The following is a 44,050-nucleotide window of genomic DNA, read 5'->3' as shown; positions in this document are numbered from 1 at the left end:
ACCATCTCTTCGTTGAAGTCGTTGCGGCAGTGCGTGCTGTTCCAGTTGTTGAAGCCCATCGGCGGGGTCAGGGCCAGTTCGGGCTTCTCGGCTGCCTGGGCTTGGGGTGCGATGAGGATGCCGGCGGCTGTGAGAGCGGCCAGCGCGGCTGTGCGCCATCTGCGGTGATCCACGTGCACGCGCTCCTTGAGGCTCGGGAGGGCGGCGGCGTGCTCATGAAAACGTTTGTGTAACCGATACGTCAAGGGGGCGAAACCTGTCGGCTTCGCCCCCTCGTGTCCCGATTGGGTTCTTACGGACGCATCTCGTACTGGCCGGAGAGCTGTGCGACCTGCTGCCAGACGGTGTCGAAGCGCTGCTGGTCGACGTGCGGCTTGCGGATCTGTGCGAGCGCCCACTGCTGCTGGGCCTCGGTGCTGCTCGGCTTGCCGTGCAGGGCGGTCGCGTAGCCGGCGAAGTCGCGGACCAGGACGTCGAAGATCTGGTCGAGCACTGCTGCGTCGGTGCCGGTGATCTTGGCCTGCTCCAGGACCAGCTGGCCGTAGACGACCAGGGTGAAGAGGTGGCCGAGGTTCAGCAGGAAGTCGAGGTCCTTCTGCTGGTCCGCGTCGGGCGCCGCCGTGGTGAGCAAGGTCTTGATGGCCTTGGCCTGCTCGTGGAACAGCGCCACGTTCGGCAGGTGGGCGTGCTCGGCGTAGATCGGTTCCCAGTCGTGGAACTGGATCTTGCCGAGGCCACGCGCGGGGCCCTGGTGCCAGAAGAAGTCGTCGTCCTTGGGCTCGTGGACGCTTCCGACCTCGTCGTACTGCTTGGGGTTGAAGAGGTAGTTCGGCATGAACTTCAGCACCAGGGCCAGGTTGACGTGCACGGTGCCCTCGAGCTTGGGCAGCGCGCGGATGTCGGCGGTGGCGCGGGTGAAGTAGGTGTCCTTCTCGAAGCCCTTGGCCGCGATGACGTCCCAGAGCAGGTCGATGACGTTCTCGCCCTCGCTCGTGACCTTCATCTTGGTGATGGGGTTGAAGAGGAGGTAGCGGCGGTCGTCGTCGTTCGCGGTGCGGAAGTAGTCGACTGACCTGTCCGCGAAGAGCTTCATCGCGGTGAGGCGCGCGTAGGCGTCGACGAAGTTCTGGCGGACGTGCGGGAAGTCCGTGACCGGGTTGCCGTAGAGGATCCGGTTGTGGGCGTGGGTGATCGCCTCGTAGAAGGAGTGCTCGCAGATGCCGATGCTGGCCGTGCAGAGGTTGAACTTGCCGACGTTGACGGTGTTCAGCGCGGCGGAGAAGGCGTCCTGGCCGCGGTGGAGGATGTCTTTTTCGGTCAGCGGGTAGTCGTCCAGGCGGAACTCGCTGACGAACATCTGGCTGTCGACGACGTTCTTGACCAGCTTGAAGTTCTCGTGCTGGCTGTCGACGGCGAAGAAGACGTAGTCGTCGCCTTCCTTGCCGAACACGCTGACCATGCCGGCCACGTTGCCGTTGCCGATGTAGTACTTGCTGCCGTTGGCCCGGTAGCCGTCCGCGGTCCTCGTGACGATCATGTCGGTGCTGTAGACGTCGGCGCCGTGTTCCTTCTCCGACAGGCCGAACGCGAAGACCGCGCCGCTGTCGAGGAGGGCTGCCGCCTTCTGCTTGGCTTCCTCGTTGGCACTCATCCAGATGGGGCCGAGGCCGAGCACCGTTACCTGCCAGGCGTACCAGTACTGCAGGCCGTAGAAGCCGAGGACCTCGCTGAACGCGGCGTTGCGGGCGGCGTCCCAGCGCTTGGTGCCGTCGACGCTCGCCGGCGTGCAGAAGGTGGCGAAGAGCTTCTGCTGCTTCACGAAGTCCAGGAACTCGGCGTACCAGACCTTGTCCTGCGCGTCGGCGATCAGCTGCCGCTTGCCGCGGGCCTCGAACCAGTCGACCGTGGCCCTGAGCAGGCGGCGGGTCTCGTCGTCGAGGTGGGCGGGGTCGTAGTGGTTCGGGTCGAGCAGCACGTGGCGCCTCCTTGTCGGTCGTTTCGGACGCTACCAGTGAGTAACTTGTGGGTCTACGTGGGGTTTCTCCTCTGCTCAGAAATTGTCAGACCCCAGGCGTAGCGTGCTCTGCATCACATTCTCTGGTGGGAGGCTGCGTTGCGATGACGGTGGTAGTGGCGATCGGTACGCGCAAGGGGCTGTGGCTCGCCCGCAGCGAGGATCGGATCACGTGGCAGGTCGACGGCCCGCACCACGCGATGCAGGAGGTGTACGCGGTCGCGTTCGACATCCGCTCCGGCGTGCGTCTGCTGGCCGGTGTCGCCTCACCGCACTTCGGCCCCGGTGTGTCCATTTCGGACGATCTCGGTGTGTCGTGGGAGGAGTCGTCCTCGCCACCGATCTCGTTCCCGGTGGAGGACGCCGCTCTGGAACGCGTGTGGCAGCTCCAACCGGCGCCGGCCTCGCAGCCGGGCGTGGTGTGGGCGGGCACCCAGCCCTCCGCCTTGTTCAAGTCTTCTGACGGCGGCCGCTCGTTCGAGTTCGTCGAGGGCCTCTGGAACCACCCGCACCGTCCGGAGTGGTCCGCGGGCTTCGGCGGCCAGGCGGTGCACACGATCGTGCCCGACCCGGTCGACCCCGATCGTGTGCTGGTCGCGATGTCGACAGGCGGCGTCTACCGCACGGCCGACGGCGGCAAGTCCTGGGAGGCCCGCAACAAGGGCATCAAGGCCTACTTCTTCCCGGACCCGTGGCCGGAGTTCGGCCAGTGCGTGCACAAGGTCGCGCAGCATCCTTCGGCGCCTTCGCGCTTCTACGCCCAGAACCACCACGGCGTGTACCGCAGCGACGACGGCGGCGACACCTGGCAGTCGATCGCCGACGGCCTCCCCACCGACTTCGGCTTCGCGATGGTCGTCCACCCGCACGACCCGGACACGATCTTCACGTTCCCGATCGAGGCGGACGGCCGCCGCTTCCCGCCAGAGGGCAAGTGCCGCGTCTACCGCTCGCGCGACGCCGGCTCGTCCTGGGAGGCCCTCGGCGCGGGCCTGCCGGACAACTTCTGGACCGCCGTGATGCGCGACGCCATGTGCACCGACACCGCTTCCGTGCCCGGCGTCTACTTCGGCTCGCGGTCCGGTGAGGTCTACGCGAGCCCGGACGAGGGCGAGACGTGGCACCAGGTGGCGGCCCACCTGCCGGACGTGATGTCGGTGCGGGCAGCGGTGATCCCGACGTGACCCGCCTCGCCCCGGCAGGTCAAGGCGCCGTTGGGTCCGCTGCCGCCGTGTTCGCCGGTTCGGCCACCGTGCGGCCGGCCACCGCCGTGCTCGCTGGTCCGGCCGCCGCGCGTCCGGCCACCGCCGGCCTCACGCCGCTGCTCGTTGCCGTGCACTCCGAGGCGGTGATCCCGAAGTGAAGGTGACGGTCCTGATCCCAGGCGTCCTGCGCGCCGCCACCGACGGCGCTTCCCACCTGGACGTCGATGTCCCCGAGCCCGCCACCCTCGGCGCGGCGCTGGACGTGCTCGCCGACGCCTATCCCGGCCTCGACCGGCGGCTGCGCGACGAACGCGCCTCCTTGCGGCGCTACGTGAACTTCTACGTCAACGGTGAGGAGTGCCGCCGCCTCTCCGGACCCGCCACGCCACTACCGGCGGGCGCGGAGATCCAGATCCTGCCGTCGGTGGCGGGCGGCTAGTGGATCGAGCCGGGTTGCGCCGTACCGGGGATGGCGGCGCAGCCCGGCCTCGTTCCGGGTGTTCAGATCAGCAGCAGCGACTTGCCGAGGGTGGTGCGTTGTTCGAGCGACCGGTGGGCTTTGTCGGCCTGCGCCAACGGGTACGTCGCGCTGATCACCGGGCGGATCCGGCTCTGCGCGGTGAGGTCGAGTGCCTCGGTGAGGTGTTCGCGCACGGTCGCCGGATCTGGCGCTGCGGCGAGCACGTTGTCGACGTGCACCTGCCGTGCGTTCGCCAGCTCCGGATCGATGTCGGCGAACCCGTCCGAGCTGCCGTAGGTCACGAAGCTGCCGCCGGTGGCCACCGTCTCGAACGCCGCCTTGCCGAGCGCTCCTCCCACGCCGTCGAACGCCACGCCGACCGCGGGGACCTGGTGCTGCCACCCGTCGAGCGAGTAGTCGACGGTCACCTCCGCACCCAGTTCGCGGGCCAGGGCGAGCTTGGTCTCGCCGCGAGCCGCGGCGATGACCCGCGCGCCGGCGTCGCGCATGAGCTGCACCAGCAGCGAACCCGCTCCTCCCGCAGCCGCCGTCACCAGCACCCAGTCGCCCTGCTCGACCTTCACCCGGCGGGAGAGGTTCACCGCCGTGGCCCCGTCGTGGAGCACCGCCGCGGCCTCAGCCGAGCCCAGGTCTTCCGGGACCGCGACGATCTCCTCTGCGCTGAAGACGACCTGTTCCGCGTAACCCTCCGGTCCGCGGCCGACGACGTGACGGCCGAGCCAGGCCGGGTCCACGCCCTCGCCGACCGCCAGCACGTGTCCCGCGCCGCCTCCGCCCGGCACGTAGGGAGGGTGCCGCGGGAAGAACTCGCCGCCCCAGCCGCCGCGCAACAGCGTGTCGAGGAAGATCACGTCGGCGACGGCCAGACCGACCACCACCTGTCCCGGACCTGCTACCGGCGCCGGAATCTCGTCAGTGCGGAGCACCTCGGGCCCACCGAACTCGTGCACGCGGACAGCCCTCATCACAACCACATCCCCCGTCTCGATCACCTTGGTCGCATCGACCGTAAGAGCTCGAGTTATGTGGAGATCAAGGCCGGGATTCGGTCAGCAGGAGGCGAAGTCGTCCAGCAACCCGGAAGCGACCTCGACATCCGGGCTGAGCTGCCGATCCGACATGTCCGGGTTGAGCTTCGACTCCGCCATCTCGAATGCGGCCAGCAGAGCGGGCGTCTCCGGGCGGACACCGCGCAGCCGCAACGCCCGCACCGCCGCCACGATCTCGCAGGCCAGCACCAGCCGGAAAGCGCTCATCGACCGCAACGCCTGCGAAGCGGACTGGAAGGCGAAGCTCGAGTTCTCCTCCTGGCCGCGCGACACCACGGCGTTGCCGATGCTCGCGGGTTCGGCGAGGGTGCGGACCTCGGCCAGCGCGGAGTTGGCGCTGTACTCCAGGATCATCACGCCCGAGCTGCCGCGCACGCCCTCGGCGAGGAACGGGCGCAGGCCGGTGAAGTTCGGCTCCACCAGGGTGGCGAGGCGGGCGGTCGACAGGTGGCCGGTGTGCAGCATCGACAGCCGCAACCGGTCGAGAGCCTGGCCGAGGTACGCGCTGTGGAAGGCGCCGTGGTGGTACGCGGCGTCGTCCTCTGGGCCGAAGGAGTCGGCGACGATCAGCGGGTTCTCGGCGGCGGCGTTGAACTCGACGTCCAGCACGCGGCCGAGGTCGGTGGCGGCGTCGACGGCCGGGCCGTGGATCTGCGGGAAGCAGCGGTAGCCGAACGGGTCCTGGATGCGGGCAGGCGGGCGGGAGGGCTCGGCCAGCAGGCGGCGCATCTCGGCGGCCACCGCGACCTGGCCGGGGTGCGGGCGGCCGAGGTGGACGCGTTCGTCGTAGGCCTCGACGGCTCCGTCCACGGCCAGAAAAGACAGCGCGGCCACGACGTGGGTGGCCTTCAGCAGCTGGTGGGCGTCCTGCCAGGCGAGACCCGCCATGCCGATGGTCAGGGCGTTGCTGCTGATCAACGCCAGCGCGTCGCCCGAGTCGAGTTCGATCGGGTCCGGGGTCTGCGTGGAGCCGAGCCAGTAGCGCTCGCCGAGCAGCGTCAAGCCGGTCTCGGCCAGCGCGGTGAGGTCGCCGGTGCCAATGGCGCCGTACTCGTGCACGCCGGGGTAGCAGCTGCCGTTCAACGCCGCCAGCAGCGCGTCGGCCACGGATCTGCGCACGCCCGCGCCCCCTGCCAGCAGCTGGTTGAGGCGCACGACCATCATGGCGCGCACCTGTTCCTCGGGGAGCATGCCGCCGAGACCACCCGCGTGGCTGCGCAGCAGGCGCAGGCCGTGCTCCGCCCAGCCCTCGTGGCTGACGAGCTGGTCGCGGTTCGCGCCGACGCCGGTCGTGCGGCCGTAGACCTGTCGCCGCACCACGAGGCGCTGGCTCGCGCGCCACGACGCCTCGAGACGTTCGAGGCCATCGGCGTGCAGGGCGACCGGCGAGTGGTACCTCGCGACGCGCACCACGTCGTCGGCGCCGAGGGACTGACCGTCCAGCACGACAGGGGAGTCTTCGACCATGGCGCCAATGTGAACACATAGGGTTGAAAGGTGCTCGTACTGCATGGCCTGTGCACGACCGACGGTGTTCTCGCGCTGTGGGCCGAGGATTCCGGGCTGCCCGCACGCAGCGAGAGCACGCGCCGGGACGCGCCGCACCCGTTCGCGGCGCAGGCCGAGGAGTTGTCCGCCGCGCTCGGGCTCGAAGACGTCAAGACGATCATGCGAGATTTGCTGCTGCCGTCGTTCTCATCTGGGCCGATGGCGTCGCCGGAGCTGGTGCGCGACCCGTTGGCGGCAGGACGGGCGCAGCGCGGCAAGGTGCAGCTGCGGCAGTGGGCCGTGCCCACGATCGGTCTCTCCGGGACCAGGCCGGAGCTCGGTGCGGAGGTGCGGCTGAGCGACTCCGCGCGGTTCGTGTTCGACGTCGCCGGGTTCGCCGTCGATCTCGTCGACCGCGGGCGCGTGCTGCCGTCGGTCGCGCCGGACCAGGCGGTGGCGCGGTGGGTGCCGGTGTTGTCGGGCACGGACTCGGCCCGGTTCGCGGCACTGCAGGCAGCGATGCCGCCCGCGTGCCGGTGCGAGGAGATCGTCAGCGACCCGGCCGAACTGGTCCGCGCGGCGCTCACGACCGCGGTGGACGAGCAGGTCAGAAGCCGGTTGAACGGTGTGGCGCTGGCCCAGAAGCACCGCGGCCGCGTCACCACCGCCGAGGCCTGGCTCGCCGCACTCACCGGGGAGCCGGCATTCGAGGCGGACCCCGTCGAGCTGTACGAACTGCGCGAGCAGCTCGACCGGTGGCGGGACAGCGCGGGCACCGAGAGCCCGGTGCGCACGTGCTTCCGGCTGCGCTCGCCCGAGCAGCGCGACGAGGACGAGTGGGCGATCGAGTTCCTGCTGCAGGCCGTCGACGAGCCGAGCGTGCTGGTGCCCGCGGCTCAGGTGTGGTTCGCGGACGACGGCGTGCTGCGGCGCTGGATCCCGGCACCGCAGGAGCACCTGCTGGCCGACCTCGGGCGCGCGAGCAGGCTGCACCCCGACCTGGACGAGGCGTTGCGCGGGTCGCACCCGGCCGAGATGGAGGTCGGCGCGGAGGGTGCGTACCGGTTCCTGACCGCGGCTCCGGTGCTGGCGCAGGCCGGGTTCGGCGTGCTGCTGCCGTCGTGGTGGCAGCAGACGACGAGGCTGGGCCTGAAGCTCACCACGCGCAGCCGGGGCACGGCCGGAACCGTCGCCAAGGAGAGCGAGATCGGTCTGAAGTCCATTGTGGACTACAAGTGGGAGCTCGCTCTCGGCGAGGACACGCTGACCGACGCCGAACTCGCTGAGCTGGCCAGGGCCAAGGTGCCGCTGGTGAAGGTGCGCGGCCAGTGGGTGCAGGTCGACCAGAAACGGCTCGCCGCGGGGCTCGCGTTCCTCAAGCGCGGTGGCGGCCAGATGACCGCGGCCGAAGTGATGCTCCACAGTGGACTGACCGAGGCGGACGAGAGCCTGCCGCTGCCGTTGATGTCCGTCGAGGCGGACGGCTGGCTGGGCGATCTGTTGTCCGGCAAGGCGGACGAGCAGCTCGAACCGGTCGAGCCGCCGCCGGGTTTCGGTGCACAGTTGCGGCCGTACCAGCAGCGCGGCCTCGCGTGGCTGGCGTTCCTCGACAAGGTCGGCCTGGGCGCCTGCCTCGCGGACGACATGGGGCTCGGCAAGACCGTGCAGCTGCTGGCTCTCGAGGCGTTGAACCGCGCTGGTGGCAAGCGGCCACCGACGTTGCTGGTCTGCCCGATGTCGGTGGTGGGCAACTGGCAGCGCGAAGCCGCCCGGTTCACCCCGGAGCTGTCGGTGCACGTGCACCACGGCGCGGACCGGCTGGACGGCGACGCGTTGCGCGAGGCCGTCGAGAGCCACGACCTGGTGCTCACCACGTACGCGCTGGCCGCTCGCGATGCCGACGCTTTGAACGACCTGACCTGGGACCGCGTGGTGCTCGACGAGGCGCAGAACATCAAGAACAGCGCCACCCGGCAGTCGCAGGCCGTGCGGCAGCTCAAGGCACGCCACCGGGTCGCGCTGACCGGCACGCCCGTCGAGAACCGGCTGGCCGAGCTGTGGTCGATCATGGACTTCGCGAACCCCGGCGTGCTCGGCACGATCAACACGTTCCGCGCCCGCTTCGCCGTCCCGGTGGAGCGGCACAACGACCAGGACGCCGCCGCCCGGCTGCGCAAGATCACGAACCCGTTCGTGCTGCGCCGCGTGAAGACCGACCCGCGCATCATCAGCGACCTGCCGGACAAGGTCGAGATGCGCCAGCTGTGCAACCTCACGACCGAGCAGGCGTCGCTCTACCAGGCCGTCGTCAACGACATGCTGGAGAAGATCGAGGAGTCGGAAGGCATCGAGCGCAAGGGTTTGGTGCTCGCGACGATGTCCAAGCTCAAGCAGGTCTGCAACCACCCCGCGCACTTCCTCAGCGACGGTTCGCGCGTGGCCGGCCGTTCCGGCAAGCTCGCGCGGCTCGAAGAGGTTCTGGAGGAAGTGCTCGCCGAGGGCGACAAGGCGTTGTGCTTCACGCAGTTCACCGAGTTCGGCAGCATGCTCGTGCCGTACCTGGCCGCGCGCTTCGACACCGAGGTGATGTTCCTGCACGGCGGCACGACCAAGGCGTCCCGTGACCGCATGGTCGAGCGCTTCCAGGACTCGCGTGGCCCGTCGCTGTTCCTGTTGTCCTTGAAGGCAGGCGGTACCGGCCTCAACCTCACCGCCGCCAACCACGTGATCCACCTGGACCGCTGGTGGAACCCGGCGGTCGAAGATCAGGCGACCGACCGCGCGTTCCGCATCGGGCAGCGCCGCAACGTGCAGGTGCGCAAGTTCGTCTGCATCGGCACTTTGGAAGAACGCATCGACGCGATGATCGAGGAGAAGCGCGCGTTGGCGCAGCTGGTGGTGGGGGCCGGCGAGAACTGGCTCACCGAGCTGTCGACCTCGCAGCTGCGCGACCTGCTGACGTTGTCGGGGGAGGCCATCGGTGAGTGAGCACTGGTCAGGACCTCGCTACGGCAAGACCATCAAGGTCGAGAACGGTCTGAAGGCGCGCAGCAAACGCGGTGACATCGGCGCCACCTGGTGGTCGCGCCGGTTCATCGAGGTGCTGGAGTCGTTCGGCATGGGCGGCCGGCTGACCCGGGGACGCAACTACGCGCGCCAGGGGCAGGTGCTGTCGCTTTCCTTGTCCACCAGCATGGTCATCGCGCTGGTGCAGGGCTCGCGGCCGACGCCGTACAAGGCGCGGATCGCGATCAAGTCGTTCACCAACCCGGAGTGGCAGCGGATCGAGCACGCGCTGGCCGGGAAAGCCTTGTACGCGGCCAAGTTGCTGGCCGGGGAGATGCCGGCCGACATCGAGACGCTGTTCGCTTCCCTTGGGCTGCAACTGTTCCCGGCGTCGTCGCGTGAGATGACGATGGACTGCAGCTGCCCGGACTGGGAGGTGCCGTGCAAGCACCTCGCCGCCACCTGCTACCTGCTCGCCGAGTCGTTCGACAACGACCCGTTCGAGATCCTCGCCTGGCGCGGTCGGGGCCGTGAGGACCTGCTGGAACGCCTCCGCACGTTGCGCGGCACCGCTCGCGCGGTGGCCGCGCGCGAGGAGGCACCGCCGCTGACTCGGTGCCTGGACACCTTCTGGCAGCGGCAAACCGCTTCCTCGTTGAACCTCGGCGATCCCACGGCGGTGGTGCGGGTGGACGCGGTGCTGGACCAGCTCAACGCGGTGCCGATCACGGTGCGCCGCTCGAACGTGGTGGACCTGCTGCGCCCGGCCTATCTCGCGTTGAGGCCGGGCGAGCAGGGTTGATCAGCTCCAGCCGAGGCGCGGGAAGACCGACTCGCCGGAGCGTCGTTGTTCACGACGCCGACCAGCGGGCGTGATGCCGCCGACGCGGTAGACCTGCTTGGTCGTGGCCGAGTTACCGCGCTGGCTGTCGCGTTCGAGGATCCAGCAGGGGTGTGGTCGTCCGACGCGGTGAGCTCGGGCAAGCCGATTCACGCACCGGCCTGCGGGCGTTGAGGATCTTCCTGGGGGCCCACCGCCTGTGAGCCGGCCGCTGTGCTCTGCGACCATCGACGCCATGGCCGTCCCGGACACCCACCTGCGTCAGATCGCCCGCTGGTGCGAACAGCGCATCCCCGAGCACGTTCGCCACCAGGTCCGCGTCGAGTACACGGTGCGGGGATCGAACGTGACCATCGTGGAACTTCGCGCGCCATGGCGTGAAGACCTCGGGCCCGAGTGGACCCGGCTGTCGGTGGCACAACTGCGCCACGACGGCACCCAATGGCGGCTGTACTGGCCCGACCGCAACACTCGCTGGCACCTGCTGCCGGACGTGCCCGCGCAGACCTCGCCTGGCGCGCTGCTGGACGTGATCGACGAGCCTGGCCGCGCGTTCTGGTGACCAGCCTGGTGACCTCGGCGGGCTCCCGGCTGTCGGGTAGGCCGGACGACCTTGGGGCCGGGTCAGGCGTGCCTCCGGTGGCAGGTTGATCGGCAACCCCTGCAGCCTCGTAGGGCGTGGACTCCGTGGGGCGCGGACCCAGGGAGGCGCTGGACCCGTGGGGCGCGGACCCGGTTGGGGTGCGGGCCCGGTTGGGGTGCGGCGCGATTCGCTGGATCGTTGACCCTTTAGGCGCGGTGCCGCCGTGATGGCTGCCTGAAGATCTGTTGGGCTGCGGTGCAGCAGCGACGGCTGGGTGCGGACCCGTTGGGCGCGGTGCGGTCCGCGCGCGTGGAGCGGCGGCGGGCAGGGCGGCTCGGGTCCGTGCCGGGTGGATGTGGGTGTGGGTGGGAGGGCGGCTTGGGGCCGCCCGGTGCCCGGTGGGTGGCTAGTGGGGGAGTTTCGGCTTGGAGCGGTTGGCCAGGATGGTCACGCCCGCGCCTGCCAGGCCTACCTGGAGGGCCAGTTCGATCCAGTCGATGCCCGGCGTGTCGGCCACGCCGAGGACTGTGGCCGCCGCGGTGCCCAGGAGGGCCGCGACGATGCCTACCAGGATGGTGGCCAGGAGTGAGACGTGCTGCCTGCCCGGGACCACCAGGCGGCCCAGACCGCCGATGATCGCCCCGAAGAGCAGCGCGGTGAACAAGCCGCCGATTTCCACTGTGTACCCCCTGAGACGCTGGTGCTTACTGCTTCAGCGTGCGCCGGGCGGGCGGAAAGCGAATCAGGTCTTTCCCTGAGTGGTCCCTGACATCGCCCCTAGCAGGGTGGCGGCGGCCGGGGAGAGTTCGCGGCCGGGAATGTCCGGATCGCAGCCCACTCGGGGCAGGCGGGCTCGGATCGCGGTGGGGGAGCGGTGCATGTCGTCGGCGATGGACCTGATCAGCGTCGAGGCGGGGGTGCCGGTCGGGGTGAGCCAGGTGGTGCGCAGAGCGGTGTCCAGGGCTTCGGTCCAGGGTTGGTTGGCGTTGGTGTAGCGGGACGGGCGGCCGCGCAGGCGCGTGTGGGCGCTGAGGACGCGGGACAGCAGCTTGCCGACCGTGGCGCCGCCTTCGACCGGCAGTCGAAGGCGGCCGTCCGCGATCACCTCGCCCGAGTCGTGCGATCCCAGCAGGTCCAGCACCAGGGACTCCGCGGAGTCCGTCGACACGCTCAGCCGGTAGTTGACCTCGCCGAGCTTGATCTCGTTCTGGAAGGTGGATGTCATGGGGTCGACGTTAGGGAGGGGGTCTGACGGTTTTTCGCCGGTGGGTCCTCTCAGATGCGGTTGTGAAGGAGGAGTTCACTCGAAGGGGTGGGGGTCAGGTTCGTGGCCTTCGACGAGAACACCACGGAGCGGCCGTCGGCGCTGATGGACGGCGCCAGCGAGAAGTCGTTGCCCTGCCTGCCGAATCGCTCGCTCAACCGAACCACCGAGCCGGAGCGCATGTCCTTCAGGAACACGTCGTCCACGTTGTTGGTGTCGCGGCGCACCAGGTTCGACGCCAGCGACGAGAAGACGACGTAGCGGCCGTCCGCGCTCACCGACGGCTGGTACGGCTGCGCGTCCGACACGACCCCGTCAGCGCGGGTGTTCACGCGTGTGATCGCACCGGAACGCCTGTCCTTCATGAAGATGTCCGGCGTGTCCTCGGTGTCGCCGGGCACGAGAGTGTCGCCCCACGCCACGAACAACACGCGCGAACCATCAGGCGTGATAGCCGGCATCAGCGTGTAGGAGGACGTCTGCTCACCTGACGAAGACACGTTGACCCGTTCCACCGCACCGGAAACGACATCCTTCACGAACATGTCCACGCTGCCGTTCGTATCGCCCGGCACAAGATTCGTTGCCGCAGAAGGAAAAACGACGAACCGGCCGTCCGCGCTCATCGCGAGCCCGTGGTGCACCAGCTTGTCGCCCTGCACACCGTCGGAAGAAGTGCTGATCCGCCGGACCGAACCAGAGACCCGATCAGCGAGAAACACGTCCGCCACGCCGTTGGTGTCCCCCTCCGCCAACGTCGACGCCTCCAACCGGAACGCCACATAACGTCCGTCAGCACTGATGGCCGGGCTGCCGAACGCCGGACCGTTGCCGCCGCTCACGCGCGACACGCGGCCACTCAGCATGTCCGTGACGAACACGTCGTCCACGCCGTTGGTGTCGCCAGTGACCAAATTCGCGGCTGACGACACGAACGCGACGAACCGCCCGTCAGCGCTCAACGCCGGCGGATCGAACGACGGCCCGTCACCACCACGCGACGCCGACCGCACCAACCCCGTGCGCAGATCCTTCACGAACACGTCGGAGACGCCGTTGCGGTCGCCGAAAACCAGGTTCGACGCGAGCGAGGGGAACGCGACATGGCGCCCATCAGCGCTGATGACCGGCGTCGTGGAGTCGCCGTTGCCGCGCGTCAGCGGTCTGAACAGCGAGAACGATGCGGAAGCAGAGGAGGAGAAGGCCACCGCGAGCACCGCGGCAACAGCAAGGGACTTCCCGAACAAGGACGTGCACCACCCTAGGTCGCGGGGCGGCGCGGTCAGCTTAGCCCGAAGTCACGGTCTTTCGACCGGGACCGATGTCGGCGACGTCCGCCGCCGCACGCCCAGCACCCCACCCCGCGGCCGACCTCACCGTCACGCGCGTGGTGCGAGTCCGGCTGAACATCTCGTCGAACAGCGTGTCCACGGCCTGCTTCCGATCGGCCAGCACCGGCAGCAACCGCTCGTCGACGACGTCAGCGGGCTCGGGCACAGCAGTCAGCCGCTCGCCGATCCGGGACGCGAACGCCACCAGGAACGACTTCCGGAACGGCCGCGACCGCGCCTCGCTGCCCTTCGACGCCTTCCCGCCGACCGCCACCATCGCCCGCGTCGCCTGCACCAGCAGCGACGTCGACAGCAGCTCCACGCTCTCCAGGTCCACCTCGTCGCCGACCAGCGCCACGAACCCGAAGCCGTCGTAGGCCACCGCACGCGACCGGAAAGCCTGCGACACCACGTGCACGAGCTGTGACTTCTCCTTGAAGTAGCTCTTGTCCAGCCACATCCGCCGCGACGTCGCGAGCGCCGGCAGGTCCGCGTCGAGCATCGCCCGCTCCAGCGCGTGCCGGTTCATCAGCTCCTGCGCCTTGCCCGACAACGCCTCGGCTTCCTCGGGGAACGACGTCGACTCGGCTTTGGCGAGCAGGGCGCGCACCCGGTTGAGCACCTTCGGGTCCAGACCCGCGCGCACGGCCGACATCAACGCGTCACCCGGCAACGGCAGGATGCGCGGCAACGTTGGCAACCGCCGGAGGAAGTCCAACAGCCGTGCAGCCGTACGAGACGTGTAGGACGCCGTCTCGATGTGACGTGAGGCCCACGCCTCCAACAACGGGCCTTCCCACCACACAGAGGCGCCGATCTCGTCGAGCTGCTGTTGCCATCGGGGGTGCACGGTCGACGAGACATGCGGCGAACAGGACAAAGCGATCACGTCCACCACGAGCGAGGCAGCGGACTCGTCGAGCGAACGCGACACCATCTCGCGAACGTCGTAGGGCAGCCAGCCCCGCTCCCACGCCGTGTCGACGGCCTGAACCAGTTCCACGCATCGCAGTATGAGACGTCCGCCATGTGCACGAGTCGGGGACCACCTGGTAGACACGGGATGTGATCGAGCTCCAGTTCCGCGGCCGGACCGTCGTCCGCGACCACGCGCTGGTGATGGCGATCATCAACCGCACCCCGGACTCGTTCTACGACAAGGGCGCCACCTACGCCGAGGACGTCGCGATGGAGGCCGTGCACCGCGTCGTCGACGAGGGCGCGGACATCGTCGACATCGGTGGTGTGAAGGCCGGCCCCGGTGACCTCGTCGACCCCGAAGAAGAAGTCCGCCGCGTAGTGCCGTTCATCGCCCGCGTGCGCGAGGCCTACCCCGATCTGATCATCAGCAGCGACACCTGGCGCGCGGACGTCGGCAGGCTCGCCTGCGAGGCCGGCGCGGACCTGCTCAACGACACGTGGGCGGGCGCGGATCCCCAACTGGCCGAGGTCGCCGCGGAGTACGGCGCCGGCTACGTCTGTTCGCACACGGGCGGTGTGAAGCCCCGTACGCGTCCGCATAGGGTTACTTATCCAGATCTGGTCGCGGACGTCATCGCGGAGACGACCGCACATGCGGAGAAGGTCGTCGCGCTCGGTGTTCCGCGCAAGAGCGTGCTGATCGACCCCACACACGACTTCGGCAAGAACACATGGCACAGCCTGGCGCTGGTGCGGCACACGGACGAGCTGGTGGCGACCGGGTGGCCGGTGCTGATGGCTCTGTCCAACAAGGACTTCGTCGGGGAGACCCTCGGCGTAGAACTGCACGAGCGCGTCGAGGGCACCCTCGTCGCGACTGCGATCGCGGCGGTGGCGGGCGCCGCGGTCTTCCGCGCGCACGAAGTGGCGCGCACCAGACGAGTACTCGAGTCCGTCGCTCGACTGTGAGCTGGAGGTATCAGGTGGACGACGTCTTCGCCCGGTTTTCGGAGGGCCGGTGGGACGACTTCCTCGACGAACTCGACAAGATCCGCGTGAGCGTGGCGGATCCCGCGGAACGGCAACAGCTGAAGGCGACCGCACGGCGTGACGCGCGTGAGGCAGGCTCTCAGCCGTTGCTCGTGCGGATGGCCATCGCGGACCACTACCTCAACCTGCTCGCCATCGGCGTGTGGGCGGGCGACGAGAGCTGGCGCGCGGATCTGCGCGACCTGGTGATCTCTCTCGTGCCCGGAGACGACGAGTCACACGACGACGCCCTGGTGAGCTCTGTGATCGCCGTGGTCCTCGCACAACTGCTGCAGGACGCACGGCTGCGTGGCGGTTCCGAGGCCGACGTCATGGCACGGTCGGCGTGGGAGAAGGCGCAGGAGTGGGCGGCCTACGCGGAGGACCGTTACGTGGAACGCCTCCTGCACGCCTCCACGGAGGCAGGTGCGCGCGTCGTGACGGAGACCGAGGTCCAGGAGGTCGTCGAGCTCGCCACGGCCGCGGCGGACGACCAGCACGCCGAGACGATCGCCGCACTGGAGACCGAGGGCTTCACCGCGGAGATCATGAACGGCGTCTGGGTGGTGGAAGGGGACTTCCGGAACGCGGTCCGGGCGGCTGCGCGCGCGATCACGCTCACGGGCTACGGGTGCGTCCTCGCGCGCAACATCCGCCAATCCGCGGTGATGTTGTGGCACGAGAACACGCTCGCGATGGCGGACTCGAAGGTGCCGCGCTGGCGCGTCTACCCGATCCTCGCGCCCGTTACCCCGCAATCCAAGTTTTCCGGTGGGGAAGGCCTGCCGTTCACCCGCGACACCCACCCGCTGGCACCCGCTCCAGAAGTCGTGCGCCGGTTGGCCGACGCCGTTGGTGTCAACCTGTCTCATCTGCTGGCTGCATTGCGGTGAAAGGGTGATCTTTGACTTTCCGCAACCTTCACTCGTTATCTTGGTGGCATGCCCAGATTTGCCGAGTTCGATGTGGAAGGCCTGCGGAAATCCAGCGCCGTCGCGGACTTTCCCTGGTCAGAGACGTGGGTCACGTTGATCCGCGTCGATGCCAAGGGAGTTGTCCGGCAAGCCAAGTCGTTGACTGAGAAAGCTTCTTTGCTGACTGTCGCGTCAGACAAGGACCTCGTCATCGCCTCCTGCCCGGAGATTTACGCGGTCGACGACCTGTCGGCGGCCAGAGCGGCCGTCAGGGCTTCGGTCGCACGCGAAATGACGCCAAGCCTCGGATGAATGACTCCCGCCACTCGGGCTCAGCGGCGAGCACGAGTTCCGGGAAACGCCGCAGAAGCGTTCCGAACGCGATCTCGGCCTCGATGCGAGCCAGCCGCGCCCCGACGCAGTAGTGGATGCCGTGTCCGAACGCGACGTGTGGGTCTCGGCCCAGCTGCAACACGTCCGGATCGGAATACCGGGACGGATCCCGGTTCGCTGCCCCAAGTGAGACGGTGACCTGCGAAGACCGTGGAATCTCCACCCCTCCGATGATCACGTCGGTCGTGGCCACGCGGATGAGCCCCGTGGCGAGCGGCCCGTCGAGGCGCAGGAGCTCGTCGACGGCGTCCGGGATCAGGAGCGGGTCCTCGATCAACCTCTGCTTCATGACTGGGTCGCGCAGCAGCGCGAGCAGTCCGTTGCCGATGAGGTGCACGGTCGTCTCGTGCCCGGCTGTGATGAGCAACACGAGGTTCTGCACGAGGTTCGGTTCGTCGCGGAGCTCGGTGATGACGTCGTCACCGGGCTCCTTGGTCTCCAGGAGCCGCTGCACGTAGACCACGAACCGGCCGAAGGCCTCGGTCGCGGTCTCCAGGGTGAGGAGGTCGCGAGCGAGCGCACGGACCTCGTTCCTGTCACTTTCGGGCACACCCAGCAGTTCACAGATGACCGTGATCGGCAGCGGATAGGCGAACGTGTCGATCACGTCCACCTCCTCCTCGGTGTCCCACGCGTCCAACAGTTCGTTGGTGATCTGTTGGATCCGCGGCCGCAGCGCTTCCATACGTCGTGTGGAGAACGCGCGCGCGACGGGCTTGCGCAGCTGCGTGTGTTCCGGCGGATCGGTGTGGTTCAGCATGCCGCCGGGGATGAACGCACTGCTCAGTCCTGGGTGGTTGAGCGCCTGCACCACGTCGTCGTAGCGGGCGATCATCCACGTCTCCTGGCCGTCCGGGCCCTCGATCAGTGCCGGTCCCCGCTCGCGCCAGTTGTCGAAGTACGGGGCCGGGTCTGCGAAGAAGCTCATGACGTCAGCGTGGCGTTTGCGCTGTTCGGGGGCCTGAGTAGGCGATCACCCATCTTCCGCCCGCCGATCACCTAGCCTGGCTGGATGGGGTGGCCGTTCGTGGGGAGGAACGCCGAGCTCGCCGCGGTCCGGCGGGCGTTGCGCGGCGCCGGGCTGATCGTGGCCGGGCCGGCCGGTGTGGGCAAGACGCGGCTGTTGGACGAGGTGGCGTGTGATCTTCGGCTGCGTGCGACGTCCGCGATGTCGGGCATTCCCCTTGGCGTGATGGCGCCCTTCCTGCCGTCGGTGGAGCCCTCGCCGTTGGCCATGTTGCACGTCGCACGGACCGCGCTCATTGGTCGCGTCGTTGTGGTCGACGACGTGCATCTGCTCGATGACGCGTCCGCGGGTCTGTTGCACATGCTCGTGCAGCATCGCGAGGCGGTGGTGGTGGCGACCCTGCGTTCGGGTGAGCGCGCGCCGGATCCGGTGGTGGCGCTCTGGAAGGACGAACTGCTGCCGCGCATCGAGCTCGAACCGCTCGGCTCCGCTGAGGTGACCGAGGTGCTGGAGACGGTGCTGGGCGGTCTGGTGGACAGGAGTTCCGCCGGTCGGTTGTCGACGGCATCGGCCGGAAACATGTTGCTGCTGCGGGAGATGCACCTCGCCGCTCGGTGGGTGTCGCACGACGGCGTCTGGTCGTTGGACGGCCCGGTGCCGTTGTCGCCGCGGTTGATCGAGCTGATCGAGGCGCATCTCGCGGTCGTGCCGGACGAGGAACGGCGGGTGCTGGAGCTGCTCGCGTTCGGCGAGCCGCTCGACCTGGCGGCGTCCGAGGCGTTGGACGGGCTCGTCACGGTTTCGGACGACGGGTTGAGGCTCGCGCATCCGTTGTACGGCGAGGTGTTGCGCGCGCAGTGCCCACCTCTGCGCAAACGCAACCATCAGCGCCATCTGGCTTCCGTGCTGGACGACCCGTTGCGTGTTGCCGTGCTGCGTCTCGAGAGTGGGTCCGCCGATGACCCGGAGCTGCTGCTGAAAGCCGCACGTCTGGCCACTGCGACAGGTGCAGTTGCTCTGGCAGAACGACTTGCGCGCGCTGCGTGGTCGGTTGGTGGTGGTATTGAGGCAGGCCAGCTGCTGGGACAGGTGCTGGTGTTCAGCGATCGGCCGGCGGAGGCCGAGGAGATCATGGCGCTGGTCGCCACCGAGGACGATTCACCGGTGACGCGTGCCATTCGCGCCATGAACCTGGCCTGGGGTCTCGGACGCGTCGACGAGGCGGCGGACCTGCTCGACATGAACGCGGCCAGGGTGAACCTGCTGTTCGACGCGGGGAAGTACGCCGAGGCGCGCGCGGAGCTCACCTACGAGGCGCCGGAAGAGGCCGCCATCCTCGCGATGATCGACGTGGTGGAGGGCCGGTACATCGGCCCCTTTCCCGAGGTGCCGATGCGAGAGGACTTCTCGTTGGCCTGGGAGAGCACGAAGTTCGCCGAGGTGTTCGTCCGCTCGCTGCACGGTGACCTGGCTGGTGCGGAACGCATTGCCGTGCAGGCACATGGGGAGAAGTCCGAGTGGGATTCCATGCGGTCGACCTGGGCGGCATCACTGGCCGGGCTGGCAAGGGCGCGCGGCCGCCTGGAGGACGCGCGCAGGTGGCTGCGAGAGGCACGCTCCATCAAGCCGTTCGCGCAGCTCTGCGAATCCACGCTGGTGGAGGCGATGCTCGGCAACGACGCCCGCGACCTGCTCGCCGCCGCCGAAGCGCAGGCGCCGCAAGGGATGCGGCCGTACCGCTACGGGTTGTGGCTCGCCCGGATCTGGGCGGGTGGAGTGTCGCCGTTCGATGCGATCGCGGACGTGCGCGCACACGGCGAGTTCGCCGCCGAGGCCTTGTTGCTGCACGAGGCGGTGCGACTCGGGTTTGCCGACCGCGCTGCTGAACGGCTGCGCGAACTGGCCTCGACCACCACGGGGCTCTTGGTGCCGGTGTTCGCGGCGCATGCGGAGGCGTTGGTGAACAAGGATTCCGATGCTCTGATCGAGGTCGCCACCAGGTTCGAGAAGGCGGGGTTCGTGCTGCTGGCAGCGGAAGCTGCCGCCGAATCCGGTAATCGGGCGTTGTTCGGTCGTCTGGTCGGCATGTGCCAGGGCGCGCGCACTCCGGCGTTGGCTTTGATCACGACGACGCAGCTCACCCGTCGCGAACGGGAGATCGCCGTGCTGGCCTCCCGCGGGCTGACGAACAAGGAGATCGCAGCGTCGTTGGTGATCTCCGTGCGCACCGTCGACAACCACCTGTCCAACGCTTACGCGAAGCTCGGCATCGCCACCCGCGGCGAGCTCGCGTTAGCCCTATCGGATGACAACGGTTAACAGAAGGCACGGGTCCGAACGACACCCCCGGCATGAGCAACGGCTACGCGGTCGTCGACGTCGAAACCACTGGGCTCGGTGATCATCACCGGGTCGTCGAGGTCGCGGTCGTCCACGTCGACCCGTCCGGGCGCCGGACCGACGAGTGGTGCTCGCTGGTCAACCCGCGTCGCGACCTCGGTGCCCGCCACGGCATCACCGCGGCGGACATCCAGCGGGCGCCTGACTTCGCCGGTGTCGCCGGCGAGCTCGCCGCCCGGCTGTCCGGCCGGGTGCTGGTCGCGCACAACCTGCCGTTCCACCTGGTCTTCCTGCGCGCCGAGTTCGCCCGGCTGGGACACGAGCTCCCGGCTTCGGGGGTGTGCACGATGGAACTCGGCGGCGGCGTCACGCGCGCGTACTCCGCGTTGCGCAACGCGCGGGCGTCCGCGGGCCTGTTGGTGTCGTGCCTGGACCGGGTCGGTGACGTTTCGCCAGTGCGGCTCGAAGTACCACGTCTGTTGCGCACCTACGCAGTGCAACGCAGTTCCACGGGAGGACGGGCGTGAACAACGTGCAGCGGGTGGCCGGGTTGATCCAGGAACGCAACCGCATCGACGCCGCGTTGTCGTCGTGCATCCGGCGCCCCGCGCTGCCGGGGCACCTCGGTGACTGGATCGCGGCGCAGGTCTTCGGGATCGAACTGGAGCAGCACGCGGCGAAGGGGGTCGACGGGCGGTTCGCGGACGGGCGGACCGTCAACATCCGGTGGTACCTGAAGCGCGACAACCTGCTCGACCTGCGGGAGGACGGGCCGGACCGCTACCTCGTGCTGACCGGGCCGAAGGTGGCCGCGGACGTGCGGCCGATGGTCGTGGACGCCGTGTACCTGTTCGATGCCGCGAGTGTGGTGGCTGAGCTACGGGCGCGTGGGCTGAAGATCGGTGTGGCGTCGAGTGTGCGCGCACATCTGTGGGAGGCCGCGGAGATCTATCCGCGGCACAACCCGGCGTTTCCTCTCGACGACGAGCAGCGGGAACTGCTGGCGTTGTTCAGTCATCGGCCTTGAGGCTGTGGCCGTCCCAGGTGAAGCGAACGGTCGTCACGGCGTCGTCGCCGTCGGTTCCGGTGGTGAGCTGGTGGATGGCGATGCCGGTCAGCTCGCGGTAGTCGCACCACTCGTGGTCCGAGGTGAGCACGAGGTCCAGGTCGAACGCGACGAGCAGTTCCAGGAGCTGGCCGCGGTTGGTCGCGTCGACGCCCACGAACACCTCGTCCAGCAGGATCAGCCGAGGTGAGTGCGGCGTGGCGTGGTAGTGCGCTGCTGCTGCGGCGAACAACGGCAGGTGCAGCACGATGGCCTTCTCACCGCCGGACAACGCGCCGTGCACGCGTTTGGTGACGGGGACCCAGCCGTCGCCGCGGTCCACCTTCACGACGAACTGGTGCCACGTCGTGTAGTCGAGCACCTGGGCGAGTTGTTGTTCCCAGCCCGTTGCCGTGTCGTGTGCGCGTGCTTCCTCTACGCGCTCGCGGAAGAACTGGTGCAGCACAGTGCGTTCCGCGTCGTCCAGGTCGGAGCGCAGCAGTAGGTCGCGGGCCTCGCGGGTGCCTGGCGGGAGTTGGGGATCGACCTGCCAGTCGAGTTGCACGCGGATGTTGGACGCGGTTTGGACGCGCTCCAAGCGTTGGTTCATCGTGTCGACGAGCTCGGAGGCGCCCTGGATGCGCTGGGCGATGTGCCTTCGGGTGTCGCCGGTGAGGGTCTGGTCGAAGAGGTCGCGCTCGGCGTCGGTGATGTGTGTGCGCATGCGGTCGCGTTCGGCCTGCAGCGCTTCCAACAGCGCGTGGGCGCCCATGCGCGCGCCGTCCAGCGTTGCGCTGAGGAGGGTGACGTTGTCGTCGGGGTCGAGTGACAGGTCGATGCGGCCCGCGAGTTTTTGCTGGGCCTCGTGCACGGCCAGACCGAGGCGGGACTCGGCGTCCCGGATCAGCCTGGTGTCGACCGGACCGTCGGGCAGGTCGCCTGCGTCGGCGGGCAGGTGGCTGTTGCTCAGGTGGCGGTGGCGTTCTTCCGCTGTTTCCCTGACCGCTGCGGCCTCGGCGGCACGTGCGGTGTCGACCTTGCGCTTCTCTTCCAACGTACCGAGGGTGCGCGCCAGCGAGGTTTGCTTGTCCTGCAACGTCTCGCGCTGCTCGGCCAGTTCGAGTGCCTTGGTGCGCAACGAGATGAGCTGCTGGTCGAGGGCGTGGAACTCGGAACCGGCGGAACGTTCGACGGTTTCCAGGGTGATGGCGACGTCGGCCGCCTCCTGCTGACGGGCGGAGGCGGCTTCCTCGGCTTCGTCCGCCAGCGCACTGCTCACCGAGGAGCGGTTCATCGCTTCGACGGCGAGCGCTTCGGCCGCTTGAGCGTCGTGGCGGTCGTCCAGCCAGCGGTGGCCCGCGGTGCTGAACGCGGCGACGGCGTCCAGGTTCACCGGGACGTCGCTGCCTGCCATGCGGAGCGTCTCGGCTACCAGTGCGTCCACTTCGGACACTCGGCGGGCTGCGGCGGCGACGGCGTCTTTTCGCGCCGCACAACGCAACTGCGCCTTGGTGCGCTGTTCCTCGGCGATCTCCAGCGGGTCGGTCGATGGCTGCCTGGCCAGCTCACCGGCGAGGGTCGCACGGCGGACGGCGATCTGCGACAGCGCGGCGTCCACTCCGGAGAGATCGGTGGCGAGCTGCTCGATCAGGCCGGTGAGCTCGGCGATTCGGCCTGCCCGCGCGCGTTTGCGTGAGTCGGCGCCGATGTAGGTGGGGGAGGGCTTGGTCCACCGGCCGTGCGCGTTCGCGAGGCGCCACGTGCCGTCGGCGCCGATCGCTGCCGTGTGGCCCGTGGCGGTCTCACCGAACGCGATGCCTTCCAAGAACCGGTAGGCGCGGTCGTCGTCCGTGATGAGCACTTCGAGCAACGTGCGGCCGGGTGCGGGGCCGGCGAGCAGTGGTTCGGCGAAGCGGTCCTGGTCGGAGAGGCCGAACGAGTTGCCCGGTGTGAGCCACGCGTCGAGCAGTCCTGACGCTTCGAGGGCGGCTTCGACGGCGGTGCACACGTCGGGTGGTGTTCCGGGGCGGAAGTTCACCAGGCGCCACAAAGGAGCGCCCACGGCCGATGAGCGGTAGTTGGCGTCACGGGTGTACGGCGCCGGTGGTGGGACATCGACCTGGTTGGCGAGCTTCTCGCGGATGGAGTTGTACTGCGAGAGTTGGCCGTTGAGCGCGGTGCGCGTCTCGTGGAGCCTTGCCTCGATCGCCGCGAACTCCTCGCGGGCGAGAGCTGCGGCTTCGACGACCTCACCGTGTTCGGAAACGTGCAGCTCAGCACAGCCGTGCGCCCACGTCTCGAAGTCGGCACCGAACTTCGCAAACGCTTGCTCGAACGCTTGCTGCGCGGCCGTTTCCGCGTCCGTGGCGAGGTCGAGTTCCTCACGGGTCTCGTCGAGCCGTAGGCGTGCCGCGTCTCGTGCGTCGACTGCCCTCTCGTGGAGTGCCACGGCTCGCAGGACAGCGTTGATCTCGGCCGTGCGCGAGTCCACGGCGGCGCTGAGCAGCTGACGGCCTGTTCGCGCGTCTGTTCCTTCTTCGATCTCCTCGAACACCGACGGCATGCCTGCCCGTTCGGCGGCCTCGCGGGCTTCGTGCGTCGAGTGCCGCACCTCATCAGCGCGTGCGGCGGCGTCGGCCTTGGTCTGCGCGGCTTGTTCTTCGTCCGCAACGGCGCGCGCACGCAGTTTCGCGGCGTGCGCGGCGGCTTCCGCGGCCCGGTGAACAGCAGCGGAATGCTGCTGCCGCAACAGGTCGAGCTGCTTGCCTTCCTGGTAGGCGGGCAGGTCGGAGATCCCGGCGATCTCGGCGTCGACCGCGCTCGCCTCTCGTCCCAGCGCCGCGAGCTGCTCGAAAGCCTCGTCGGTCAGCGTGACCTGGCGCTGGTATCGCCGTTCGCTCATGCGGGCGGCGCGCGTGAGGTCTTCCAGTTGCTCGGTCGACGACGACAACGCCCATGCCGATGCACCGAGCACACGTTGCGCATAGGTGCGTTGGACGTCCGCGAGCCGTTCGGCGGTGGCGATCTCCTCGTCGAGCCGGTGCAGCTCCTCGCGTTGCCGGTCGAGCCGTTCGAAACCCTCGGCGATCTCGGTGAGGTCCGACTGGTCCAGCGGCGGAAGTGCCTTGGAAAGCAACGACGACAGCACGCTCGGGTCGAGCCGTTCGGACAGCTTCGGCGTGCGCAGCTGCAACAGTGCGGTGATCAGGGAGTCGTACCGTTGTTCGCTCACGCCGGGGAACAACGTCGTCCGCACCGTGTGGCGGTAGTCGGCCGGTGAGGCGTGCACAACGCCGTGCTCACCGATCGCCGCAGTGAGGTCGGTCTTGGTCAACGGGCGACCGGCCTCGTTGACGAGCTGCAGATCCCCGATGCGTTGCGTGGTGGTGAAGTACGTGGCCGTGACGTTGGACGTGTTCGTGGTGGCCTGAAGCCTTGCGCCACAGGTGAACCACTCGTCGTCGTGCTCGAACTCCAGCCACACGTAGCCGACGCGGGTGCTGCCCTGGTTGCCCTCGCCCATGAGGTTCCAGTGCATGGTGCGGTCCGCGCTGCCGAACGTCGACAGGCGGTGCGGGCGCAGGTTCGCGTCGAAGAGGTACGGCAGCAGCAGCTCGAGGGCCTTCGACTTGCCGGTGCCGTTCGGGCCTCTGAGCAGCAGTCTTCCCTGGTGGAACGTGAAGATCTCGTCGTAGTAGCGCCAGACGTTGATGATCCCGGCGCGGCTGGGTTGCCACCGGTCAGTCATGCAGCTCCTCGTACCTGGCCGCGGCGGGCAGCCTGCGAACGGTGCCGTTCTCCGTGCGCGCGAGCCCGAACGCCTCGAGCAGCGCGAGCCCGTCGTTTGCAAGCCTGCTCGCGCCGCCGTCCGACTGGTAGGCCTTGGCCCAGTTGCGGAACCTGGTGAGCAGTTCGCGTGCTTCTTCGACCAGGTCCTCTGTTCGTGTGGGACCTTGTGCCAACCGGTCGAGCAACAACAATGCGGCGACCTTCGCGTGGCTGTCGTCGTCCGGGAACCTGGTGTCCGTGGCGATCGCGTCGGCGTCGACCACGAGATAGCCCTCGGCGCGCTCCTCCAGCGTGCAGCCGGCCAGTCCGACGCCGGTCTGGACGATCTTGCGTCCGGTGGGGCTCGTCAGGAACGCTCGCTGACTCTCGGTCAGATCTTCCTTGTACACCACGGGATCGTCGATGAGCCTGCGCATGGTGGAGTGCCGTTGGTGGAGGCTGCGGTGCGCTTGGTCGTACCGTGACTCTTTGGTGAGATCCTCGATCGTGTCCACTGTGGAGGGTGGATTCGGCGCCGCCAGCAGGCGGGTGATCACGACCGGGTCGCTGCGGAGCTCGGTCTCGTCGCTCTCGAGCGCGCCCTGCTGTTGCAGGTAGTTCAGCACGTCGGCGAACGCGGAGCGGTCCGAGCGCTTTGCGGGGTCGAACGGCGGGAGGTTTTCCAGCGTGGCCGCTTGTTGAACGCTCTTGGCCAATGCGTCGATGGTTGTTGTTGCGGCGGTGAGCAACTCCGCGCACGTGAGGCACAGCAGGATGTAGCGCCGGCGGTCGAAGTCCGGTGCGGGCCTGGTGCGATCGGGGTTCTGCGTCGTCTTGAACAGGCGCGCGTACCCGGCGCGCGGTTCGACCGTGACGCGCCAGCCGCAGTAGTAGTCGAACCACTTCACGATCGGTTCGCGCCTTCTGCGGATGAGGTCGAACCCGTCGGGATCGTTCGCGGCCGACAGCAGAGGACGGGCGAGCAGCAGCCGGATGCCACGCGCCACCTCCTCGCTCTCCAGCCGGGCGAGCTGGTTCCCCGTCCTGCTCATCGGCTCTGTACGTCGATCACGTAGTCGGGTCCGCTCAGCGTGCCCTTCTGGGTGGTGATCGTGGCCCAGCCGCGGGCGTTGCGCAGGTTGATCTGCATCCGCCCGTCGGTCGTGCCGGCCACGCGCGTGCCCGTGCTGTCCGGATCGCTGCCGAGCGCCCGCCCGACCAGGTCGATCAGCCGGTGGAAGGTGTCGTGGTCGAGGCTGGTCAGTGTGGAGATCCGGACCGGGCCGTCGGTCTGGATCTGCCGCCACGCGTGCTCGAGCTCGGCGCGTTCCTTCTCGGCCTGCTCGCGGCGGTTGCGGCGGATGTGTTCGACGTCGCGGATCTTGCCCGTGCTCCCGATGTGCTCCTGCTTGCCCGTCGTCCGGAGCTGCGGCGAGACCTCGACCGGCGGTGTGTTGGCCCACGGCTCACCGCTCGGGATCAGCTCCCCGTCGGCGTGCGCGAGGTGGGCGTGCCTTGCGGGCCACAGCCCGAAGGCCGCGTTGAACAGCTCGTGCGCCTCGTCCTCGGTGCTCTTGGCGAACCAGTGCGCCAACGCCTTGAAGTCGGCCGCGGTGTTCGTCGGTCGCTTTTTCTGTTCACTGATCCGGTCGAGGACTCGGAGGAGCTGGACTATCGCCTTGCGCGCCACGTCCTGCAGCTCGTCGGCCTTGGACGGCGTGTCGTGGAACCAGGCCTTGAGGTTGAGCCACCGCTCGGTTCGCTGCCGCAGCCAGTCTTCGTCCTGGAAGAGGCCCGCGCCTTCTTTCGCCTGCTCGTGGACGTTCGTGGGGATCTTGCCGATGGCGTCGCGGATCCGGTGCTTGCGCGCGTCCAGGCCCGCGATGAAGTCCTTGAGATACGTGATCGTGGTGCGCTTGACGTCCTGGAACGTGGCGAGGTCGTGCTCCTCCTTGAGCAGCCGCTGCAGGTCCGCGTTGAACCGCGCGGTGTTGGTCTGCAGCGTTTCGACGTGGCCTTCGAGCTCCATCAACGCCGCGAACGCCCTTTTTGTTGGCGTTTGGAGCTCGGTGAGGCGGTCCGCGATGGCGTCGAGTACTGCCGTTTGCAACGCCCCGCTGCTGGTCAGGGTTTGTATCGCGTGCTGAACGCCTGCGTATGCCGCCTCACCGTGCTTGGTGAGTCCGTACCGGTGCTGAGTGCTCTCGACCAGGCCCCACTGCCGTAGCGCACTGAGAGATTTCGTCAGCTCCTCGTCCGTCACCTGCTCGGCCCAGCCGACGTCTTTCAGTCGTAGCTGCACGTCGTCGAGGGCCAGCGACGTCTCCAGGCGCTCGTTCGCCAGGCCGAAAGCGCGCAAAACCGCAGTGTGCAGCTCCGCGCCCTCGGCCGTGGTGAAGCGGAACAGGTCCGCCGGCACCCTGTGAGACTTCGTCACGTGGCCCACCGTAGCTGGTCGCTGTAGCTCGTTCGGGTGACACGGCGAGCGGCCGATCTTCGTAACGAGTTCCGGTACGGATCAACCGGACATCGCGCGCAGGTGCTCCTGGGTCTCGGGGTCTTCGGAGAAGACGCAGACCCCGCGCATGCCTCGCGTCAGCAGAACTTTGTACGTGTTGCGGACCAGTCGGGCGAAGTGGAGGTCGTCGGCCTTCTTCACAGCGGGGTCGTGCGAGTGCTGCCGCTGCGGTTCCCAGTGGTCGTCGCGCCAGACGAAGTCGTTCCCGAAGATCACACCGGCCCAGTCGTACTCGAACCCCTGGGCCGTGTAGATGCAGCCGACCTGGCCGAAGCCGCGCTCGTCGCTCGCCCAGAAATGCGAGGCGGGCACGTCGGGGACCCGCTGCTCCGGCTTCGCGTTCCACGGCCGGTGCCAGTCGCCGATCCGCACGTCCGGCACCAGCACCTTCACGCCGTCCTCGGTGACCGGATCGCTCCACCGCCAGCAGTACCCTGCCGCGACGCGCGCGGTGCCGCCGTCCCTGGCCTGCCGGTCGAGCAGCCACGACTCCATCTCACGCGGCGACTCCGCACTGCGCACCACGAACTCGTCGTCAGTGCCCGCCACCAGCGTCGACCAGCGGGTAGGTGCTCCCTTGACCCCCAGCAACCTGGCGACCCACGCGTCGAAGAGCTCCGACCCGCCGCACCGGAACTGGCCGTCGAGCTTCACCACCTCGACCTCGCAGCCCGCTGACGTCGCCGCCGCCTCGATCTCCAGCAGCGAGCCCATCTCGCCGGGGCGCACCGTCTGGTTCTCGTCGAGCAGGAACACCGGCACCCTGGCCGCGTCGATCAGCTCCTCGATCTGCCTGCGGGCCTTGTCCCTGACCTCCCGCTTCGTGTAGCGGTTGAGGCTGGTCTCCCGGACGCGGTGGGCCTCGTCGCAGATCAGCACGTCGAGGTCGAGCGGTTCCACGTCGATGAAGTTGTTGAAGTACTTGAACATCGTCTGCACCCGCCGGTTGCGGCTGCCGGCGTGCTTGCGCATGGTGCTGGTGAACGACGACGAGCCGGTCGCGTGCAGCACCTCCCTGCCCTGCCGCGCGAGCTCGCCGAGGAGGCTCAGCGCGATCACGCTCTTGCCGGATCCAGGGCCGCCCAGCACGATCACCACGGTCTGCTTGCGCGACGAGCGCGCCTTCTCCACCGCTCTGCGAACCAGGCTGTACGCCACCTGCTGCTCGTCCAGGAGCACGAACTGTTCGCGTTCCTGGATCTCCTTGGCCGCCACGGTGAGCAGCGGTTTGGACGGCGCGTGACGCATGCCGAGGAACTCGTCGGCGGCGTCGCGGGCACCGTCACGCGTCCCTGCGTCGGTGTCGAGCAACGCGCGCAGGCGGTTGATCAGCTCACCCTTGTTGTCCAGCGTGTAGAGCTCACCGAACTCGTCGACGCCGTAGCGCGTGATGTTCCAGGGTCCGACCTTCCTGGCGTTGTGCAGATAAGCCACTCCGTGCACCGAATCCGGCTGGGCGGCGAGGGCGGGTGTCGAGTCCACGAGGTACTCGCAGTACCGCCGGACCTGTTCGAGCGGATGCAGCACGGGCTGGGAATAGAACTCGACCTTGACCAGGTCGTCGCCGTACGGCTCGGCCTTCGACCACTGCTTCAGCTCGACGACCACGTAGGACGGCCGTCCGTGCCGGGGGTTCCGCCCGCAGAGCACCACGTCGAGGCGTTTCGGACTGTGCGGCAACTTGTGCTCCAGCAGCACTTCGACGTGGCCGAGACCGGCGTCGACGAGATCGCCGAGGAACACCGGCAGGCTGTTCTGCCAGGACCGCACCTCGCCGTCGCTCACCCCCGACTCGAACTGGAACCGGGCCTTCTCCTCGAGGGTTTTGTGCAGCCGATTGGCCAAGGCCTCGGCCAGCAACGACTCGGCGCTCTGACGGACGAGAGCCACAGATTGTTCCCCCACCTAGGCATGCTTGATCCACATGCGGGTGGGGGCAGCGACGAGGTGCGGTGCACGCTCGGTGCCCGTCGGGCCGCGAACTCCGAGGTTAGCTGATCTCCAGGCCGCTCAGCCGACCATCACCCGCAGGTGTTCCTGCGTCTTCTCGTCCACCGAGAACATCGTCACTCCGCGCATGCCTCGGGTCAGCAGCACTCGATAGGCATTGCGCACGAGCGGGTGGAACTGGCTTCCGGCATCCCTGACACCCGGATCGAAGGAGTGCTCCGGCTGGGCGACCCACCTGTCGTCGCGCCACACCAGATCCGGGCCGAAGATCACTCCCGCCCAGTCGTACTCGAAGCCCTGCGCCGTGTAGATGCAGCCGATCTGGGAGACGCCTCTGGGATCGGTGGCCCAGTAGTCGTGGTGCGGGCCGTGTTTGCTGGCTTCCTGGTAGTTCCAGTACCTGCCCCACCCGCCGATTCTGATGTCCTCGTATCTGGCACGTCGGCCTTTCGGCCAGGGCCAGCAGAAGCCGGCGGTCAACCGTCCCGTGTCATCAGGACGTTTGCGTGCCTTGATCCAGTTCTGCATCTCGAACGGGTCGTTGGCCACGTGCACCTGGAACTGGTCGGCCGAGGCCAGGCTGGACCACTTCACGGGCGGCTCGTCCGCGATCCCGAGCAGGCAGTCGACCCATCGGTCGTAGGCGTCGGAACCACCGCACCGGAACTGCCCGCGCAGATGGATCACTTCTGGCTGGCAGTCGAGCCGGCGGGCGATCCTGCTGATCTCCTCGACGGAACCGACCTCGAACTTCCTGACTCGTTGGTTCTCGTCGAGGAGGAACACCGGCACACGCGCCGCGGAGATCAGCTCTTTGATCTGCGACTCACCGGCTTGCCGTGCCTGCGGATACGAGCCGGATGGTGTGCTCGCTTCTCTCAGCCGCTGGGCCTCGTCGCTGATGACGAGATCCAGTCCGTGCAGGCGATCGGACCCGAAGTCGTTGTTGTACTTGAACATTTCCCCGACACGTTCGTCGTCCGGATCCACGTACCGCCGCATTGTCTTGGTGAACGACTTGGAACCGGTCGAGTGGTAGCCGTCCATGCCGAGCGCGTCGAGACGGCCGAGCAGCGACAGCGCGATGGCGCTCTTGCCAGAGCCAGGTCCTCCGACGACGATGAACACCTTTTTCCGGCTGCCCTCGAACGCTTTCACCAGTGCGTCCTCGACCATCTCGTAGGCCGCTCGTTGCTGGTCCACCAACGGCAGCAGCTCACGCTTGGAGATGGAGTCGCGGGCGATCTCGAGCAGCCGGGCGGACGGCCGCGCCGGGTAGCCGAGGAGCCTCCTGGTCGCGGCCAGGTTCTCCTCGCGTGTCCGACCCGCGTCGAGCAGGTCGTTCAGCCGCCGGACGAGCTCGCCTCGATCGTCCAATGTGTACATCCGGCCCCAGTGATCTTCCGGGGCCTGGCCGAGCAGTTCCTGGACTTTCCCGCGACGGGCGTTGTGCAGGTAGGCCAACCCGCTGACCAGTTCCTTTTCTTCGGCCAGCGCCGGAACCGCGCGGTGCATGTAATGGCAGTAGCCACGCACCTGGGCCGCTGGGTGCTGCCGTAGCTGGTCGTGTTCTCTCAGCCGAACCAGCCCGCCCTCGACCGTGTGCACAGTGCTCCACTGCTTGAGTTCCACGAGCACGAACGAGGGCCGGCCCGAGCGGGGACTGTGCCCGCAGACGACGGCGTCGACTCGGAGTGACGAGCGGGGCAGCGCGTGTTCGAGCAGCACCTCGCAGTCGTCCAAGCCGGCTTCGTGCAGGACGGTCAGCAGCGCCTTGAGGCTGTGCAGCCACGAGTCGCGCTCGCTGTCCCCTGCTTTGCGGAAGTGCTTGCTGCGGTAAGCCTTGGCAAGGCGCAGATGCAGCTTCTCCTCGAGTGATTCCTCCAACAGGCTGGCGACATCGCCCTGCACGAGTGGCACTTGACCCCCGATTGCTCGCTCAACGTGACCCCCATCACCCGATCAGGTTATACCCAAACGAGTGGCGGGTTGTCTGCATTGCGCGAACGACTCGGTGTCGGCTCTCGACCTCGATGGGGTGATCCGTGTGGTGGCGTGGATCAAGGAACGGGCTGGGTTGCGCCGATCGGGCTAACCTGCCGCGCGTGCGGACGAGGCTGACCCCCATGCAGCAGGCGGTGGTGGATGCCGGGCGTCCGTTGCCGCAGCTGACTGATCCGCTCGAAGTCGAGTTGCAGGTCAGTGCGTTCGTGGGGCCGTTCGCGGACAACGAGGCGTTGTGGGAGGCGGTCGTCCAGCACCTCAAGGAGGTGCCGAGCCGGCGATCCGCTGCCCTCCTCACCGCGCTGGCGCACCTCCTCCCCGGACGGCCCGGGCAATGGGCGGAACAGGCGGCCCAGGAGCAGCCGGAGCCGCCGTGGGACCTCGGCAAGCTCGAGTTCCGGGAGTGCTGGATCGGGGACCGGTCGCTCGACGCCGGATATCTGGCACTGCTGTGCAGTTATGCGTATGAGGACGAGCCGCACGCCATGGTTTTCATGATCGATGAAATCAGTGGGAGCTTGACGCGGCATGCGTTCATCACACGTCGCGTCGACGAAGCACTCGAGCGGCTCAAGCAGCAGGTGCGGTTGGAGTTGATCTCTGCGGAGGCGGCTCATTGGCTGCTCAGCCGCAGCTACGACCGGTTTGAACGGCGGCCTGGGCTCGGGGTGAGCGTTGATGTGCATCAGACGCGGCTGGTGGCGCGGCGTCGGATCAGGCTGGCGATGAATTAAGAGCCTGTGCGAATCGCAACGTGATGATTCGTCCGACAGTGCACATTGTCTGTAGCTCGATGGTGAGACGGCGATTACTGTCCGACTTGTCGATCACAGGGCGGAGGGACGAGTTGTGGCCGCTCTTCTCGGGCATGACGACCAGGCCCTCAGCCGTGTCCCTGACCAGGCGCGGCACCCGTGGTTGTCAGTCGCGACCCAGCGCTTCGGGCAGACGACCGCGCTGAGCCAGTTGCTGCTGGGCGCGACACTCGGCTTCGGGATGTCGTTCTGGGACGCGTTCGCGGCGCTCACGATCGGGGCCCTGGTGCTCAACGCGATCGCGGTCGCGGTCGGGGTGATCGGGCAGCGCGAAGGTCTGTCGACGGCGATCCTGACCAGGTGGACCGGGTTCGGGCACGCCGGTAGTGCGATGCTCGGGCTGATCATCGCGCTGAGCTGCACCGGGTGGTTCGGGGTGCAGACCGGGCTCGCGGGCGCCACGCTCGCCGGAGCCGTGGGGGTGTTGCCGACGCCTGTGTGGTCGTTGCTCTTCGGCATCGCGGTCACGGTCATCGCGGCCTACGGGGTGCGGTGGATGGCGTGGACGGCCTACGTGGCGGTGCCGGCGTTCCTGCTGCTGCTCGGGTGGCTCGTGCTGACGAAGGTCGACGACCTGCCGAAGGCGCTCAGCAGCGAGGTGCCGGGGACACCCATTGGCATGATGACCGCGGTGACGCTGGTGACCGGCAGTTTCATCGTCGGGGCCGCGATCGCGCCGGACATGACGCGCTTCAACCGCAACGAGTGGGACGTGGCGAAGCAGACGATCCTCGGCATCACGCTCGGGGAGTGGGTCATCAGCCTGGCCGGCGTGGTCATCGCGCACGGGCTCGGCACCACGGACATCATGGGCGTCATCGGCTCGTCGAGCGGCTGGATCGGGGCGCTGATCGTCGTCACGGCCGTGCTGAAGATCAACGACTGGAACCTCTACTCGGCGTCGCTGGGGCTGGTGAACTTCTTCGACGCCGTGTTCGCGGTGCGGATCAGCCGGGCGCAGGTCACGGTCATGGTCGGGTGCGCGGGCAGTTTCCTCGCCGCGGCCGGGATCGTGCACCAGTTCAGCCACTTCCTGGTGCTGCTGGGCGTGGTGTTCCCGCCCGTCACCGGCATCATGATCGCCGAGTACTACGTCGTGCGGCGCTGGCGCAACGAGATCATCTCCACCCGGCCGCACGTGCCGAGGTCGGCTCCGAGCTGGGTGCCCGCGACCGTGGTCATCTGGCCTGCCGCCGCGATCCTCGGTGAGCTGCTGCCGTTCGGGCAGTCCAGTGTGAACTCCCTCGTGCTCGCGTTCGCCCTCTACGTCTCAGCCGGCAGATTGGACCTGCTCCGCATGAGGACGCGCAGGGCCACCAACCGTAAGGTGGTCGGGGAAGCGTCGGCCGCCTGAGGGGTGGTTCAGCGAAATGCACATCGGTATCGACGTCGGCGGCACGAACACCGATGCCGTTCTCGTTGAAGGACGGCGTGTCCTCGCCGAGTGCAAGACGACGACCACGGCGGATGTGACGACCGGGATCGTCAACGCGCTCAACGGTCTGCAGGCGGCCCAGAACTTCGAACCCGCGGCGGTCAATGCCGTCATGATCGGCACGACGCACTTCGTCAACGCCGTCGTCGAGGGTCGAGGGCTCGCGCAGACCGCGGCGGTGCGGCTCGGACTTCCCGCCACCAAAGCACTTCCGCCGTTCGTCGACTGGCCGCAGCGGCTGCGTCAGGTCATCGGCGGGCACTCGTACCTCTGCCACGGCGGGTACGAGTACGACGGCCGGGTCATCTCGCCGCTCGACGAGGACGAGCTGCGCGGCGTCGCCACGGACATCGCGGCCAAGGGCGTGCGGTCGGTCGCCATCTCGTCGGTGTTCTCGCTGGTCAACGGCGACCTGGAGCGCCGGGCCGCCGAGATCCTGACCGCCGAGGTGCCGGACCTGCTCGTCAGCTTTTCCCACGAGATCGGGCGGCTCGGCCTGCTGGAGCGGGAGAACGCGACGATCATCAACGCCGCGCTGCGGGAGCTCGCCGAGCAGATCGCCGACGGGCTCACGGAATCCCTGACGGCACAAGGCATCGACGCCCCTCTGTACCTGAGCCAGAACGACGGCACGTTGATGGACCTGGAGTACGCGCGCTGCTACCCGGTCGCCACGTTCTCCTCAGGGCCCACGAACTCCATGCGCGGCGGGGCGTTCCTGTCCGGACTGGACGAGTGCGCGGTGATCGACGTCGGTGGCACCACGACCGACGTCGGCATGCTGCACAACGGTTTTCCGCGCGAAGCCTCGTCCGAGGTGATGATCAGCGGAGTGCGCACCAACTTCCGGATGCCCGACGTGCTGTCCATCGGCCTGGGCGGCGGAAGTGTTGTGCGAGAACAGAAAGAAGGCATCTCGGTCGGCCCGGACAGCGTCGGCTACCGGCTCGCTCAGCAGTCACTCGTCTTCGGTGGCGACACGCTCACCGCGACGGACATCGCGGTCGCGGCGGGTCTCGCCGAGATCGGCGACCCCGGGCTCGTCAAGAACCTCGACCGGAAACTCGTCGACGCGGTGCTCGACCACGTCTGCGAGCAGATCGCCACGCAGGTCGACCGCATGCGCACGAGCCCCGCGCCGTTGCCCGTCGTGCTGGTCGGCGGCGGCAGCGTGCTCGTGCCGGACGAGGTGGAGGGCGTCAGCGAGCTGATCAGGCCAGAGCACCACGCGTTCGCCAACGCCATCGGCGCCGCGATCGCGCAGGTCGGTGGCGAGGTCGACCGGGTCTTCACGATCGACCCGAACCGGCGGGACGAGGTGCTCGACTCGGCTCGCCAGGAGGCCGTGGACAAGGCCGTCGCGGCGGGCGCGAGGGCCGACAGCGTGCGGATCGTCGAGGTCGAGGAGATCCCGTTGGCGTACCTGCCGGGCAACGCGAGCAGGGTGCGCGCGAGAGCCGTGGGCGATCTTGTACTGGAGGACGCCCCGAGGAGGGCGCGTGCGTGAGATCGGAGCGGACGAGCTGAGGCACATCGCCCGTGGCGCCGCGATCCTGGGCACGGGCGGTGGCGGCGATCCGTACATCGGCAGGCTCGTCGCGGAACAGGCCGTGCTGGAGTACGGACCTGTGCTCGTGGCCGAGCTCCACGAGGTACCGGACGACGCTCTGGTCGCGGGAATCGGCATGATCGGCGCGCCGACCGTGATGATCGAGAAGCTGCCCGCCGGCGAGGAAGCCGTCACGGCTTTCCTCACCCTGCAACGGGAGATCGGCCGCCCGATCACGCACGTGCTGCCCATCGAGGTCGGCGGGATGAACTCGCTCGCGCCGTTCCCGGTGGCCGCGTCGCTCGGCCTGCCGGTGCTCGACGCGGACTGCATGGGCCGCGCGTTCCCGATGGTGCAGATGGTCGTCTGCACGCTCGACGGCGTGCTGGCCAGGCCGCTCGCGGTCGCGGACGAGAAGGGCAACTCGATCGTGCTCGACGTCCACGACAACCACTGGGCGGAACGGCTCGCGCGCTCGGCGACGATCGGCATGGGCTGCACCGCGTTGATGAGCAGCTTTCCCATGTCCGGCAAGCAGGCGCGCGACATCACGATCCCCGGCACGCTCACGCTGGCGGCGAAACTCGGCCGGCTCGTCGAACGGGTCCGGCAGCAGCACGTCGACCCGTGCCAGGCCATCGCGTCGTTCCTCGGCGGCGAGGTGCTGTTCACCGGCAAGGTCGTGGACGTCATGCGCGCCAACGATCCCGGGTTCGCCAAGGGGGAGGCGCGCCTCGAGGGCGACGGGGCGAGCTGCCGTCTCGAGTTCCAGAACGAGCACCTCGTCGCGTCGCGGGACGGCGAGGTCGTCGCCTCGGTGCCGGACCTGATCTGCGTGCTCGACGCCGAGGGTGAACCCGTGCCGGCCGAGCGGTTGCGGTACGGGCAGCGGGTCGCGGTCCTCGGTGCGCCCTGCCACCCGCGCTGGCGGACGCCAGAAGGCCTTGCCCTGGTCGGGCCGTCGGCGTTCGGCTACTCGCACGCATACTCTCCGCTAGGGGGCCAGTAGACCCGCCGGTACCAAGTGCTTCTCGCGCGAGCACCGGCGGCACTACTGTCTCGCGCATGCACCTGCTCCAGCCTGACGAGGTGGACCAGCTCGCCCTGGGCGTGGTCATGCTCGGCAGCGGCGGCGGTGGTGGCGAGCACGAGACGCACGCGTTCGCGGCGATGCTCAGGCAAGAAATGCGACAAAGCGGACCTGTCACCGTTCTTTCGCCGGCAGAGGCCGACCCGGACGGGCACGGTGCACGGGTCGGACTGATCGGCGCGCCGACCGTGATGATCGAGAAGCTGCCGTCCGGCCAGGAGGCGGAGGACGCGCTGAAGGCGTTGCAGGCGCACGATTCCACGACCGCGACGGCGGTGATCGGGTGGGAGGTCGGCGGGTGCAACGGGTTGCTGCCGCTGATCCTCGCGGCCCGGCTGGGGCTGCCGTACGTCGACGTGGACGGGATGGGGAGAGCGTTCCCACGGATCGACCAGACGACCTACGACGCGGCCGGGCTGCCCACGACCCCGTTGGCCATCACCGAACCCAGCGGAAACCGGGCGGTCCTCGACGCGACCGGCATCGAGAAGCTCGCGCGCACGGTGATGGTCGACTTCGGCGGCTGGGCGATGATGGTCGCAAAACCGCTGAAGCTCGCAGACGCGCTCGAAGCGGGCATAACGGGCTCGCTGCAGCGCGCGCTGGAGCTCGGTGAGATCTGGTCGCAGCAAACGCTTTCAGTGGACGAACGCGCGAAGGCGTCCGGCGGTTTCCTCGTGGCGCGGGGAAAAGTCGTCGAAGTCTGGCGGGAGTCCGTCGGGGACTTTCCTCGTGGAACGGTGGCGCTGCGCCGCCTGGACGCCGACGATGCGTATGTGCGCGTGGAGATGCAGGGTGAGTACCTCGTCGCACTGGCGGACGGTGAACCGCTCGTGACGACCCCTGATCTGCTGTGCTGCCTGGACGCGGAGTCGGGCAAACCGGTGTCGACCGAGCGGCTCAGGTTCGGTGCGGTGGTGGATGTGGTCGCGCTCCCATCGCCACCGCAATGGGTTCGGGAACCGATGCTCGGGCGAGTCGACCCGCGGGCGTTCGGCTATGACCTCGACTACCTGCCGTTCCGGGACGTCACGTGATCGACGACGCCGACTCGCTGACCGTGCGCGATCTGCTGGAGATCGGCGTGCTCGGTGAGGCGTGCCTGCTCGCGGGCGGACGCGGGATCGACACCGAGGTCGCGGACGTGCGGCTGGCGGCGGACATGACGGCCGTCGAGGCGTGCTCTGCGGGCGACCTGGTGATCCTCACTGGACACCAGCCGTACCTCGTCGAGGTGGCGCTGCGCCGTGCCTACAGCGCCGACGTGCGGGCCGTCGTGCTGGTGCGCCCGTCGACCGGCACCTACCAGCCTCCTTCCACCGCAACGATTTCGTTCGCCAACCGGCTCGGTGTGCCGCTGCTGCAGACCAAGGCGGAGGACCCGCTGCTGGTCGCCGACTCGTTGCGCACGGCCGTCCGCCGTCCCGAGGTCGCCGCCGCGAGGCTGCTCAACGCCGTCACCGCACGGCTGGGGCGCAGCAAGCCGGACCCGCGGTCGGTCATCACGATCCTGTCCGGCGAGCTGCACGTGACGTGCGCGGTGATGAGCGCGGACGGCACGGCGATCGAGGGCGTCTCGCCGCCGGGCCTGCCACCGGACCTGCTGGTCGGCTCGATCGCCACCACCGTCGAGCTGCCGGAGGGCGTCGCGGTGGCCGTCCCGGTCGAGACCGACCGGACCGGGCACGTGCACCTGTGGCTCGTCGCGCACACCCGCGGCCGCAACAAGCGCTGGGCCGAGACCGTCCAGCAGATCAGCCAGGTCGCGTCGTGGGCGCTCGGCAACTGGGTCGCCGCCGAACGCCTCGAAACCGAGCGCCGGGCCCGTTCCCGCGGCTCGCTGCTGTCCGAGCTGCTCGCCGCGGGCGACGACGTGCCGCCGCAGCTGGTGCAGCAGGCCGTGCTCGCCGGGTGGCGCCTCGACGGCTGGCACACGGGCATCTTCGCCACGCCGAACCCGCCGACACCCGGCATCCTCGACGTCGCCCACACCGAACGCCTGCGCGTCGAGCTCTCCCGGCGCGGCCTGCACGGCCAGCTGGTCGAGGGTGCGGAGGGCTGGTCGTTCTGGATCACCAACGACGCCGAACCGCCGACGTCGCAGCACCGAGAGCTGACCGCGAAGCTCACCCAGGCCCTCGGCCCCTGCACGCTCGTCGCCGGTGTCGGGCGGCCGCATCCCGGGGCGTCCGGGGTGGGGCGGACGCTCGCGGAGGCACGGGAGGCGGCGGCGATGACCGGGGCCGCGAAGGTCGTGCACATCGACGAGCTGGGCGTGCGGCGGTTGCTGTCGATGGCCGCGGAGACGCCGGCGCTGGTGGAGCAGGCGACGCGGTTGCTGGAACCGCTGGCGGGCGTGGAGGACGGGCAGCTGCTGCGCACTCTCGCCATCTACCTGGACGAGGAGTCGGTGACGTCCACGGCGGCGGTACGGCTCAAGGTGCACCGCAACACGGTGGCGCAGCGGATCAACCGGGCCGAGCAGCTGCTCGGGGTCAGCCTGCTGAACCCGGACGAGCGGCTCGCCGTCCACCTCGCCTGCCGGGCCGTCCGCGCGTCGGACGAGTGATCAGGTCGGCACGAACGCCGGCAGCACCGCGTCCACTTGGAAGCCTCCGTCGTCCGTCGGGCCCGCGGTGAGGGTGCCGCCGACCATCTCCACGCGGCCGCGCAGGCCCGACAAGCCTGATCCCGGTCCAGCGCGGGTGTCCGGTGCGGACGACGGGGCGGTGTTGCGGATGACGGCACGGACGCTGCTCGGTCCACAGTGGATGGTGATTTCGGTGTGCGCGCCGGGGGCGTGCTTGTGCACGTTGGTCAGGGATTCCTGCACCACGCGGTACATCGTGCGGCGCACCGCGGGGGAGATGATGTCCGCGTCGCCGTGCTCGGTGAGGGTCACCTCGAGACCGGTCGCGGCGGAGTCGGCCACCAGGTTGGCCAGGCGGTCGGGCAGGACGTCCGGGATGCGGGTGCGGCCGTTGCGCAGGACGCCGACGAGGTCGCGCAGCTCGGCCAGCGCCTGACAGCCCGCGCTGCGCAGCTCCTCGGCGGACTTGCGCACGTCGTCGTCCTTCGCGGACACCTTCAACGCCCCGGCCTGCAGGATCATCAGGTTCAGGCGGTGGGTGACGACGTCGTGCATCTCGGCGGCGAGCCTCGTGCGCTCGTCGGCGCGGGCCTGTTCGGTGCGCAGCTCGTGCACGGCCCGTTCCATGCGCTGGGCGAGCCTGCGCCGGATGAACAGGTATGCGACGGCGAACCCGGCGATCAAGAGGAAAGCGATTACCGCATCGGAGATGTCCAGCGCTGCCGTGGGCAACGCTGGAGCGAGGTCTCCCGCTGCCCGCTTCACGCGCGTGACGATACTGCCGGGTAGGTGTCCACGATCACCTACGGGAGCAGGGCGCACACCCTACTTTCGCAGGTGGCGGGCACCGGTGGATCCGCCTGCCGGACACGTGCGTCCGTTCGCCGCGTCAGTTCCCGCGAAAGAGTGCCGTCCACAGGAACGACTTGCCGAAAGCCGCGGATTCCGAGGGTTGCTCGGTCATCCGGCGCAGTTCGAGCTCGGGGAGGCCTTCAGGCTACCTTCACAGGCCACCTTCCGAGAGGCGTTTGCGGTAGCCGCGCGCACCCTCGGAGCCGACGTTCTCGTGGAAGTCGGGACCGCTCGGGCTGGTCTGCACGTGGTAGTAGACCGCGCCCCACAGGCTGCCCGCGACCGAGTCGTCGAAGTGGATGAAGTTCCCGTACTTGTAGCCCTTGTCGTACGGGGTGAGCGCGGTCGTCCTGATCGAGTACTCGGTGGCGATCACGGGCTTGCCGGGCCACTTGGAAGCGCAGCGCGACAGGGTTTCCGCGTAGGTGAGCTCGTTCCACTCACCCTGGCGGCCGAAGCTGCCGTCGTCGGGGTTGCTGTAGAAGTGCACGCCCACGAAGTCGCACTTCTTGATGGCGTTGACGAAGTTCGGGTTGCCGTACCACGTGTCGGGGTTCGTGGTCTTGTTCGGCGACAACGCCGTGCCGCAGATCTTGGCGCCGGGGAAGGTCTCCCGGATGCGGTCGATCGTGACGCTCAGGTTGTAGCCGTAGGTCCACGGGTCGGTGACGCGGATGTTCGGCTCGTTGCCCAGCTCGATGATGCACTTGTCGGCGCCCGAGCGGAGGCTCTTGTACTCGAAGAAGCGGGAGTCGCGGATCTCGGCGACCGCGCGGTTCGGGTCGATCACGTTGTCGGTGTCGCCGGTGACCGTGCGCACGATGAGGAAGTTCGTTGCGCCGCACGCGGTCCAGACGTGATCTTTGTAGTTCCACCACGGACCGGGCATTCCCCAGCCGGTGACGACCTTGGCGAGGTTGGCCGACTGGTTGTTGATCGCGTCGATCCACGTCTGGTAGCCGTCGGTCAGCAACGGGCCGTGCGCCCGGTAGTGCGGGACAGCCAGCGCCCGGCCCGGCAGCGACGCCATGCCCGCCGCCGCGATGGCGCCCGCCGCCAGCTTGCCCACCGCTCGGCGGCTGTACTGCTTCTCGCCGGACATCGGCGGTCTCCCTTCGTCGAGGAACACCGACAGGCAACAGCGCCGGGGTATGAGACCCGGTATGCGAGCGGTATGTGAACGAGTGGGGCTAGACACCAGTAACGTCTCGTTACTAGTTTGGGCGCCATGACAGGAGCCGTGACGGGCGCACACGTACGGGAGACCAACCTGCAGGTCGTCTACCGGGCGATCCGGCAGTCGCACCCGGTCACCCGCGCGCAACTCGCGCGGTACCTCGGGATGTCCAAGCCGACCGCGAACCGGGCGATCGACGACCTGCTCGGCGCCGGGCTCGTCGAGGAGGTGCCCAGGCCGGAGAACGCGGCGGGGTACGACGCCGTCTACTTCGGGCCGCGGGCGGAGGCGGCCACCGTACTCGCGCTGGACCTCGGCAGCCGGTTCCTCCGCGCGTGCGTCGCGGACCTCGACGGGACCGTGCTCGCGCGGCTCGACCAGCCTGTGAGCAGCAACGATCCCGAACACGTGCTTCAGGTGGCGACGGCTGTCAGGGATGAGCTCGTCGCCGCCGCCGGGGCCGCACCCGAGATCGCCACGATCGGTATCGGCGGCGTGATCGACCCGCGCACCGGGATCGTCCACGACGCCAACCAGGACGCGCTGGAGGGCTTCGCGGCTCGGGCGGAGCTCTCCGCCGTGCTGGACCTGCCGGTCATCGCCGAGAACGACATCAACCTCGCCGCCGTCGGCGAGGGCTGGCGCGGGGTCGGGGCCGGCGTGCGGAACTTCGCGTTCCTCTCGATCGGCAGCGGTGTCGGCGCCGGGCTGGTGCTCGGCGGCGAGCTGCACCGGGGCGTCAACGGGGCCGCTGGCGAGATCGACCACGTACCGGAGGGGCAGCGGTTCCGCTCCGACAGCCCGGCCGCGGACGCGTTCCTCGCGCACGTCTGGCAGCACTCCGACTTCGTCACGACGGAGGAAGTCGTCGTCGCGGCGCGGCAAGGCGACGAATGCGCGCTGCACCTCATCGTGTGGGAGGCGGCGCGGATCGCCGAACACGCCGCCAGGATCACGTCGGTCGTCGACCTTTCGCTGATCGTTCTGGGTGGCGGTATCGGGTTGAACGGCGACCTGCTCGCCGAACCCGTGCGCGCCACCTTGTCCGGCCTGTCCGCCTACCCGCCCGCTGTGGAGACCTCGCAGCTCGGAGAGGCCGCCATCCTCACCGGTGCCGTCGCCACCGGACTGAACTCCGTGCTCGCAGATCTCGTCACCACCAGGGTTTCCGCCGCCAGCTGAGTTGCCACCACCATCAGGAGAGGCTCGATGCTGCGCATTTTCGCTGCTCTCTTACTCGCGGCTGGGACACCACCGGCCGCGCACGCCCCGCTCGACCTGCTCGCGGGCCAGGACTGGTCGCACTTCGCGGGCGCCACGCAGACCGCGGACGGCGTGCAGATCAGGCCGCTGGACCGGTGGATCGTCGCCACGGAAGGCCAGCGGTCCCAACCGAACCCGCCGGTCAACCTGCTCGGTCCGCGACTCGTCGTCAACGGCACGTTCCAGGTCGACGCGACCATGTCCGGTTCCGGATACCTGCAGCTCTACGGTTCACCGCCGATCATCTACGACGAGTGGCGGCAGGAACCGCCGAGCGTGCGCGTCGGCGTGATCGACGGGAAGCTGGACGTCGCCGTGTGGAACGGCAAGGCCGACAAACCCGTGCAGGCCAAGAAGTTCGGCTCTGGACTGTCCGGAGACGTGGCGGTGCGGGTGAAGCGTTCCGGCTCGACCTTCGAGTTCTCCGCAGGTGGCCGGCAGCTCGGCACTCTGGCTGATCCGGGTGTGTTCTCGTCGGGTCATGTGTGGTTCGGCGCGGACGGGGCGTGGAAGCTCAAGTCGCTGACGGCCACTGGTGCCACCGGGATCCGCAAGGCGCCGGAGTGGAAGCAGAAGACCGTGTCAGGCTCGTTGCGGTCACGGGCGGAAGCGTTGCCGCGCAAGGTGGGCGTGGGCAGCGCGCTCGCGGTCGCGCCGCTGGTGGCCGATGACCAGTACCGGGCGACGGCGGGCGAGCAGTTCAACCTGATCACGCCCGAGAACGACATGAAGCCCCAGTTCGTGCAGCCCACGCGCGGGGTGTTCGCGTTCGAGGAAGCCGACGCGATCGTGGACTTCGCCCGCGCCAACAACATCGCGGTGCACGCGCACACGCTGGTGTGGTTCGAGGCGCTGCCGACGTGGATGAGGTCCGCCTCGGACAAGAAAACCGTGATGACAGACCACATCAAGGCCGTCGCCGGGCACTTCAAGGGTCGCGTGACGGAGTGGGACGTCGTCAACGAACCCATGAACGAGGACAACTCCGATGGACTGGAACACAATCTTTGGTATCAGGCCATGGGAGCCGACTACATCGCCCAGGCCTTCCGCGCCGCCCGAGCCGTGGATCCATCCGCCGTGCTGTATCTCAACGAGTACGGCGCCGAAGCGGAGGGACCGCGCTGGAAGGCTTTGTACGCCCTGGTGAAGAAGCTCAAGCAGGACGGCGTGCCGATCGACGGCGTCGGCCTGCAGAGCCACGAGTACGAGGCGGGCGACCGGGTGCCGGCCGAGACGTTCCGCAAGCACGTGCGTGCACTGGCCGACCTCGGGCTGAAGGTTCGAGTGTCCGAAATGGACGTTGTGACGTCGGACCAGGCGTTGCAGGCCAAGCAGTTCGGCGAGCGCCTCGCGGTGTGCCGGCAGGAGTCGAACTGCACGGGGTTCACCTCGTGGGGCTTCACCGACCGGTACGGCTCGACCGCCACGACCAACCGTTACCCGGCGCTACCGGGCAACGCGCTGCCGTGGACGTCGTCGATCACGCCGAAGAAGGCTCACACCGCGATGGTCGACGCGTTGCGGAACGGTTCGTAGCAGTCGAAGGTCTCGATCGAGCTGATCAGCCCGTCGCGCATCTCGGCGAACTGCGCGATGTGCGCGACGAGCTGGTCACCGTTCCTCAACACGCCGGTCCAGGTCAGGCGGACGATCACGGTGTCGCCGCAGTGCGAGGTCGAGTGCACGTCGTACTTCTGGCTGGACAACAACTCCGTGCCCTTTCGCGAGGCCGTGAGCATGTCGTCGAGCGGCGTTTGCGCACCGCTCGGCTTGATCAGGTTCGGGTGCTCGACGGTCACCGCGTCGGAGGTGAAGAAACGGCGCAGTTCGTCACCGTGTTGTCCGGCTTCGAGTGCTCGGTGCAACGCGTGAATGGTCTCCATATGCACAACCATAGTTGTACAACTGCGGTTGTCAATGTGAGGATGCGGGTGTGGACCTGATGGACATCGACCTCGCCACGCTCGCGTACCTGGCGGGCAGCTCCGCGAACGACGCGATTCTCCGGCGGCTGCACGAGATCGGGCACGACGGAGTGCGCGTCTCGCACGGGTACGTGATCCAGCATCTGATCGAGAGCGAGCCGACGGTGTCCGAGCTGGGGGAGTTGCTCGGCGTGACGCAGCAGGCCGCCTCGAAGCAGCTGGCCGAGCTCGAGCGGCTCG

General features: G+C 68.5%; 37 protein-coding genes (1 of these 37 cut by a window edge). 21 read left to right on the top strand and 16 right to left on the bottom strand.

Annotated features, from left to right (window positions below):
- Positions 1-292: 292 nt before the first annotated feature.
- Positions 293-1,975: an acyl-CoA dehydrogenase gene (locus UK23_RS08830; RefSeq protein WP_045310899.1), complete on the bottom strand. Its 1,683-nt coding sequence runs from the start codon at positions 1,973-1,975 to the stop codon at positions 293-295.
- Between the two features lie 143 nt (positions 1,976-2,118).
- Between UK23_RS08830 and UK23_RS08825 the strand changes: the two genes are divergently transcribed.
- From UK23_RS08825 to UK23_RS08815, 3 genes are read left to right on the top strand one after another with little or no spacing between them, the layout of a single operon-like run.
- Positions 2,119-3,198, top strand: a complete 1,080-nt coding sequence (locus tag UK23_RS08825; RefSeq protein ID WP_045310898.1) for a WD40/YVTN/BNR-like repeat-containing protein — start codon at positions 2,119-2,121, stop codon at positions 3,196-3,198.
- A complete protein-coding gene (locus UK23_RS08820; RefSeq protein ID WP_045310897.1) occupies positions 3,195-3,377 on the top strand; it encodes a hypothetical protein in 183 nt (60 codons plus the stop codon). Before UK23_RS08825 ends, UK23_RS08820 begins: the two co-directional genes overlap by 4 nt.
- Positions 3,374-3,658 (top strand): MoaD/ThiS family protein, encoded by a 285-nt coding sequence (locus tag UK23_RS08815; protein WP_045310896.1) that lies wholly within the window; start codon positions 3,374-3,376, stop codon positions 3,656-3,658. The genes UK23_RS08820 and UK23_RS08815 overlap by 4 nt, the downstream gene beginning before the upstream one ends.
- A gap of 62 nt (positions 3,659-3,720) precedes the next feature.
- Here the strand turns inward: UK23_RS08815 and UK23_RS08810 are convergent, their stop codons facing one another.
- On the bottom strand, positions 3,721-4,665 hold the full coding sequence (locus tag UK23_RS08810; protein WP_045310895.1) for a zinc-binding dehydrogenase: 945 nt from the start codon (positions 4,663-4,665) through the stop codon (positions 3,721-3,723).
- A gap of 84 nt (positions 4,666-4,749) precedes the next feature.
- Positions 4,750-6,216 carry an aromatic amino acid ammonia-lyase gene (locus UK23_RS08805; RefSeq protein ID WP_045310894.1) on the bottom strand — a complete coding sequence of 489 codons (1,467 nt, stop codon included), beginning with the start codon at positions 6,214-6,216 and terminating at the stop codon, positions 4,750-4,752.
- A 30-nt stretch (positions 6,217-6,246) separates the two neighbouring features.
- Between UK23_RS08805 and UK23_RS08800 the strand changes: the two genes are divergently transcribed.
- From UK23_RS08800 to UK23_RS08790, 3 genes are all read left to right on the top strand, one after another.
- Positions 6,247-9,225 carry a DEAD/DEAH box helicase gene (locus UK23_RS08800; RefSeq protein WP_045310893.1) on the top strand — a complete coding sequence of 993 codons (2,979 nt, stop codon included), beginning with the start codon at positions 6,247-6,249 and terminating at the stop codon, positions 9,223-9,225.
- Positions 9,218-10,045: an SWIM zinc finger family protein gene (locus UK23_RS08795; RefSeq protein WP_045310892.1), complete on the top strand. Its 828-nt coding sequence runs from the start codon at positions 9,218-9,220 to the stop codon at positions 10,043-10,045. The genes UK23_RS08800 and UK23_RS08795 overlap by 8 nt, the downstream gene beginning before the upstream one ends.
- Before the next feature lie 274 nt (positions 10,046-10,319).
- Positions 10,320-10,646 carry a DUF3024 domain-containing protein gene (locus UK23_RS08790; protein ID WP_045310918.1) on the top strand — a complete coding sequence of 109 codons (327 nt, stop codon included), beginning with the start codon at positions 10,320-10,322 and terminating at the stop codon, positions 10,644-10,646.
- A gap of 427 nt (positions 10,647-11,073) precedes the next feature.
- On the opposite strand, the gene UK23_RS08785 is transcribed toward UK23_RS08790, so the two are convergent.
- The 4 genes from UK23_RS08785 to UK23_RS08770 form a co-directional block, all read right to left on the bottom strand.
- Positions 11,074-11,346: a GlsB/YeaQ/YmgE family stress response membrane protein gene (locus UK23_RS08785; protein ID WP_045310891.1), complete on the bottom strand. Its 273-nt coding sequence runs from the start codon at positions 11,344-11,346 to the stop codon at positions 11,074-11,076.
- Between the two features lie 63 nt (positions 11,347-11,409).
- Positions 11,410-11,892, bottom strand: a complete 483-nt coding sequence (locus UK23_RS08780) for a hypothetical protein (protein WP_045310890.1) — start codon at positions 11,890-11,892, stop codon at positions 11,410-11,412.
- A gap of 50 nt (positions 11,893-11,942) precedes the next feature.
- A complete protein-coding gene (locus tag UK23_RS08775) occupies positions 11,943-13,178 on the bottom strand; it encodes a TolB family protein (protein ID WP_156212963.1) in 1,236 nt (411 codons plus the stop codon).
- A 40-nt stretch (positions 13,179-13,218) separates the two neighbouring features.
- Positions 13,219-14,265 carry a DUF2786 domain-containing protein gene (locus tag UK23_RS08770; protein WP_052684483.1) on the bottom strand — a complete coding sequence of 349 codons (1,047 nt, stop codon included), beginning with the start codon at positions 14,263-14,265 and terminating at the stop codon, positions 13,219-13,221.
- Positions 14,266-14,327: 62 nt separating this feature from the next.
- Here UK23_RS08770 and folP point away from each other — a divergent pair, with 62 nt between their 5' ends.
- The 3 genes from folP to UK23_RS50055 are packed head-to-tail and all read left to right on the top strand — an operon-like array spanning position 14,328 to position 16,438.
- Positions 14,328-15,152, top strand: coding sequence for a dihydropteroate synthase (folP, locus tag UK23_RS08765; protein ID WP_045310888.1), 825 nt, complete (start codon positions 14,328-14,330; stop codon positions 15,150-15,152).
- A gap of 14 nt (positions 15,153-15,166) precedes the next feature.
- A complete protein-coding gene (locus tag UK23_RS08760; protein WP_156212961.1) occupies positions 15,167-16,105 on the top strand; it encodes a hypothetical protein in 939 nt (312 codons plus the stop codon).
- A 48-nt stretch (positions 16,106-16,153) separates the two neighbouring features.
- On the top strand, positions 16,154-16,438 hold the full coding sequence (locus UK23_RS50055; RefSeq protein WP_071812532.1) for a hypothetical protein: 285 nt from the start codon (positions 16,154-16,156) through the stop codon (positions 16,436-16,438).
- Here the strand turns inward: UK23_RS50055 and UK23_RS08755 are convergent.
- Positions 16,395-17,447: a cytochrome P450 family protein gene (locus UK23_RS08755; protein WP_045310887.1), complete on the bottom strand. Its 1,053-nt coding sequence runs from the start codon at positions 17,445-17,447 to the stop codon at positions 16,395-16,397. The two genes, UK23_RS50055 and UK23_RS08755, sit on opposite strands and share 44 nt — an antisense overlap.
- A gap of 84 nt (positions 17,448-17,531) precedes the next feature.
- Here UK23_RS08755 and UK23_RS54785 point away from each other — a divergent pair, with 84 nt between their 5' ends.
- Genes UK23_RS54785 through UK23_RS08740 form a run of 3 tightly spaced genes read left to right on the top strand, consistent with a single transcriptional unit; the run spans position 17,532 to position 20,853 of the window.
- Entirely contained in the window at positions 17,532-19,805 is a 2,274-nt protein-coding gene (locus tag UK23_RS54785) for a helix-turn-helix transcriptional regulator (protein WP_045310886.1), read from the top strand.
- A gap of 32 nt (positions 19,806-19,837) precedes the next feature.
- On the top strand, positions 19,838-20,353 hold the full coding sequence (locus UK23_RS08745) for an exonuclease domain-containing protein (RefSeq protein ID WP_052684481.1): 516 nt from the start codon (positions 19,838-19,840) through the stop codon (positions 20,351-20,353).
- Positions 20,350-20,853 carry a DUF6998 domain-containing protein gene (locus UK23_RS08740; protein ID WP_045310885.1) on the top strand — a complete coding sequence of 168 codons (504 nt, stop codon included), beginning with the start codon at positions 20,350-20,352 and terminating at the stop codon, positions 20,851-20,853. Before UK23_RS08745 ends, UK23_RS08740 begins: the two co-directional genes overlap by 4 nt.
- Here the strand turns inward: UK23_RS08740 and UK23_RS08735 are convergent.
- The 5 genes from UK23_RS08735 to UK23_RS08715 form a co-directional block, all read right to left on the bottom strand.
- A complete protein-coding gene (locus tag UK23_RS08735; protein ID WP_045310884.1) occupies positions 20,837-24,619 on the bottom strand; it encodes an SbcC/MukB-like Walker B domain-containing protein in 3,783 nt (1,260 codons plus the stop codon). The two genes, UK23_RS08740 and UK23_RS08735, sit on opposite strands and share 17 nt — an antisense overlap.
- Positions 24,612-25,691 carry a TIGR02678 family protein gene (locus tag UK23_RS08730; RefSeq protein ID WP_045310883.1) on the bottom strand — a complete coding sequence of 360 codons (1,080 nt, stop codon included), beginning with the start codon at positions 25,689-25,691 and terminating at the stop codon, positions 24,612-24,614. The genes UK23_RS08735 and UK23_RS08730 overlap by 8 nt, the downstream gene beginning before the upstream one ends.
- On the bottom strand, positions 25,688-27,076 hold the full coding sequence (locus tag UK23_RS08725) for a TIGR02677 family protein (protein ID WP_231114428.1): 1,389 nt from the start codon (positions 27,074-27,076) through the stop codon (positions 25,688-25,690). The genes UK23_RS08730 and UK23_RS08725 overlap by 4 nt, the downstream gene beginning before the upstream one ends.
- A gap of 81 nt (positions 27,077-27,157) precedes the next feature.
- The gene (locus UK23_RS08720) at positions 27,158-29,062 is read right to left on the bottom strand and encodes a DUF2075 domain-containing protein (RefSeq protein ID WP_231114427.1); all 1,905 of its coding nucleotides are present in this window, start codon (positions 29,060-29,062) and stop codon (positions 27,158-27,160) included.
- Between the two features lie 105 nt (positions 29,063-29,167).
- On the bottom strand, positions 29,168-31,027 hold the full coding sequence (locus UK23_RS08715; RefSeq protein WP_045310881.1) for a DUF2075 domain-containing protein: 1,860 nt from the start codon (positions 31,025-31,027) through the stop codon (positions 29,168-29,170).
- A 206-nt stretch (positions 31,028-31,233) separates the two neighbouring features.
- Here UK23_RS08715 and UK23_RS08710 point away from each other — a divergent pair, with 206 nt between their 5' ends.
- The 6 genes from UK23_RS08710 to UK23_RS08685 all read left to right on the top strand — a co-directional run bounded on the left by UK23_RS08710 (position 31,234) and on the right by UK23_RS08685 (position 38,569).
- Positions 31,234-31,845, top strand: coding sequence for a hypothetical protein (locus tag UK23_RS08710; RefSeq protein WP_052684480.1), 612 nt, complete (start codon positions 31,234-31,236; stop codon positions 31,843-31,845).
- A 115-nt stretch (positions 31,846-31,960) separates the two neighbouring features.
- Positions 31,961-33,280, top strand: a complete 1,320-nt coding sequence (locus UK23_RS08705; RefSeq protein WP_045310879.1) for a purine-cytosine permease family protein — start codon at positions 31,961-31,963, stop codon at positions 33,278-33,280.
- 16 nt (positions 33,281-33,296) lie between these two features.
- A complete protein-coding gene (locus UK23_RS08700) occupies positions 33,297-34,868 on the top strand; it encodes a hydantoinase/oxoprolinase family protein (RefSeq protein WP_045310878.1) in 1,572 nt (523 codons plus the stop codon).
- A complete protein-coding gene (locus UK23_RS08695; protein WP_045310877.1) occupies positions 34,861-35,919 on the top strand; it encodes a DUF917 domain-containing protein in 1,059 nt (352 codons plus the stop codon). Before UK23_RS08700 ends, UK23_RS08695 begins: the two co-directional genes overlap by 8 nt.
- A gap of 56 nt (positions 35,920-35,975) precedes the next feature.
- A complete protein-coding gene (locus UK23_RS08690) occupies positions 35,976-37,037 on the top strand; it encodes a DUF917 domain-containing protein (RefSeq protein ID WP_045310876.1) in 1,062 nt (353 codons plus the stop codon).
- Entirely contained in the window at positions 37,034-38,569 is a 1,536-nt protein-coding gene (locus UK23_RS08685; RefSeq protein ID WP_045310875.1) for a helix-turn-helix domain-containing protein, read from the top strand. The genes UK23_RS08690 and UK23_RS08685 overlap by 4 nt, the downstream gene beginning before the upstream one ends.
- Here UK23_RS08685 and UK23_RS08680 read toward each other — a convergent pair whose 3' ends face one another.
- Both UK23_RS08680 and UK23_RS08675 read right to left on the bottom strand, forming a co-directional pair.
- On the bottom strand, positions 38,570-39,355 hold the full coding sequence (locus UK23_RS08680; protein WP_231114426.1) for a sensor histidine kinase: 786 nt from the start codon (positions 39,353-39,355) through the stop codon (positions 38,570-38,572).
- 238 nt (positions 39,356-39,593) lie between these two features.
- The gene (locus UK23_RS08675) at positions 39,594-40,544 is read right to left on the bottom strand and encodes a hypothetical protein (RefSeq protein ID WP_045310874.1); all 951 of its coding nucleotides are present in this window, start codon (positions 40,542-40,544) and stop codon (positions 39,594-39,596) included.
- A 126-nt stretch (positions 40,545-40,670) separates the two neighbouring features.
- Between UK23_RS08675 and UK23_RS08670 the strand changes: the two genes are divergently transcribed.
- The gene (locus tag UK23_RS08670) at positions 40,671-41,801 is read left to right on the top strand and encodes an ROK family transcriptional regulator (RefSeq protein WP_045310912.1); all 1,131 of its coding nucleotides are present in this window, start codon (positions 40,671-40,673) and stop codon (positions 41,799-41,801) included.
- A gap of 27 nt (positions 41,802-41,828) precedes the next feature.
- Entirely contained in the window at positions 41,829-43,421 is a 1,593-nt protein-coding gene (locus UK23_RS08665; protein WP_045310873.1) for an endo-1,4-beta-xylanase, read from the top strand.
- Here the strand turns inward: UK23_RS08665 and UK23_RS08660 are convergent.
- Entirely contained in the window at positions 43,382-43,768 is a 387-nt protein-coding gene (locus UK23_RS08660; protein WP_045310872.1) for a nuclear transport factor 2 family protein, read from the bottom strand. The genes UK23_RS08665 and UK23_RS08660 overlap by 40 nt on opposite strands.
- Positions 43,769-43,827: 59 nt before the next feature.
- Between UK23_RS08660 and UK23_RS08655 the strand changes: the two genes are divergently transcribed.
- Positions 43,828-44,050, top strand: partial view of a MarR family winged helix-turn-helix transcriptional regulator gene (locus UK23_RS08655; protein ID WP_045310911.1) — the 5' portion only. The gene runs 215 nt beyond the window's last position; 223 of the gene's 438 nt are visible here — the first part of the coding sequence; the start codon lies at positions 43,828-43,830; the stop codon falls past the right edge of the window.

The sequence above is a fragment of the Lentzea aerocolonigenes genome (genome assembly GCF_000955955.1).
Classification (GTDB): domain Bacteria; phylum Actinomycetota; class Actinomycetes; order Mycobacteriales; family Pseudonocardiaceae; genus Lentzea; species Lentzea aerocolonigenes_A.
This window is presented reverse-complemented; position numbering and strand designations above follow the sequence as displayed.

Coding starts and splice junctions, on each gene's coding strand:
- UK23_RS08710 (WP_052684480.1), top strand. CDS start 31,234: ATGCAGCAGGCGGTGGTGGATGCCGGGCGTCCGTTGCCGCAGCTGACT.
- UK23_RS08755 (WP_045310887.1), bottom strand. CDS start 17,447: ATGAGCTTCTTCGCAGACCCGGCCCCGTACTTCGACAACTGGCGCGAG.
- UK23_RS08700 (WP_045310878.1), top strand. CDS start 33,297: ATGCACATCGGTATCGACGTCGGCGGCACGAACACCGATGCCGTTCTC.
- UK23_RS08670 (WP_045310912.1), top strand. CDS start 40,671: ATGACAGGAGCCGTGACGGGCGCACACGTACGGGAGACCAACCTGCAG.
- UK23_RS08805 (WP_045310894.1), bottom strand. CDS start 6,216: ATGGTCGAAGACTCCCCTGTCGTGCTGGACGGTCAGTCCCTCGGCGCC.
- UK23_RS54785 (WP_045310886.1), top strand. CDS start 17,532: ATGGGGTGGCCGTTCGTGGGGAGGAACGCCGAGCTCGCCGCGGTCCGG.
- UK23_RS08675 (WP_045310874.1), bottom strand. CDS start 40,544: ATGTCCGGCGAGAAGCAGTACAGCCGCCGAGCGGTGGGCAAGCTGGCG.
- UK23_RS08735 (WP_045310884.1), bottom strand. CDS start 24,619: ATGACTGACCGGTGGCAACCCAGCCGCGCCGGGATCATCAACGTCTGG.
- UK23_RS08730 (WP_045310883.1), bottom strand. CDS start 25,691: ATGAGCAGGACGGGGAACCAGCTCGCCCGGCTGGAGAGCGAGGAGGTG.
- UK23_RS08780 (WP_045310890.1), bottom strand. CDS start 11,892: ATGACATCCACCTTCCAGAACGAGATCAAGCTCGGCGAGGTCAACTAC.
- UK23_RS08825 (WP_045310898.1), top strand. CDS start 2,119: ATGACGGTGGTAGTGGCGATCGGTACGCGCAAGGGGCTGTGGCTCGCC.
- UK23_RS50055 (WP_071812532.1), top strand. CDS start 16,154: ATGCCCAGATTTGCCGAGTTCGATGTGGAAGGCCTGCGGAAATCCAGC.
- UK23_RS08665 (WP_045310873.1), top strand. CDS start 41,829: ATGCTGCGCATTTTCGCTGCTCTCTTACTCGCGGCTGGGACACCACCG.
- UK23_RS08690 (WP_045310876.1), top strand. CDS start 35,976: ATGCACCTGCTCCAGCCTGACGAGGTGGACCAGCTCGCCCTGGGCGTG.
- UK23_RS08810 (WP_045310895.1), bottom strand. CDS start 4,665: ATGAGGGCTGTCCGCGTGCACGAGTTCGGTGGGCCCGAGGTGCTCCGC.
- UK23_RS08745 (WP_052684481.1), top strand. CDS start 19,838: ATGAGCAACGGCTACGCGGTCGTCGACGTCGAAACCACTGGGCTCGGT.
- UK23_RS08790 (WP_045310918.1), top strand. CDS start 10,320: ATGGCCGTCCCGGACACCCACCTGCGTCAGATCGCCCGCTGGTGCGAA.
- UK23_RS08660 (WP_045310872.1), bottom strand. CDS start 43,768: ATGGAGACCATTCACGCGTTGCACCGAGCACTCGAAGCCGGACAACAC.